This is a genomic window from Halobacterium wangiae, assembly GCF_021249345.1.
Lineage (GTDB): Archaea > Halobacteriota > Halobacteria > Halobacteriales > Halobacteriaceae > Halobacterium > Halobacterium wangiae.
In genome coordinates, this window is record NZ_CP089588.1 from 1 (window position 1) to 56,346 (window position 56,346).

Sequence of the window (56,346 nt, forward strand, 5' to 3'; positions counted from 1 at the left end):
CGTCGGGCAGTCTCGTTCGTAAGTTCGCACACCATGAATCCGGGCACCACGCCAGCGGGTATCGAGTCCGAGGCGGACCTCAGGGCGGCGTTCGAGTCGGCCGACTACGTCGCCGGCGACGAGATCGTGACCACGGTCAGTCTCGCGATCACCCTGGAGAAACCGCTGCTGGTCGAGGGGCCGCCGGGGGCGGGAAAGACCGAGATAGCGAAGGTGCTCGCGTCCGCGCTCGGCACGGAACTCGTGCGACTCCAGTGTTACGAGGGGCTCACCGCCGAGAACGCCCTCTACGAGTGGAACTACACGAAACAGTTGCTGGCCGTCCAGACGCGCGCCAGCGGCGGCGAAGGCGGGAGCGCTGAGGCGGAGTCGGTGTTCTCCGAGGAGTACCTGCTCGAACGACCGTTACTACGGGCGCTGCGGGCCGGGGCGGAGGCGCCACCGGTGTTGCTCATCGACGAGGTCGACCGGGCGGACGAGGCCTTCGAGGCGCTGCTGCTGGAGGTGTTGAGCGATTTCCAGGTGTCCGTTCCCGAGATCGGGACCGTCCGAGCCGACGTGCCGCCGGTCGTCGTCATCACGTCGAACCGGACGCGGGGACTCAGCGACGCGCTGAAACGGCGTTGTCTCTACCTTTACATCGAACCCCCGGACTACGAAAAGGAGCGCACCATCGTCGAGCGGAAGGTCCCGGAGCTAGAGGCGGCGCTGGTCGACGACGTCGTCGGGTTCGTCCAGGGACTGCGGGGGTCGTCGCTCCGCAAGCAGCCGGGTATCTCGGAGACGCTCGACTGGGCGCGAGCCATCGCGACCCACCACACGGACGGAGACGACCTCTCGGTCCAGGAGGTGAAACGGACGCTGGCCTGTCTCCTGAAGGAGGCAGAGGACGTCGAGCGCGTCGACGAGGAGCTGATCGCGGACCTGCTGGACGACCCTCCCGCTCCGGCGGCAGACGAGGCCGCGACCCCCGGCGACACCCCCGATGACGGCTGACTGTCCCCGGGACTCCCGGTCCGTTCGGCTGTTCGACGACTCCGTCTACGGGGAACTCGTGACGTTCGTTCGCGCGCTACGGACGGCGGGCGCCGCGGTTCCCGCCAACGCCGCCATCTCCGCCGCGGAGGCGCTGTCTGTGGCCGGCGTGACCGACAAGGAGCGAACGCGAGTGAGCCTGCGCACCGCGGTGATCACCCGGGCCGACGACCGCGACCTGTTCGACCACCTGTTCGAGCAGTTCTGGGGCCGTCTTCGGGACGCAGTAACGCGAAGCCAGCAGGACGCCGGCGACGACGCGGCCGACGACGACGGCTTCGGCTTCGACGCCCAGGAGACGCCGGCGGACGCGGAGACGGTCGACGAACTCCCGGACGAGTCCGGGGGTGCCGACAGCAGCGACCTCTCGGTCGGCGACTCCGGGGGGGACCCCGAAGACGTCTACGAGATGGCGCAGTACAGTCCGGTGGGAGCGTCCGAGTCTGTCACGCCGAGTTCGCTGTCCGAGGAGGCGGCGACGGCGGCCGCCACGGAGCGTCTCACCAGCGTCCTCGCGACCCAGACGGGGCGCCGACCGGAGCGAGCGAACGCGGGGTCGCGGCCGGACGTCCGGCGGGCACTCCGCAACAGCGTCTCGACGGGCGGTGTCCTCACCTCGCTCCCGGAGCTACACCGCAAGGAGACCGAGGTCCGTGGCGTGGTGTTCGCGGACGTGAGCCGGTCGATGCTGGACGTCCTCGACAGGTCGTTCCTGGTCAGTTTCCTCCGAGCCGTCCACCAGTCGTGGCGGAGTGCACAGACGTTCATCTTCGACACGGACGTCCGGGAGATAACCGACGCACTCGACACCGAAACCGCCGACGCGACGTTCGACGCCCTGGAGGCGGCAGAGGCAGCGTGGGGTGGCGGGACGCGCATCGGCCACGCCATCGAGTCGGTCCACGAACGGGACCCGGACGTCGTCGACCACCGGACGGTCGTCCTGGTGCTCAGCGACGGCCTGGAGATGGGGGAACTCGACGAACTCGAGTCCGGCATGGCGTGGCTGGCGCGGCGCGCCTCGCTGGTGGTGTGGCTGAACCCGCTCGCGAAGTCCAGCGAGTACGAGCCGACCGCGGCGGGCATGGCGACGGCAGTCCCGTACGTGGACTGTCTCTACCCGTTCGCGGGGGTCGAGGACGTCGACTCCCTCGCCCGCGAACTGCAGCTCTATCCACCGCGGCAGGTCGGTGTTCGGCCGAACACCGTCTACTGAGCGTCTCCCGGTGTTCGGAGCGCCGACCGGCCCCGCACACTGCTGTGTCGTCTTCCCCGTTCTACACCCGCCCACAGGAATGGTGGCTTGTTCGACACGTTCGGGCCCGTGGTTCGGTGAGCCGTTAGTTCTGCCCCGCACGGGGGCGATATTTTGGATACGTCGTGTAATATATTATGTGTCAACAAGAGAGAAGTGAACGTTACATTTATATCGTACGGGTGCCGCTACCATTGGTAATGGAGAGCAAGGAGCAAGAATCAGGCTGGCTCGAACGGATCGTATCTGTCGTCGACGGACGGGAACTGCTGCTGCTCTTCGCGCTCGTACTGTTCCCCCTGTTCCTCACGGGCAACTTCTCGCTCACCACGCACGTGTTGATCTTCGCGATGTTCGCGATGGGGTACTACATCTCGCTGGGAGAGACCGGGATGCTGACGTTCGGCCACGCAGCGTTCTTCGGCCTCGGCGCGTACGGGTCGGCGTTCTGGCTCGTCCACGTCGACGCACCTGCGTACATGGGCTTCTTCGGCATCGTCACCGGGACGCTCCTGGCCATCGTCGGCGGCATCGTCATCGGTGCGCTCTCCCTCAGACGGCGCGGGACGTACCTCGCGCTCATCACGCTCGCCTTCCAGCAGATGGTGTACTTCACGTTCTTCCAGTGGGAGTCACTCACTGGCGGCGACGACGGCCTCTACGGGCTGGAGACGCCGACGCTGGGGATTCCTGGCGTGTTCGTCCTGGAGTTCGAGGAGGCGTTCGGCGGGCTGGTCAACTCGGAGATGATGTTCTTCGCCTTCGTGTTCGTCATCTTCACGGCGAGCGTCCTCGCCATCCGGCGACTCAAGCAGTCGAAACTCGGCCACGTGTTCAACGCGGTCCGGGAGAACGAGGACCGCGCGAACTTCCTCGGCTACGACGTCCAGCGCTACCGGATGATCGCCTTCGTCGCCAGCGCGGGGTTCGCCGGTCTCGGCGGGACCCTCTACCCGATCTACCTCAACTTCGTCGGACTGAGTACGCTGAACTGGGTGCTATCGGGCGAGGTCAACTTCTTCCTGCTGCTGGGTGGCCTCGGCTCGTTCGTCGGTCCCATCGTCGGGACGATGTCCTACTACTGGGTGGTCGACGAGATCAGCGCGTTCACGGAACACTGGCAGCTGTTCGTGGGCCTCATCTTCATCGCACTCGTGCTGTTCCTGCCGGAGGGAATCGTCGGGACCCTGCGGGACTACGTCTCCGACCGCACGTCGTACACGACCCAGGAGGTGCCCCCACGCAGCAATGAGTGAGCACCACACCGACCACGGCCGGACGGACGAACTGTCGACCAGCCACTGCGACACCCCCCTCTCACGGAGTCAAACGTAACAATGGTATCCACAAGCCAATTCCTGATCCAGGTACTGAACGGCCTCTCGCTCGCGAGCATCTTCGCCCTGACGGCGATGGGACTGACGATCATCTTCGGGCTGATGGGCGTCGTCAACTTCGCGCACGGTGCGTACTACGGTCTGGGCATCTACTTCGGGCTAGCGACCCTCCAGATGATCTCCGGGCCGTGGGCGTTCCTGGCGGCGATGCTCGTCGCCCTGCTGGCGACGGCGGCCGTCGGCGTCGCGACCGAAGTGACCGTGATCCGCCCCCTCTACGACCGCGACTTGATAGCGTCGTTACTGCTGACGTTCGGGGTGATGCTCGTGCTCCACGAGGTCATCCGCATGGTCTGGGGAGTCGGGAGTCAGACGGTGAGCACGCCGTCGCTCTTCCGGTTCTCGGTCGGCCTCGGCATCATCAACTACCCGGCGTACCGGCTGTTCGTCATCGGCCTGGCGGTCGTCGTCTCCGTCGCCGTCTGGCTGTTCCTCCAGCGGACGGACATCGGGATGATCATCCGCGCCGCCACGGAGAACCGCGACATGGTGAAGGCACTCGGCATCGACATCGACCGCGTCTACACGCTCGTCTTCGCCCTCGGCGTCGGCATCGCGGGCCTCGCCGGCATCCTCCACGCGCCGATGATCAGCGTCTACCCGGAGGTCGGGACCACCATCGTCGTGCAGAGCTTCGTCGTGGTCGTCATCGGCGGGCTCAACAGCTTCCGCGGGTCGATCATCGCGGCAATCCTCGTCGGCGAGGCGAGCGCGCTCTCGTACCTCATCTGGCCGCCGATGACCGACGTCGCCATCTTCATCGTGATGGCGCTGTTCCTCATCCTGCGCCCGCAGGGGATCTTCGGGAAGTCGCTGGGCGGCCTCGAGTAACCCGCGCGCCGCTTTCTCGTAGTCGGTCAGTTCTGATTCGCGACTGCTGTTCCTCGCAGTCAGCGTCGCCAAGTACCGTGAGAAGTGAGTTCGGAGTCGCGGTTCCGGTCAGTACCAGACGCTCCCGCCGTCGACGTTGACGTCCTGTGCGGTTACGTGTTGCCCGCGCTCGCTGGCCAGGTAGACGACCTGGTTGGCGACGTCGGTCGCGGTCACGAGTTCGCCTAGCGCGGCGTCCTCGGTGAACACGCGACGTTTGGCCTCCTCGTAGGAGACGTCCAGCTTCTCGGCCTGTTTCTCGATGACGCTCTCGATCCTGGGACCCTTCGTCGCGCCGGGGCAGATGGCGTTGACCGTGACGTCGTCGTCACCGAGTTCGAAGGCGAGCGTCCGCGTCAGTCCGATGACTGCCATCTTCGACGCCGTGTACGGCGTCCGGTTCGGGAGCGGTCGCTTCCCGCTGATCGAGGAGATGTTGACGACGCTCCCCCTGTCGCTGTCCCGGAGGTGTTCGGCGGCGTATTTGGCGGTGAGGAACATCCCCATCACGTTGACGTCCATCGTCTGCTGCCAGTCCTCGACGGACACCTCCTCGACGGGAGCCGTGGGGCCGGCGATGCCGCTGTTGTTCACGAGGCAGTCCAGGCCGCCGAACTCCTCGACTGTCGCATCGATGGACGACGCCACCGATTCCTCGTCGGTGACGTCGGTCTCGACGGGGAGTGCTCCCTCGCCGATCTCCTCGGCCGTCTCGTAGATTCCGTCGCTCCGTGCGGCCACGGCGACGTTCGCGCCTTCCTCGGCCAGCGTGACGGCTATCTCTCGACCGATACCCTGACTCCCGCCGGTGACGAACGCGGTGACTCCGTCTAGCATCGGTGCTACCTGTGCGGTCGACGGCAGATAGTTGTTCCTGACAACGGAAGTACCGGTTTACGAACGTCGGACTGACTATTGTTGCAAAAATTACTGGTTCGGCCGAGAGACGACCTCCTCCCGCCCGTCTCTGAGGAGCATCGTCCCGCGCGTGGTGTTCCGAGATGCGGCAAAACAAGCCGGTTGCCCGCCGATACACTCCGCCCGAAGCTGTTTTAAATCGGCGGTGGGCGAAATTATGCAGGAATTCTGTCTATTGTCCATCGCGTAGCGCGTATTAGAGAAACATTTATCAGGGATGTCTATGATAGAGATTCACGCACATTCATGAACGGGGAGAATTCGGCGACGGAAGGACGGAAATCAGGTGGGGTCTCCCGGCGAGACGTCATCAAGGCATCGGGGGCAGGCGGACTCGTCGGTATCTCGGGACTGAGCGGCTGTCTCGACGTACTGTCTGGTGGCGGTAACGGCAACGTCCGACTCGGGACTGCGTTCCCGTACACGGGCGCCTACAGCGAGGAGGCGACCACACAGAAGGAGGGGGTCGACCTCGCGGTCAAGGAGATCAACGAGAACGGCGGACTGAACGGGAAGGACGTCGAGGTCATCGACCGCGACACCGAACTCAACGGGGACACGAGCGCACGCCGCATCCGTGACCTCATCAACAACGAGGACATCGACCTCCTCGTCGCGAACCTCTCGGGTGGGATCTCCCTGCAGACGAACACGCAGGCCAAGGAGAGCGGCATCCCGTACATGGCGGGCTGCCAGACGATTCCCGACTTCCACACCCAGGAGAACCTGTACGACTGCTCGTACACGCCGTACGCACTGAACTACCAGACCCAGTACGCGAACGCGGCGTTCATCCACGAGAACCTCGGCGAGACCATGTACGGTCTGTACGCCGACTACGCCTGGGGCCAGGACTCCTGGAAACACCAGAAGAACGCGTTCCAGGAGCTCGGTGGCACCATCGAGGGCGAGGTCGCCGCGCCACTCGGTGCGAGCGACTTCGCCTCGCAGCTATCCTCGGCCGAGAACTCGGACGCGGACGTGCTGTTCATCCAGAACCTCGGTGCCGACCAGGCGACCTCGCTCAGTCAGGCCCGCGAGTTCGGTCTCCACGAGAGCAAGGAGATCTTCATCGGCCTGACGACGGTCACCGTCGCGCGGCGTGCCGGACTGGACCAGTGGGACAACATCTACGCTGGCATCCAGTACAACGCGAACGCCGACAACCCGGCGACCAACGAGTTCAGCCAGAAGATGTCCGACGAGTTCGGCAACCCCGGCGACTCCTACTCCGCGGTCTGTTACACTGCGGTCAAGGAGTTCGAGCGCGCCGTCAACAGCGCAGAGAGCCTCGACCCGGAGGATATCACGACTGCGATCAACGAGAACCCGTCGTTCGAGCACACGAAGACCGGCGAGGAGTGGCGCGACTGCGACAACCAGTCCATCCAGGACTGGTACATCGTCCAGGGGAAGCCCACCTCCGAACAGGAGGACGAGTGGGACATCTTCTCCTTCGAGGACACCCAGGGCGGCGCAGAACTGCTGCCCGACTGCGGTTCGGACCTCTACACGTAACGCCATCTGAACATCGGTTTCCGCTACAATGCCACTACTGCAAACAAAGGGACTTACGAAGAGGTTCGGGACGTTCGCCGCCGTCGACTCGGTCGACTACCACGTCAACGAGGGCGAGATCGCGAGCATCATCGGCCCAAACGGCGCCGGGAAGACGACGTTCTTCAACCTCATCACCGGCGAGTACGAAGCGACGGAGGGGACGATCACGTTCGGCGGGTCGGAGGTCACCGACCTCCAGCCGTACGAGCGTGTACAGCGCGGCATCGGCCGCGTGTTCCAGATATCGAACGTCTTCCCGGAGCTGACCACCTTCGAGAACGTGCGACTGGCGGTCCAGTCTCGGGAGACGGACGGACAGCGAGCGCTCCTGGAGAAGGCCACCGACGACCAGTCGATCATCGACGAGACACACGACATCCTCGAGGACCTGAAACTCCACGAGAACCGCCAGACGGTCGCGAACAACCTCTCCTACGGGAACAAGCGCCGCCTCGAGATCGGGATGGCCATCGCACTCGACCCGGCGTTGCTGTTGCTGGACGAGCCGACGGCCGGCCTCCCCGAGGAGGAGATGCACGAGGTGTCGGAGTTCATCCGCTCGGTGTCGGACGACCACACGATCCTCCTCGTGGAACACAAGATGGACGTCGTGATGGGGCTCTCCGACCGCATCTCCGTCCTCCACGAGGGCGAACTGATCGCGGACGGCTCCGTCGACGAGATCCGGGACAACGAGCGCGTCCAGCGCGTCTACCTCGGGGAGGACAGCCTCTATGCTTGAGGTGTCGGACATCGACGCCTACTACGGGGAGACGCAGGTGCTGTTCGGCGTGGACCTCTCTGTCGAGCAGGGAGAGGTCGTCTCCATCGTGGGGCGCAACGGCGTCGGGAAGACGACGACGCTCCGGTCGATCCTCAACCTCGCCGAGGTGAAAGACGGGGCGATCACGTTCCGGGGCGAGGAGATCACCGGCGAGGACACCCAGGACATCGCGAAGCGAGGCATCGGCTACGCTCCCGAGGAGCGGGACATCTTCGCCGGCCTGACGGTCCGGGAGAACCTGAAGATGGCAGCGACGTCGATGTCCGCCTCGCGTACCGCGGAGCGCATGGAGTCGGTGACCGAACGGTTCCCGAAGCTCCGCGAACTGTACGAGAGCAAGGGCGGCCACCTCAGTGGCGGCGAGCAGCAGATGCTGACCATCGCGCGTGCGCTGATGGAGGACAACGACATCATCCTCATCGACGAACCCACCGAGGGGCTGGCGCCACGGATCGCCGAGGACGTCAGGGACGCCATCGCCGACCTGAAGGGAGAGAAGACGGTCCTGCTCGTCGAGCAGTCGACGAAACTGGTGTACGAACTCTCCGACCGCATCTACGGGATGGTCGACGGCGAGGTCGTCTACGAGGGGACCCCCGACGACGCCGAGGAGAGCGGCCGCGTCAAGGAGTTGCTGACGATCCAGTAGTCGGTCAGTCGAACCTCCCCGTTCCTGTTGGCTTCTACTCGCCGCTCGGGGCAACCTATAAGCAGTCGCTGATTCGAACTACTGTCATGTACCGGGTACTCGTTGCTGTCGGCGACGACGAAGACAGAGTGAGCAAGCAGGTCAACTTCGTCAAGTCGTTACCGGGGTCGACCGACGAAGTCGACGTCACCGTCGTGCACGCGGTGAAGAAGCGCCAAGGGTCCAGGGACCTCCAGAAGCCCGACCGCATCCCGGCGGTCCGGCAGGCCGCCCGACAGCTCTCCAGCGACGGTTACAGCGTCTCCGAGGAGGACGCCAGAGAAGACCCCGTCGAGGGAATCGTCACCGTCGCCGACGACATCGACGCCGACCTCATCGTCCTCGGTGGCCGCAAGCGGAGTCCCGCCGGCAAAGCAGTGTTCGGCAGCGTCACACAGTCCGTCATCCTCACGACCGACCGCCCCGTGGCGGTCACCGGCATCTGAGCGCGGGTCGCGTGCGACCCGGGAGACGCTTCTGCTGTCCCGTTCGCCCGCTCACTCCTCCAGAACGGCGACGGCCCGGATAGGCGAGCCGGTGCCGTCGCGGATCGGGAGCGGGAGGCCGAGGAAGGTGAACGTCTCGCCGACGACCTGGTCGATGTTCCGGAGGTTCTCCACGTGGGGGAGGTCGTGCTCCCGGCAGAGGGTGTGGCACGGGTACGTCGGGTCGTCGGGCGTGTCGGGGCTCGGCTGGTCGACGCCGAAGTTGACGACGCCGCGGTCGACGAGCCACTGTGTCGCTGCGGCGTTCAGCCCCGGGTAGTTCGCGGAGTATTCTCGCGTCGGGTGGGTCTCGTCGTAATGGCCCGTCCTGAGAAGCACCGTGTCTCCATCCTCGACGGTGACGCCGGCGTCCTCGCAGGCGGCCTCGATGTCGTCGGCCGTGATGTACTCCCCGGGCCCCCGGTGGGAGACGTCGACGGCCTTCCCGGGCGAGCGGAACGTCTCCAGGGACATCTCCTCGATGGAGTCGCCGTCCTCCCTGTAGTGGCGAGGGGCGTCGACGTGCGTCGGGCCGTGTTCGCAGATGAGCAGCGCGTTCGTCTCGAACGTGAACGGCGGTTCCTCGCCCAGTTCCTTGCGGAGCATGTAGTCGATGTCTTCGAAGGAGGTGTCCCGCCACGTCACCGTCTGCTGGTGGGTGTGGTAGACCGGTTGCCCCTCGTAGATCTCCTGTGTGAGGTCGACGATGTCAGCCATAAGTTCACACTCCCCATGGAGTGACGTGAGTATAACGATGGGGGCAACTTCACAGGTCGCCAACCGGAAGAGACGACGGTCCAGCTACTCGTCGTCCAGGAGCCGTGCCTCGGCGGAGAGCTGGTGGGCGTGAGTGCCCTCCAGTTCGCAGATTCGAGCTGCCCACTCCGCGACCTCCGCGGCGCCCTCCCTGGTCGCCTCCTGGTGGGTGAGCGTCTTCAGGTACGTGCCGACCCAGATGCCACCGCTGTACTTCGAGACTTCCAGCGTCGGGAGGCTGTGGTTGGTGCCGACGGCCTTGTCGCCGAACACGACCGGTGAGTGTTCGCCGATGAACAGCGAGCCGTAGTTCCGCAGGTCGTCGACGAGGTCGCGGGGGTTCTCGACCATCAACTGGAGGTGCTCCATCGCGTAGTCGTTGGCGGCCTCGACGGCGGTGTCGCGGTCCGCGGCGACGATGACTTCGCCGTTCTCGTCCCAGCACTCGCGGGCCACCTCCTCGGTCCGAAGGCCCGGCAGCTGGTCGTGGAGTTCGTCCACCACGGCGTTCGCGTGGTCCTCGTCCAGGTCGATGAGTACCGGCCGTGAGTTCGGGTCGTGTTCGGCCTGCGCGAGCAGGTCGGTCGCGACGAGCCCTGCGTCGACGGTGTCGTCGGCGACGATGAGTACCTCGGTCGGACCGGCGAGGAAGTCGATGCCGACGTGGCCGTACACCTGCCGTTTCGCCTCCGTCGTGAAGATGTTCCCGGGGCCCGCGACCTTGTCGACGGCGGGAATCGTGTCCGTACCGTAGGCCATCCCGCCGATGGCCTGCGCACCGCCGGCGACGAAGATGTCGTCGGCGCCCGCCTGGTCCATCGCGTACAGTTGTGCGGACTGGATGGAGCCGTCGGGCTGGGGTGGCGCGCACGCGACGACGCGGTCGACGCCGGCGACCTTCGCGGGGACGATTGACATCGCGGGCGCGGCGACCAGCGGGTGGCGACCGCCGGGGACGTAGACGCCGGCGGTCTCGATGGGGACGATGCGCTGGCCGAGGTGGACGCCCTCCTGGAACTCCTTCTCGAAGGACTGGAGGTGCTCGCGCTGCTCGTCGTGGAACCGACGGACGTTCGCGATGGTGTGGTCGATGGTCTCCTTCTCCTCGTCCGTGAGGTCGTCGTGAGCGGCCTGGATCTCGTCGTCGCCGACGCGCAGATCGTCGCGCTCGACGTCGTCCCAGCGTCGCGTGAACTCCTGGATGGCGTCGTCGCCCGACTCGCGGACCTCCGAGAGGATGTCGTGGACGGAGTCCGTCACGTCCTCCGGGATCTCGAGTGCCTTGCGCTCGGTCTCCTTCAGGTATGTTAGGGATTGTGACACATAGGGAAGATGCCCGGCTGTTCACAAAAGCGTTTGGGGAGCTATCGACCGCCTGATAGCTGTCTCCCGCCGACGAATCGGGGGTCTGGACGACGTTCGGCGGTGACCGACTGGCCGCGACGTGGCCCCTGCTGTACTGGTCGAGTATCTGGTACGTCACGAGAAACGGCGGTGGATGTCGTCCGAACGGCCGGTGCAGTGCTGGACCGGTTCAGGCGTCCGGCCAGCGCTCGATGTAGACGTGCTTGTCGGTGTAGAAGTGGATCATGTCCTCGCCCTGGGCGTGGAGGTCGCCGAAGAACGAGTCCTTCCGGCCGCCGAAGTGGAAGAACGCCATCGGCGCGGACGTCCCGACGTTGACGCCGAGGTTACCGACGTCGGCCTCGTGGCGGAACTTCCGGGCGTCGGCGCCGCGGCCAGTGAACAGGCTCGCGGCGTTCCCGAAGTCGCTGGTGTTGAGCCGCTCGATGGCCGCGTCGACGTCCTCGACGGACGCGAGTGCGAGCACCGGGCCGAACACCTCCTCGCGTGCGATGACCATGTCCTCGGTCACGTCGGCGAACACCGACGGCCCGACGAAGTTACCGTCCTCGTACCCCTCGACGGTGACGTCCCGGCCGTCGACGAGCAGTTCTGCGCCCTCCTGGACGCCGGTCTCGACGTAGTTCCGGACGGAGTCGGCGTGCTCGGGGGTGATGAGCGCCCCGATGTCGGTTTCCTCGTCCAGTCCGTAGCCGACCGTCTGGTTCTCGGCGGCCTCGACGACGAGGTCCGTGAACTCCTCGTAGACTGACTCCTCGACGAGCGCGACGTCGTTCGCGAGACAGCGCTCACCGCCGCAGGCGTACGACGAGGAGACGGTCTTCTCGGCGGCGAACTCGAGGTCCGCGCTCTCGGTGACGATGACGTGGTTCTTCGCCCCACCCTGGGACTGGACGCGCTTCCCGTGCTCGGCGGCCGTCTGGTAGACGTGCCGGGCGACGGGCGTGCTGCCGACGAAGGAGACGCCGGCGATACCCTCGTGTTCGAGCAGCGTGTTCACCGTGTCCACGCTGCCGTGGACGAGCTGGACGACGCCGTCCGGGAAGCCCGCCTGGTCGATGAGCTCGAAGAGCTTCTCGGCGACCAGCGGGTCCTGCTCGCTGGGCTTGAGGATGAAGCTGTTCCCGGTGGCGACGGCGTACGGCAGGAACCACAGCGGGATCATCCCCGGGAAGTTGAACGGCGTGATTGCGGTGAACACGCCGAGTGGACGACGCACCGCGGTCTCGTCGATGTTCGGCGCCGCGTTCGGGATGGAGCCCGCCTGCATCATCGTCGGGATGCCGCAGGCGACCTCCACGTTCTCGATGCCGCGGCGGAGTTCGCCGCGCGCCTCGTGGACGTTCTTGCCGTGCTCCTGGACCAGCACCTCGGTGAGTTCCTCGATGTTGTCCTCGAGCAGTTGCTTGAACGCGAACAGCGGCTGGATGCGGTCCTCGACTGGGCGCCTGCTCCAGTCCTCGAAGGCCTCCTGGCCGCGCTCGACGGCCTCGTCGACGTCGCTCTCGGAGCTGAACGCGACGTAGCCGAGTTCTTCCTTCGTCGCGGGGTTGACCACTGCCTGGCCGTCCTCGCTCGTCGGTGACTGCCACTCACCACCGACGTAGTTTTGCACCTGTTCGTCCTCCGTCAAGGGCTGCAGGTCACTCATCAGGGGTATGTTATCGCGAACCAAGAAAAGGGTTCGCGTATACAACCTTCTTTGATGTGACACGTAGGCCGGTTCAACTCGCTGTATTGACACGCTTGCGGCGGGTTAACTCGACGATACCTTTTTCATACAGTGTTGGCATTATCCAACGAGACTTGTGTGAGAGTCACAATGGCAAGACACGATATAACACTCACAGTAAACGGAAAGGAACAATCGCTCACTGTCGACTCGGAGACGCTGCTCGTCCACGCACTGAGAGAGGAACTCGACTACACCGGCCCGAAGGTCGGCTGTCAGAGCACGATGTGTGGTGCCTGCACAGTCCAGTTGGACGGCGACCCCGTCAAGTCGTGTACACTGTTCGCCGTCCAGGCCGACGGCCGCGAAGTGACGACCGTCGAGGGGCTGGGGGACCAGGACAACCTCCACCCGCTCCAGGAGAGCTTCCGAGCGGAGCACGGCCTCCAGTGTGGCTACTGCACGCCCGGCATGCTGATGACCGCAGACGGACTCCTCGAGGAGAACCCGGACCCCGACCGCGAGGAGATCCGGGAGGCCCTCGAGGGGAACATCTGTCGCTGCACCGGCTACGAGAACATCGTCAACGCCGTCGAGTCGGCGGCCGCGAAGGGGGAGGGCGGCAGCGATGACTGAGTTCACCGAGGGAGAGTCCATCGGCGACGCCATGGAGCGCCGCGAGGACCTGGAGCTCATCACCGGCCACGGCGACTACCTCGACGACCTCAAGCGTCCGGGCATGCTGTACGCGTCGTTCGTCCGCAGCGAGTACGCCCACGCACGCATCGAGGACATCGACACGGAGGCGGCGGAGGCCCACGAGGACGTCGTCGCCGTGTTCACGCACGAGGACGTCGAAGCCGCGGGCGTCCCCGGCGACATCCCACAGATCTACCGCGTACCGAACCTCACGGAGACCGAACACCTGCTGTTCGCCCGGGAGAGGGTCCGCTACCAGGGGAAGCCGGTCGCCGTGGTCGTCGCCGAAGACCGGTACACCGCACACCACGCTGTCGACCTCGTCGACGTGAACTACGAGCGACTGGAGACCGTCACCGACCCCGTCGAAGCGGCGAACGAGGACGCCCCGACGCTCCACGAGGAGCGACCGGACAACGTCGCGTTCACCTGGGGGACCGGCGACGAGGAGGGCGTCGAGGAGGCCTTCGAGGCGGCCGACCGGACGTTCAGCTTCGAGTACGAGAACCAGCGCATCGTCCCGAACGCGCTCGAACCACGGGGGGCACTCGCGGAGTACGACCCCTACGACGAGCAGTTGACCGTCCACACGCCGAGCCAGCAGCCGTTCCTCCACAAGACCATGATGGCGGACGTCCTCGACCACCCCGAGCGGAAGATCAGGGTGCAGGCGCCGAACATCGGCGGCGGGTTCGGGAGCAAGTCGATGGTCTACCCCGATGAGGTGGCGACGGCGTTCTGCGCGATGCAGTTACACCAGCCCGTGAAGTGGATCGAGACGCGCGGCGAGGCGTTCCAGGCCGACGAACACGGCCGCGGCCAGTACGTCGAGGCCGAGGCCGCCGTCGACGAGGACGGCCAGATGACCGGGCTGCGCGTGCGGTCGACCGCGGACATGGGCGGCGAACTCGGTTCGAAGGGCTGTCTCGCGCCGTCGACGACGTTCGGCCTGCTGCTCTCGGGGCAGTACGAGATCCCAGCCATCCGCTTCGACAGCACCGCGGTGTACACGAACCGGACGCCCACGGGTGTCTACCGCGGCGTCGGTCGGGCGGAGGCCATCTGTACGCTCGAACGGCTGGTCGACCACATCGCACGCGAACTCGACGTCGACCCAGCGGAGTACCGTCGCAACCACCTCGTCGAGCCAGACCAGTTCCCCTACGAGACGGGGCTGGGCAGCACCTACGACAGCGGTGACTACGAGAAGGCACTCGACAAGGCCCTCGACATGGCCGACTACGAGGAACTCCGCGAGCGACAGGCGGAACTCCGCGAGGAGGACCGGTACCTCGGTATCGGTATCTCCTGTTTCATCGAGTCCGGCGGCCTCGCGCCGTCGAGTCTCTCGGAGATGTTCGGGATGGGGCTCCCGGACGCCGCCGTGAAGTCCAGTTACTGGGAGTCGAGTACGATTCGCGTCCACGGCTCCGGTGAGGTCACGGCGTACGTCGGGACGGCGAGCCCCGGCACCGGCGTCGAGACGACCCACAGCCAGATCGTCGCCGACAAACTCGGCATCGACGTCGACGACGTCTCCCTCTACGAGGGCACGGACACCGACAAGGTCCCCGACGGCACGGGGAGTGTCGGGTCCCGGAGCGCGCCGGTCGGCGGTGGCGCCATCAAGCACAGCATCGACAAGGTCGTCCAGAAGGCGACCGAGATCGCGGCCCACCACCTCGAGGCGAGTCCGGAGGACGTCGAGTTCGAGGACGGGGAGTTCTTCGTCTCCGGGGCGCCCGGCCGGTCGATGTCCCTGCAGGCCATCGCCACCGAGTCTCAGGTCGCAACGGAACTCCCGGAGGACATGGAACCGGGACTCGAGGCGACCTCGTACTACGACCCAGAGAACTTCACGTGGGCGTTCGGCACCCACGTCGTCGTCGTGGAGGTCGACGGCGAGACGGGCGAGGTCGACCTCGTCGACTACATCGGCGTCGACGACTGCGGCGTCCAGATCAACCCCCAGGTCGTCGAGGGCCAGATCCAGGGCGGCATCGCACAGGGAATCGGCCAGGCGCTCTTCGAGGGCGCGGTGTACGACGACAACGGGAACCTGCTCACCGGCGCGTTCCAGGACTACACGGTGCCGAAGACGACACTCATGCCAGACCTCACACTCGACAGTACGGAGACACCGAGTCCACACAACCCGCTCGGCGTGAAGGGCGTCGCTGAGTCCGGGACAATCGGCGCGACGCCAGCCGTAGCGAACGCCGTCGTGGACGCACTCGAACCGTTCGGCGTGGAGAACGTCGAGATGCCGATGACCGACAAGCGCGTCTGGCACGCCATCCGCGACGCGGAGGAGGGGTCGTAATGTACCCCGACTCCTTCGACTACTACCGGCCGGACTCCGTCGAGGAGGCCCTGGAGCTGCTGGACGAGCACGCCATGGACAACCCGGCGGTACTCTCCGGCGGGCACAGCCTCGTGCCGACCATCAAGTCGGGCCTGGCGTCGCCCGGCGTCATCGTCGACATCGGCGAGATCGACGACATCACGGGCGTCGAGGAGAACGGGGACCACGTCCACGTCGGCGCGTGCACTCGGTACTCCGACGTGGTCGGCGACGCCATCGTCGAGGAGCACGTGCCCGGCCTCGCGGAGGCCACGGGCGAGATCGGCGACACGCAGGTCCGCAACCGCGGCACGGTCGGCGGGAACATCGCCCACGCCGACCCCGCGTCGGACCTCCCGGCCGTCGTCGTGGCGACGGACGCGACCATCCACGCCCAGGGACCGGACGGCAGCCGGGAGCTGGCGGCCGACGACTTCTTCCTCAGCGTCTACATGACGTCGCTGGGCCCCGACGAGATCCTCACCGGTATCGACTTCCCGAAACTGGACGACGGCGTGGCCGCCTACGAGAAGAAGCCGAGTCCGTCCTCGGGGTACGCGATGGTCGGCGTCGCGGTCCGTCTCGAGTTCGACGGCGACACCGTCTCCAAGGCCGGAATCGCCGCCAACGGCGCCCTCGACCGTGCAGTCCGACTGGAGGGTGCCGAGCAGGAACTCGAGGGCAGCGAGCCGACGCCAGCGGTCGTCTCGGCGGCCGCCGAGGCGGCGACCGACGGCATCGACACCGACGAGATGATGGACGACATCCAGGCCGACGGCGCGTACCGCGCCCAGCTCCTGGAGTCGTACACCGGTCGTGCGCTCGAGAAGGCGGTCGACCGTCGCTAGCGCAGACGGCCGGGCCAGCAGCCTCGTTCTCACGCTCTTCGCACCGTGGAGTGGTCGCAGTTCTGACACCGTCGAGTCGACCGGTGGGCGGTGGATTTATCGTGGTATGCCAACGTCCCACAGTACATGGAGACCGGCCAATGACCGACCGGGTCTACGACTACGACGGGCCGCCACGAGTCTGCCACGAGGGCCACGTCTACTACGAATCGGACGTGATGCAGGAGCGCTACGACCTCCCGGACGTCGGCCAGCGCGAACAGACGGTAGCCGACGTCGAGGACCGACTGGACGTCGTCGTCTCGGGCGGGTCGATGGGCGGTCTGTTCGCGGCGACAGCACTCCGACAGGCGGGCCACGACGTGACGGTGTACGAGGAGACCGAACGCGGGAAGATGCGGGAACGCGGCGCGGGCATCATCGCACACCCGGAGATGCTCACGTACCTCGAGGAACAGGGTATCGCCGACTGGGACCAGATCGCGACGCACACGAACCGGACCCACCACCTCGACCAGACCGGGAAGCCCGTCGACGTCGAGGGGCACGCGACGTACACGACGTCCTGGGACACCGTCTACCGGAACCTCCGGGACGACCTGCCGGAGGGGACCTACCGGATGGGCAAGGAGACGACGGGCGTCGAACAGCACGCCGACGGCGTCACCGTCTCGTTCGCGGACGGCGAGCAGGTCGAGGCCGACCTCCTCGTCGTCGCGGAGGGGTACCGTTCGCCGATGCGCGAGCAGTTCGTCCCCGAGCGCACCCCCGAGTACTCGGGCTACGTCGCGTACCGCGGGACGCTCCCCGAGTCGGCGGTCCTCCCCGAGTACCCGTCGACGTTCAGCGACGTCTACAACCTCTACCACGCGCCGCGCTCGCAGTTCCTCACCTACCCGGTTCCGGGGCCGAACGGCGAGATGGAGAAGGGCGAGCGTCGTATCAACTGGGTGTGGTACTACCCCTTCGAGGAGGGCGAGGCGCTGGACGACCTCCTGTACGACAACCGCGGCACCCAGCGGTCGCACTCCCTGCCACCGGGACTGATGCGCGAGGCGGTCCGCGAACAGCAGATAGCGATCGCCGGGGAGATCCTCCCGCCGCAGATGGAGTGGCTCGTCCGGCAGACTGCAGAACCGTTCGTGCAGTGCATCTACGACCTCGCCATCCCCCAGCTGGTGTTCGACGACGTCTGCGTCCTCGGCGACGCGGCGTTCTTCATCCGGCCGCACATGGCCGCGGGAACCGCCCACGCCGCGGCGGACGCCCTCGAACTGGCCGAGTCGATCTACAACGCCGACGACCTCGACACCGCATTGGCGGAGTGGGAGCGCGACCAGGTGGAGATGGGCTACCGCCTCGTCGAGGAAGCGCGACGTAGAGGCGACCGGTACACCGGCCAGTTCTAGTTCTCGGTCGTCACTTGTCGGCTGACCCGACGGGCGAGAGATTGAGCGTTCCGTCCGCAGCGGCGCCCGTCTGTGGGATGAGGTCGTCGCGGTTCACTACCTCCTCGACGATGGACTTGTCCACCGCCTCGAAGTCCGGGTAGTCGACCTCGACGAGGTTGCCCTCGGGGTCGTTGATGTACATCTGGGCGGCACCGTCGGGGAGTTCGTAGACGCTCGCGTTAGAACTCTCGCCCCAGTTCGCGAACAGGTCGTCTGCCTGGGCGCGCTGGTAGACCCCCTCGAAGTCGTCGACGGTGACCCCGAAGTGGTAGTAGGGGGCGGGCTCCATGTCGCGTTCGAAGAGGTGTATCTGCCCCGACTCGGCCTGCAGCCACTCGACCGGCACCTCGAAGTTCGGCGCCGGGATTCGCTCCAGACCGAGGACGTCACAGTAGAACGCTACCGAGGCCTCCAGGTCCCTGGCAAGTACACTCACGTGGTTGAGACTAGCACGCACCATGGGCAGTAGCACGCCAACGGTGGGGATAAGTGTTGGCGTGAGCCCCAGTATCTGGGACCACGTGCCGGGTCTCTACCTCGCGCAGTCGCTACCGACTGAGCCATTCGAGGACGGCCTCGCCGATCGTGATTCCCAGGCCCGGTCGGCCCGGAATCTGAACCGTGTCGTCGGCGTTCGTGACGGAGGTCGGCGACGAGTTCGTCGCGAATCTTCCACGTCCGGTCGAACTCCGGTGGACAGGCTGGAGGAGATTGCTGTCAGTGCGACGTTCACCACCCTGGAAACCGGCAGACTGCGGGCCGTCTGCCGGCGCTCCGGGAGTACCCCGACTATCCGCCCGACAGTCTATACGCATCGAGTGCGTTAGTGAGTACCATGACCGAGGAGTTCAGAGTCGGGCTGATAGTCCCGAGTTCGAACGTCACGATGGAGACGGAGATTCCAGCGATGCTCGACGCGCGGCCCAAGCACTACGGCGAATCGTTCACGTTCCACTCCAGTCGGATGCGGATGCAGAGCGTCACCCAGGAGGAACTCGAGCGGATGGACGAGCAGTCCGAGCACTGCGCGACCCTGCTGTCGGACGCCCACTGCGACGTCCTCGCGTACGCCTGTCTCATCGGCATCATGGCCCAGGGCGCCGGCTACCACGAGGACAGCGAGGCGACACTCTACCAGCAGACCGTCGACAACGACGCCGCGGCACCGGTGGTGACGAGCGCCGGCGCGCTCGTGCGGGCGCTCGACCGCCTCGAGGCCGAGCAGGTCACGCTCGTCGCGCCCTACGTCGAGGAACTCACGCAGACGGTCATCGACTACTTCGAGAGCAGCGGCGTCGACGTCGTCGACTACGAGACGCTGGAGTGTCCCGACAACCTCGAAGTCGCACAGCTAGACCAGCGGAACCTCCTGAACATCGCTGCGGACCTGGATACGGACTCCGCCGACGCGCTGGTGCTGTCCTCGTGCGTCCAGATGCCGTCGCTCACCGCGATACAGGCCGCCGAGGACCGCTTCGGTCTCCCGGTGTTCTCGGCCGCCTCCGCCACCACGTACGAGATTCTCGACCACCTGGACCTCAGTACACAGGTCCCAGGGGCGGGGCGACTCCTCGACGGCGGCATCAACGACTAGTCGACGCGATGGACGAACTGGCTGCCCGCGAGTAGTGCCCGGGCGAGTCCGGGACGTTCGGACATTTATCACAACTATGTGTATAATCCGATTCTGATATTTCTCGCCACGAGCGGCGATATCGTGGGGCCGTTCTACTCCGGCGGTGAGTCCACGCCCAGTACGGCGAACCCCCGTACAATCACCTCGAGATCGACAGACAACCCGGAGACGATTAGCCTCGAAGGTCGCTCTCGTTCTGTCTCCCTCGCGGTATCGGTTCAACTGCCGTGAGTACAGAACGCTGTGGCGTACATCGATCGGCGAGTCAGTCTCAAATTGTATGCGAGCAGGAGGTGAGCAACCTGCAGAGCCCGGTTAGTAGACGTATCCGGTGGCGTAGAGTCCGGGAACCACTGTATCCAGGACGGCCATCGACGCAGTTCTTCGTAGCGGGCACCCACGAGGAGTCAGCGCACTCTAAACCCTGATCTACCGACGAAGAGACGCCGTCGAGCCTCCGGAGGCTACGAGCAGCCCGAGGGCGCTTCTCGGAGCGCGAGTGGCGCCTCTGACCAGATCGAGTGCATGGCCCTGGTCACGACTCAGTAGGTACACCGGCAGGTCGGCAACTAGTGTCACTGAGTAGGTAATACAGTGTTCCTACCCAGTTATAAACATGTCTACTATTACTGGACGGTTCACTTGAACTGCCTCAGATTTCCCTTCGGTGCCCGTAGTGAATTTAGAATGACCGTGCACGACCTACAACGAGGATCGACCGTTACTAGCGCGACAACCCACCGAGATAACAACTGTACTGTTGTTATTCTTTAACGCCCGGGAGCCAACCCATAGTTCGTAATATACGAAACACAGCACTTCAAGGGGTGGAATCACACACGTCGACAGAATCGATTCCTCCCCAGGTACACGCTACAGCACCGACACGGAACGGGGTTCTCCCGATAACTCTACGAACCACCAGAGAGGTTCTCCGGCTCCAGGCAGATCCCACGCCCACCTATCCGCGAAATACGAATGAAGAGAGGATAGTGATTCTGACGTGAATGTGTGACCTTGAGTGAACGGAGCGACACCTACGTCGAACCGCTCGAACACCGAGTGCAGTTCTTCATCCACGGATGGAGGTTCGATCAGACGTCGACCGTGTTCAGGAATACGAGAGGTTGAGTTCGATGATGTTCTTGGCGTTCTGGAGCTGCTGTTTTATCTCGCCGTCGATGCGCTCCAGGGACATCCGGCTGGTCGGTCCCGTGACGCTGATGGCGCCCACGACCTCGCCGTCGTGGAACAGCGGCGTTGCGACGCAGTTGAGGCCGCTGATGCGCTCCTCGTGATCGTAGGAGAACCCCTCTGCGCGGATCTCGTCGAGGGTCTCGTGGAGTTCCTCGCGGTCGGTGATGGTGTTCTCGGTCTTCGCGGGGAGCCCGTGGCGGTCCAGGATAGACTCCACCCGCTCCTCGGGGAGGGACGCGAGTATCGACTTCCCGATGGCCGTCGTGTGGAGGAGTATCTGCTGGCCGTTGTAGGAGTCGATCTTCACGGCGTTCTCGCCCTTCATGCGGTAGATGAACGTGCCGCGGCCGTCCTGCTCGACGAGGAGGTTCGCGAGTTCGCCGGTCTCCTCGGCGACGGCCTCGAGTTCGGGTTCGGCGACTGGGTAGAGCGGGACCCTGGTGCGGGCGTACGCGCCGAGGTCGAGGAAGCGCAGGCCGACCTCGTAGGCACCGTCGTCCTCGACGACGTAGCCGTGGTGGGCGAGCGTCTGGAGGTAGTTGTGGACGCTACTCTTCGGGAGGTCGACTGCCTCCGTCGCCTCGGTCAACGTGGCGCCGTCGGCCTCCTTGAGGAACTCCACGAGTTCCAGCGTTCGCTCCGCCGTCTTGACCGGCGTCCGTGGGCCCGCGTCACGTCGATTCATGGCTCGACAGAACACGTTCGGGAAGAAAAACCTTCTGTCCGTATATGACGAACCTCGTCAGACGATCCGGTTCCAGGGTTCCCGGTCGGCGGCGAGACACGTCGCGTTGTTCGTGACGAGCTCCGCAACCTTCTCGCCGTAGTTGTTCGACTGTGCCGCGGCGTGGGGCGTGACGATGACCTCGTCCATCTCCCAGAGCGGCGACTCGGGCTCGAGCGGTTCCGTGGCGAACACGTCCAGGGCTGCACCGGCGATTTCGCCGCTCTCAAGGGCGGCCACCAGCGCGTTCTGTTCGACGATCTCCCCGCGACTCACATTCACCAGGAACGCGTCCTCGCGCATCGCGACGAGCGCCTCGGCACCGACGAGGCCGCGCGTGGACTCCCTGAGCGGAGCGGTGAGCACGACGAAGCGCGCGTCCGCGACGGCCTCCTCGAGTCGGCTCACGTCGTAGACGCGGTCCAGACCGAGTGCCGACACCGGCCTGACGTCGACGCCCCAGACGTCCATGCCGAGCGCCGCGGCGCGCGTCGCAACGCTCGACCCCAGCGCGCCGAGGCCGACCACGCAGACGGACGCCCTGCCGAGTTCGAACGGGCGCTCCCAGTGGGTGCGCTCCCAGTCTGCGTCGCCCTGGTTGTCCCGGTAGTGGTGGAGCCCCTTCGCCTGTGCGAGCATCATGCCGAGTGCGCTCTCCGCGACGAGGTCGCCGGCGACCCCCGTACTGTTCGTCAGCGTGATGCCTCCGGCCTCGTAGGCGTCCAGTGGGAAGTCCTCGTACCCCGACCGGATGGTGTGGACCCAATCGACGCTCCCGAGGAACTGCTCGTGGTGGTAGACGGTGACCGCGGCGTCGCAGTCCGCCAGGTCGGACACGTCGCGCACGACGACCTCGCAGTCGAGGTCCGTGAGCAGGTCGCGGAGGTGCTCCGGTGGACACGGGTGGTCGCCCCACTCCACGATGGCGAGTCGGTCGAACGGCGTCTCGACGGTCATCGGTTGAGCGTGTGGATGGCCTGCCCGCGGGCGTTCTCTGCAGCCTCCATCACGGCCTCCGAGAGCGTCGGGTGGGTGTGGATGGTGCGCGCGATGTCCTCGAGGGTGGCGCCGAGTTCGATGGCGAGCGTGACCTCCGCGACGAGTTCGGAGGCCTCCGGCCCGACGATCTGGGCGCCGAGCACGAACTCGTCGTCGCCGTCCGCGACGAGGCGAACGAACCCCTCGTCGTTGCCGGTCGTCAGGGACCGGCCGCTCGCGCGGAACGGCATCTGGCCCACCACGGGGTCGAAGCCGGCGTCGGCGGCCTCGGCCTCGGTCATCCCGACGGTCGCAATCTCGGGGTCGGTGAAGACGACGCTCGGGACGGCCTGGTAGTCGAGGGCCGCGGGTTCGCCCGCGACGACCTCGGCGGCGACGACGCCCTCCCTGCTGGCCTTGTGCGCGAGCATCGGTTCGCCGGCGACGTCCCCGACGGCGAAGATGTTGTCCACGTCGGTCCGGGCTCGACCGTCGGTCTCCAGGAAGCCCGCCTCGTTCGGTTCCAGCCCGGTAGCTTCGAGTTCGAGGGTGTCGGTGACGGGTTCACGACCGACCGCCACGAGGACCCGATCGGCCTCGTAGGACGACTCCTCGCCATCCTCGGTCTCCGTGGTGACGACGATGCCGCCGTCGGTCTCCTCCCACCCGCTGGCCGCCTCGCCGAACTCGAACTGGATGCCGAGGTCCGCAGCGCGCTCGGTCACGACGCGCGTGACGTCGTCCTCGTAAGTGGGGAGTGCGCCGTCGAGCATCTCGACGACCGTGACGTCCGACCCGGCCTTCGCGAACGTCGTGGAGAGTTCCATGCCGATGTAGCCGGCGCCCACCACGACGAGTTCGTCGGGTACAGCCTCGGCGTCGAGCGCGTCCCGCGAGGACCAGACGGGGTCGTCCTCGAAGTCGAAGCCCGGCACCTCGATGGCGCGGGAGCCCGTGGCCACGATGGCGTGCTCGAACTCGATGGTCTCCATGCCCTGGCCGCTGCCGCCGTGGGCGATGCGCGCGGTGTGTTCGTCCTCGAAGGCTGCCGTCCCCTCGACGAGATTGACGCCGTTGGCCTTGCAGAGCTTCTCGACGCCGCCGGTCAACTGGTCGACGACGCCGTCCTTCCAGTCTGCCATCGCTGGCATGTCTATCTCGGGGTCGGCCACGACGCCCATCTCGGCGGCTTCGCCCGCGTCGTGAGCGAGGTCCGTCGCCGTGATGAGTGCCTTCGACGGGATACAGCCGTAGTTGAGACAGGTCCCCCCGTAGGCGTCGCGCTCGACGAGTGTCGTGTCGAGGTCGTGCTGGGCCGCCCGAATCGCGGCCACGTACCCACCGGGACCGCCGCCCACTACGAGCACGTCTGTTCCGGTCGCTATGTCGCCCATTACCATGGCTCCCGGTTCACGACCCCCCTGCAAAAGTCCACGTGTTTCGGCCAGCGTTCCCGTCCGAGAGAGCGCGCTCTCAGAGCAGCAGACGGGCGGGCCGACCGAGCAGTTCCTGCACGCGGTTGGTGAACTGGGCGGCGTCCGCGCCGTCGACGAGGCGGTGGTCGACGGACATCGAGAGGCGCATCGTCTCCCGGGGGACGACCTGGTCGTCGACGACCCACGGCCGCTTCGCGATCGGCCCCATCGCCAGGATGGCCGCCTCGGGGTGGTTGATGATGGGCGAGGAGAACTCGCCGCCGATGACGCCAATGTTCGTGATGGTGAACGTCCCGCCCTGCATCTCCTCGCGGGCGAGTTCGCGATTGCGGGCGCGGGTGGCGAGGTCGTCTATCTCCCTGGCGAGTTCGACTAACCCCTTCCGGTCGGCGTGTTTCACGACGGGCACCATCAGGCCCGCGTCCGTCGCCACCGCGATGCCGATGTTGTACTCGTCGTGGAGCACGATCTCCCCGGCCGCCTCGTCGAGACTGGAGTTGAGGAACGGGAACTCCTGGAGCGCGCGTGTGACCGCCTTCACGACGAACGGGAGGTAGGTGAGGTTCACCCCCTCCTGTTCGGCCGCCTCCGAGAGTTCCGCCCGCACCTCGACCAGGTCGCTGGCGTCGAACTCGTCGTGGTGGGCGACGTGCGGGGCAGTGTACTTCGACTGGGCCATCTGCTCGCCGATGGTCCGCCGGATGCCGGTGTACGGGACCCGCTCCCCGGACGTCGGGCCGCTGGCTGCCCCACCGGCAGCCCCTTGGGCTGGCGCGCTCCCCTCCTCCGGGGCCTCAGTACCGCTGGATTCGACGTACGCACGGACGTCCTCGGGCGTGACGAACGCCTCGCCGTTCCGTTCCTCGCTGGCTGGTACGTCGTTGATGTCCACGCCCGCCTCCCGCGCTAGCTGGCGCGTCGCCGGCATCGCGAGCGTGCGGTCGCGCGCTGCACCCTCACTCTCCACGAGCACGGGTTCCTGCCGGGACGACCCCGAGGAACGCTCGGTGCCACCCTGCGTGGCCGCTGACGCAGGGGCGGTCTCGGCGTCTGTCCCCGTCGCAGTCGCTCCGGCGTCCGCGTCCACCGTGCCGCCAGCATCTGACACGGCACGCACGTCGGCGGCGGTCACCCGGCCCCCCTCTCCGCTCCCCTGGACGGAGGCGAGATCGACGCCGAGTTCGCGGGCTAGCGTCCGGGTGCTCGGCGCGGCAAACACGCGCTCGGTGGACGGGCCGGGAGTGTCGCCCGGGACGTCCTCTGCCGCCGCCCCGCTGTCGTCACCGACGGATTCGGTCGCCGATTCGACTGTCTCCTCGGTGTCGTCCGTGGACGATGCCGCCGACGCGTCGGCGGCCGCGTCGGGGACGTCGAAGGTGACGATGACGGAGTCGACGTCGACCATCTCGCCCTCCTCGGCGTGGAGTTCCGACACTGTGCCGTCGTACGGCGACGGCACCTCCACGAGCGCCTTGTCCGTCTCCACTTCGGCGATGGTCTGGTCGGCCGTGACCTCTTCGCCGACGGAGACGAACCACGAGACGAGTTCGCCCTCCGCGATACCTTCACCCAGGTCTGGTAGCTCGAACTGCTGGTCGGCCATACACCTAGCGAGTTGGCCGCCCCTTTCAGTATTTCCGTAGCCGTAGGCTAACTGGTAGGTTCGGTGACGAGAGGAGAAGTACAGAGAGGTCCGCGGGGGAACTACACCGACATCGCGTCCTCGATGGCGTCGAGGATGCGCGGCGGGTGGGGGAAGTAGTAGTCCTCCATCGACAGCAGCGGGACGGGGGTGTCGAAGCCCGTGACGCGCTCGACGGGCGCCTCCAGGTACATCAGCGCCTCGTCGTTGATGCGCGCGACGATGTCGCCACCGACACCGTGGCTGCGCGGTCCCTCGTGGACGACGACCGCTCGCCCGGTCTTCTTCACGGACTCGACGACCGTCTCCGCGTCCATCGGCGAGATGGTGCGGAGGTCGACGACTTCGACGTCCGCGTCGGCCTCGTCGGCCGCCTCCAGGGTCGGCGGCATCATCGACCCCCAGGAGACGACGGTGACGTCCGAGCCTTCGCGGCGCACGGTGGCTTCGCCGAGGGGCACCTCGTAGTCCTCCTCGGGGACCTCCTCGCGGAACGACCGGTAGATGCGTTTGGGCTCCATGAACAGCACGGGGTCGGGGTCGCGGATGGACGCGAGCAACAGCCCCTTCGTGTCGTGGGGGGTGCTCGGTGCGACGACCTTCAGCCCCGGGATGTGGGCGTACGCGCCCTCCATGCTCTCGGAGTGGTGTTCCAGTGCGCGCACACCGGCGCCGTACGGCATCCGGACGACCATCGGCGCGGTGAGCGCGCCGCGGGTCCGCCAGCGGACGCGGCTCGCGTTCGTCACCAGCTGGTCGAAGGCCGGTGGCAGGAACCCCGAGAACTGTATCTCGGCGACCGGCCGGTAGCCGTACATCGCCAGCCCCGTCGCGGCGCCGACGATGGCGATCTCCGACAGCGGCGTGTCGACCACGCGGTCGCCGCCGAACTCCTCGAGCAGTTCGTCGGTCGCGCGGAACACGCCACCGCTGGCCGCGACGTCCTCGCCGAAGACGACGACGTCGTCGTCGGCAGCCATCTCCGTGTGCAATGCGTCGTTGACTGCTTCTACGATAGTTGCCTGCATGGTCACCCCTTGGGTCGCTGCTCGATGTGGTCGTACATCTCGGGGCGGCGCTCGAGGAGGTCGCTGAACTCCTCGAACTGGCGCTGGAGCTCCGGCGGCAGCTCCGCGTAGACGTGCGCGAATATCTCCTCGATGCCCCGCTCGGCGAACGCGTTCGCCTCCTCGAGTGCCGCGTCGAACTCGGCCTCGATCTCCTCGACGATGCCGTCGTGGTCGATGTCCGCCCAGAGCCCCTCGGACTCGAGGAACTCGCGGTAGCGCTCCAGCGGGTCGACCGCCTCCCAGGCCACGACCTCCTCGTCGCTGCGGTAGCGGGTCGGGTCGTCACTGGTCGTGTGGGCGTCCATGCGGTACGTGACGGACTCGACGAACACCGGTTCGCCGTTCCGGACCCGCTCGCGGGCCTCGGTGACGGCGTCGTACACCGCCAGGACGTCCTGGCCGTCGACGCGGATGGCGTCCATGCCGTAGGCCAGGGCCTTCTGTGCGAGCGTGTTCGCGGCCGTCTGCTGGTCCGCGGACAGCGAGATGGCGTACTGGTTGTTCTGGCAGTAGAACAGCGCTGGGACGCCGAGCGCCCCCGCGAAGTTGATGGCCTCGTGGGCGGCCCCCGTCGACGTAGCGCCGTCGCCGAGGTACGCCGTGGCGATGGCGTCGTCGCCGCTGAGGTCCATGCCCCACGCCAGACCGGCGACGAGAGGGAGGTGGGAGCCGATGGAGATGGCTATCTGGCAGTTGTGTTCGGCGAACGACTGCTGGCCCTCCTCGATGCCGCGCCAGAACAGTATCATGTCCTTCATCGGGACGCCGCGCATGAACATCGGCGTCCACGCGCGCCCGACGTAGAGCCAGTCGTCTGGCTGGAGCGTGTAGGCGCTCCCGATGATGCTCGCCTCCTGGCCCCGGGTCGACCCGAACGTACCGAGTTCACCGCGGCGCTGGATGCTCACCATACGTCTGCTGAACACGCGGTCGGTCAACATCCACCGGTAGAGGTCCTGGAACTGCTCGGCGTCCAGGTCGGGGACGTCCGCCGCGTCGTAGGTTCCGTCCGGGGCGACGATCTGGTGGGTGTCCACCGAGAGGTCGTCCTGGGAGAGGAACCGTGGGTCGCCAGCGCTGACGGCAGCGTTGGCTGGGTGTTCGGTTGGAACGTTTTCGCTCATTCGACGACTATCGCAAGGAGAGGTGGGTAAATAAATTCGTGGGTGGTGGCCGGTACGGCGACGCCCCGTGCGGTCCCGGAGTCGCTTCGTCCGCGTCGGGACCGGTCGCCGGCGGTCCGAGTAAAAGCTTATGAGAGCACTCGCCTACTCTCCGTGCATGGTGGGAGTTACCACGACGGTGATGGGTCGATGATAGACCCGGCGGACCATCTCGTCGTCGACTGCGACTGGCACTACGCGGACACGTTCACGCAGGTGGCGCCGTACATGCCCGAACCCTGGAAGACGAAGTTCCCGAAGAGCGGGTTCGGCGACACCGGCGTCCGGCAGAACCTCTCGGCGTTCTTTCCGGCCTCGACCGGCAACCGGTTCAACTACGGGAAGATCGAACGCGAGTTCTCCGAGTACCCGGACGGCGGGGACACGAAGGCCGACGTCCTCGAGGGGATGGACCACCTGGACATCGACAAGACGCTCCAGATTTCGCACCTCATCCTGGCGATGGGCGGCATCTCGGCCGACGACCGCCGCGTCGAGGCGTTCGTGAAGGGGTACATCGAGTACATGCTGGAGGAGGTACTCGACCCCGACGAGGGCATCTACGGCCTCGCACCGATGCCGTATCACGACATCGACGCCTCGATGGACATCCTCGACCGCGTGGAGGACGAGGAAGCGTTCGTCGGCGTCGTGATGGTCACGGCGGGCGCGAGTCCGCCGCTGGGCAACCGGAAGTACGACCCAATCTACGAACGCTGCGAGGAGATGGACTACCCGGTCGTCTACCACACGGGTGGGTCGGGCCTCGACGACTACGTGCGCGCCGGCTACCAGGACATGATCGAGACCCACACGCTCGGGTTCCTGGAGGCGAACATGTCCCAGATAGTCAGCGTCGCCTGCCAGGGCGTCCCCGAGAAGTTCCCGGACCTCGACATCGTGTTCATGGAGTCCGGCGTCACGTACATCCCAGGGCTGGTCTGTCGCATCAACGAGGAGTACCTCAAACGCTCCGAGGAGGCCCCGCTGCTGGAGAAGAAGCCGGGAGACTACATCACGGACTTCTACTTCGGCACCCAGCCACTAGAGGTGTCCGCACGCCCGGACCTTCTGGAGATCTGCTTCGACATGGTCGGCACCGAGAACCTGCTGTACGCCTCGGACTACCCGCACTGGGACTTCGACAGTCCGAGCATCATCACGGACCTGCCGATGCTCGACGACGAGGACCGGAAGAACATCCTCGGACGGAACGCCGTGGAGGCGTTCGGCCTATGAGCGCCGAGAACCGCGTGGAGGTCGGACCGGCAGCGGAGTTCGAGGACGGCGACGCGGAACTCGTCCAGGTCGGACGCGTGGAGGTCGGCGTTATCAAGGCCAATGGCGAGTTCCACGCCCTCCGCAACCAGTGCCCGCACGACGGCGGCCCGGTCTGCAAAGGAGAAGTCGAACCCCGCCTCGTCGGCGAGTGGGGTGGGTCGGGGGAGCGCGTCGAGCAGCACTACGACGACGACCAGCAGATCATCTCCTGTCCCTGGCACGGGTGGTCCTTCGACGTCGAGACGGGCGAACACATCGGCGACGACCGGTACGCCATCCCGAAGTACGACGTCGTCGTCGAGGACGGCACTGTGTACGTGAAAGGAGAGTAGAGGGCCTGAAACCCTCATTCAGGGCACTTCGCCCGATTTTTGGCAAGAAAATTATATACAGGTATCTTTTTGTGAGTCCAGCGTGCTCCATGGTACGATGGCCCATAGAAGCACCAGCAGACGCACGTTTCTAAAGTCAGGTACAGCAGCCGCGGCAGTCGGACTCACGGGAGTAGCGGGGTGTCTCGGCGGCGGGGGCGGCGGCGTCTCCGACCTCAGCCTCGCGTTCACCGTTCCGGTTGAGAACCTCGGTTCCCTGTTCGACATCCAGGAGCTCCGCGACGAACTATCGAACGTCGGCGAGGAGTACGAACTCAGCGTCTCCCGGAACTCGAGCACGCCGGACTCACTGAACTCGATGGCGGCCGGAGAACTCGACCTCGCGCTGCTCTCGTCGGTGAGCTACGGGTCGGCAGTCAGCGAGGAGGCCGTCCCCGGCAACATCTCGATGATCTCCACGGACTTCTGGGACGCACACCCCGAGTGGTACGGGTTCACCATCTTCGCCGGTTCCGACACCGGCGTCAGCAACCCAGAGGACCTTGAGGGGAAGAAGGTCGCCGTGAACTCCAAGGGGACCGGCGTGCACGCCGTCGTCAACAAGGCACTCATCCAGGCGGGCCTCGACCCGGAGAACGACGTCGAAGTCGTCGAACTCCCGTTCCCGTCCATCGCGTCGGCGATCAACGACGGCCGCGTCCACGCCGGCATCTTCCCGGCGATCTTCGCCGTCGCGGCCCGCGCGGAGGGCTTCACGGACGTCGTCTCCAGCCAGGACCTCTGGGACGAACAGTACCCGTTCGCGTACACCGTCGCGTCGAAGAACTCACTGGACAACAAGTCCGACGCCATCGAACTGTGGGGCGAGGACCTCGCTGAACTCGTCCAGTACTGCTACGACAACCGCCCCGAGGTCGTGTCGCTCGCCGCCGAGCACTTCGAACTCCCGGAGCAGGTCGTCGACGGGTTCTTCCTCAACAACAACGACTACTTCCGCAAGGACATCACCATCGACATGGACCGCCTGCAGGCCACGATGGACGAACTGGTCGAACTCGGCTTCCTCGAGGAGTCCTTCGACGTCACGGAGTACGCGACCAACGACTACGTCCCGTCGATCAACTGAATCGGGAACGCTGTCTCGGTCGCTTTTTCGCGGTTACCGTCGCCTCGTAGCGACTACTCTCGCGGTTCTCGGTGACACCCTCCGGACCCGAGGGTTGCACTGTCGTCGTCAACTCCGCGCCGAAGAGAACAAAGCGAAGACTGCGGCCGCCTACGTCCAGCGCAGGAGGCGGCTCCGGGCGAGCCGGAGCAGGCGGTCGAGGCCGAGGCCGACCAGCATGATAGCGATGATGGCGGCGTACGTCTGCGTCGATTGGAACGACCGGACGCCCTCGATCTCGAGGGCACCGAGGCCGCCGCCGCCGGCGATCATCTCGAAGACGAACGTGATGATGAGCGACAGCGGGAGCGCGATCTGGAGGCCGGTCATGATGCCGGGTGCCGCCGCCGGCAGGATGACCCGCCGCACCAGGTTCCAGTCGCTCGTCCCCATCATCCGCGCTGCCCAGACGAGGTTCTTCTCGACCTGTCTGGCGGCGTCACGGGCGTTCACCGCGACCGGCCAGAACGTGCCGACCGCGACCATGATGATCTTCGACGTGTCGCCGATGCCGAACCACAGCATGAACACCGGGATGAGCGCGATGATGGGTACCGGGTAGCCGATCTTGATGATCGGGTCGAAGAACCAGTCGACGACGTCGTTGCGCGCGCTGAGGACGCCGACGGCCACGCCGAGGATGGAGGCGATGGCGAGTCCGAGGAACGCCCGTTTCAGCGTCAGGTAGGCGTTCTCGAGCATCTCGCCGGACGCCGTCAGGTCGACGAATCGGGTGAGGACGTCCGACAGCGGCGGCAGGAAGTAGTAGTGGATGTACCCCATCTGGGTGACGACCTCCCAGAGCACGAGGATGATGACCAGCGAGTACACCGACTTCGCGATATTGACGACCGAGGAGCCGTCGAACTGGTCGGTGCTCACGCCCATGCTAACACCCGTTCACGGAGGATCTCGAAGCCACGCACGGCGAAGTACGCGATCGCGGAGATGATCACGATGTTCGCGAACATCACCGAGTAGTTGCCGACCTGACCGGCCGTCAGGATGAGGTAGCCGATGCCCATGTCCGAGGCGATGAGTTCGGCGCTCACCAGCGCGATGAACGCGATTGGAATCGCCTGCCGGATGCCGGTGAGTATCTCTGGGATGGTCGCGGGGATGACGACCTTCCAGAATAGCCGTCTGCCGTCGGTCCCCATCATCTTCGCCGCCCACACCAGGTTCTTGTCGACGTTCTCCGCCGCGTTGTACGCGTTCAACACGATCGGCAGTAGACAGGCCAGGAACACGATGAGCACGGCCGTCTCGGTGCCGACGCCGAGCCAGAGGATGGCCAGCGGCACGAGCGCGGTCTTCGGAATCGGGTACGTGAGGGCGAGCAACACCTCGAAGAAGTTCTCGACGGGGTCGAGTCTGGCCATCCCGATGCCGAGCAGCACGCCGATCGCGATGGCCAACGCCAGACCGACGCCGATGCGCGTCAGCGACGTCGAGAGGTGGGAGAACACGTCGCCGCTGGCGACGAGGTTCTGTATCTCTCCCGCGACGATGGTCGGCGACGGCAGGATAGCTGCTGGCACCGCCGTCCCGCTCGCGTACTCCCAGAGGAGCGTGAGGATGACGAGCGGAATCCAGTCGAAGACGAACTGCCCCGCACGCTGGACGGGTGCGGGGACGGCGTCGAACGACCGGACGGTCACGTTGCTCACGGCTACCGTTGCACCTCGGGTTGTGTCTCCTCCCGGAGGGACTTCCAGACGGTGTTCTTCGTCTCGTTGAACTCGTCGCTGGTGATGATCTCCTCGCGGGACTGCGAGCGGTCGAGGTCGACGTCGGTCACCGTCTTCTTCGTCCCGGGGTGGCGGGTCATCACCATCACCCGGTCGGAGAGGTAGACGGCCTCCTCGACGTCGTGGGTCACGAAGACGACCGTCTTGTCCAGGTCACCCCAGATGTCGATGAGCTGGTCCTGGAGCGCCTCGCGGAGCGGCTGGTCGAGCGCGCCGAACGGCTCGTCCATCAACAGGATCTTCGGCTCGTACGCGAGGGTGCGCGCGAGACCGACCCGCTGTTTCATCCCGCCGGAGAGCTCCTTGGGGTAGTTGTCCTCGAAGCCGCTGAGGTCCATCATGTCGATGTACTTCTGGGCGGTCGAGCGGCGCTCCTCCTTCGGGACTCCCTGTTCCTCGAGCCCGTAGGTGACGTTCTCCATGACGGTCCGCCACGGGAACAGTGCGTAATCCTGGAAGACGACGCCCCGGTCGGTTCCGGGGCCGTCGATGGGGGTGCCGTCTACCTCGATGGTGCCGGATGTCTCCTCGAGGAAGCCCGCGACGAGGTACAGCAGCGTACTCTTCCCGCAGCCACTGGGCCCCACGATGCTGGCGAACTCGCCGCCCTCGATGTCGAAGGAGAGGTCCTCGACCGCGACCGTGCGTTCCGCGCCGTCGTCGTACACCTTCTCGAGGTTGGATATCGAGACGTGTCCGTCGAGGGTGCGTTCAGTCATCTGCCTGGTTCGGGGAGCAAAAGGAGGGTGCTGTCGGCCACTCGCCTCGGTCAGTTCCAGCGGACACCGCCGTCAGGCGCCTCACCCCGGTGTCCCCCTGCGTCTGCATCCCACGCTCACTGTGGTGGTGTGTCACAGTGAAGTTGAGGTAGTAGCCGTATAAAAAATTTTCCCGATTGGCAAGCCTGCAATGGTCTGTACGGCCGTTTCAGTCAGTACGTGTATTGCGTGTTCGAAGCGGTCACCGACCGAACAGGAACCCAGGTGGTGCTGCACGGCCGGTGGCTAGCTACTCACTCGGGCGCCAGCAGTTCCACCGGGTGCCGGTTGCCGCGGGCGAGCAGTCCGGCGAGTTGCTCCTGGCAGGACGCCCCGCTGGCTACGACTTCGCGGTCGGCCGTCTCCTCGGCCTCGAACTGGTCGCGCAGCGTCCCGCCGACGTCCACGGCGAGTTCGTAGTACTGGGACTTGTAGCCGAAACTGCCCGCCATCCCGCAACACTCCACGTCCGAGGTCACCACGTCGTAGCCCACTCGCTCGAGGACCGCCTCCGTGTACACGTCCAGACCGAGCGTGCGCTGCTGGCAGTGGCTGTGGTACGCGACGTCGCCGCCGCCCGCGAGCGCGTCGGCGTCAGCGCCGTTCTCCAGGAGTCCGTAGACGTACTCGAGCACCTCGTAGCTGTGCTCGGCGAGGCGCTCGGCGCGGTTCGCCGGGAGGAGCCGTTCGTACTCGTCGCGGAACGCCGCTAGGTCCGACGGTTCGACGACCACGACGTCGCGGCCGTCGTCGAGGTACGGGTCGAGGCTGTCCGCGACGCGGCGGGCGTTCCGGCGTGCCGTCGCGATCATCCCCTGGGAGAGCGGCGCGCGTCCGCTCTCGTGGCACGACGCCACGGCGACGTCGACGCCGAGCGCTTCGAGGGTTCTGACGGCGGCCTTCCCGCGGTCAACGAGCACGTAGTTCGTGTACGCGTCCGGGTAGAGCACGACCTCGCGGTCGGCGTCGCCCGCGGTGTCCAGCGGTTCGCGCGACGCGAACCAGTCGCGGAGCGTCTCACGCTGGAACTCCGGGAGGTCGCGGCGCCGGTCGACGCCAGCCACCCGGTCCAAGAAGGCACGACTCGGTCCCCAGTCGGCCAGCCAGTTCGAGACCGGTGCAGTCGCGCTCCCGAGTCGCGCGAGCGTCCCGAAGTTCCCGAACAGGCGCTTCTGGACGTCGACGCCGCCGGGGTCCGCGTCAGGCGTCAGACCTTCGACCAGCCAGTCGAACTCCTGGTCTGTGCCGCGGTTCAGGCGGTCTCGGACGACCGTGTTGATCCACGGGATGTCGATCTTCACGGGACAGGCGTTCACGCAGCGCGAACAGCCAGTACAGAGGTCGTTGAACTCCGCGGCGCGGTCCATGCCGTGGACGCCGGCCTCCCAACCGGTGGCGATGCCGCCGGTGTACGTCTCGCCGCCGAAGGCGTGTCCGCCGACGTGCTGGAAGTTCGCACACGAGTTCGCACACGCGCCACACCGGATACAGTACAGCGTCTCGCGGAGGTCTTCGTCCTCGCGCATCTCCGTCCGGCCGTTGTCGAGGAGGACGAGGTGGAACTCGCGGTTGTCGGTCGCGCCGTCCAGCGGTTCGTCGGGCTTCTCGAAGTCCACGACCGGCGAGTCCACCGGCGGGGAGAGCAAGGACAGGTAGGTGGCGATGTCCTGTCCGCCGGCGGCGCGCGCGATGAGTTCCGCGAACGGGGGGAACTCCGCGACGCTCGGGATTAGCTTCTCGACGCCCGCGACGGCGACGTGCGTGTCCGGCGTCACCGCGCACTTGCGGGCGTTGCCCTCGTTCGTCACGAGCGCGATGGTACCGGAGTCGGCGAACACGAAGTTCGCGCCAGTCATCCCCACGTCCGCGTCACGAATCTGCTCGCCCACGTGGTCGCGCGCGAACTGCGTCAGGTCCGTCGCCGTCTCCAGGGGGACGTCGGGGTCGAACTGCTCGTTGAACAGGGTCGCGATCTCCCCGGTTGACTTGTGGAACGCCGGCCCGACGAGGTGGGATGGGGCCTCGTCGGCGACCTGGATAACGAACTCGCCGAGGTCCGTCTCGCAGACCTCGACGCCGACCGCCTCGAGCGCCTCGTTGACGTCTATCTCCTCGCTGGTCATCGACTTCGACTTCGCGACGGCGTCGGCGCCCCGGTCCTCGACCACGTCGGTGATGTACCGGTTCGCGTCCGCCGCGTCGTCGGCGACGTAGACGGTGCCACCGTTCGCCTCGACGCTCTCCCGGACGGTCTCGACGAGTTCCGGGAGGCGCTCGATGGCGTCCTCCTTGATGCGCCGGGCCTCGCTCCGGAGTTCCTCGATGTCGTCGCGGTGGGAGTTCGCCTCCAGGCGCCCCGCGTTGACGTGTGTGGTGTTCTCGAAGACGGCGTCGCCCTCGGTCGCCAGGAGGTGTCGGATGCGGTCGGCCTTCTGTCGCCGGCTCATCGGTCGGTGAGGACGACGGCGTGGACGGTCTGTGGCCCGTGGACGCCGGTGACGAGTTCCCCCATGTCCGCCGTGGCGCTCGCACCCGTCGCGAGGACAGCGGAGTCCCGGCCCGCCGCGAACTCGTCGCCGAGCCACGAGGCCACCGAGCGCACGTCCTCGTAGAGGTCGCTAGCACGGACGACGCCGACGTGCGTACGCGGGTAGAGACTCACGGGTTCGGTGCCGGCCTCGTCGGCCTGGACGACGAACGTCCCGTACTCGACGATGCCGGCGTGGACGCGCGTGACGCCGGTTTCGGCCTCGTCGAGCAGTCGCGGCGTCGGCGGGAGTTCGACGATCGTGTCGTCGAGTGAGACGCCGTCGATGCCCAGCGGTGTGCCGACGGCGGGAGCGTCGACCACGTCGTCGAGGACCGCCTCGAAGTCGGCGGCCGTCGTGCGCGTGCAGTCGACGTCGGCCGTGGAGAGCGCGGCCGCGAAGCCGTCTACGGTATCCGTTCCCATTGCACACACATTGGACCGAGACCGGGTTTATCTCTACCGGTCAACGGTAGTGATGTTCGTTCACTCCTCGGTCATCACAGTGACCACGGGGACGTCGGCGTTGAGGAGGAAGGACTGGGTCGCGCTGCCGAAGACCGCCTTCCCCACCGGCGTGCGCTTGCGGCCGCCGACGACGAGGAAGGTGGGGGCCCGTTCGTCCGCGATGTCGAGTACCTCCTGGACGGCTTCACCGACGCGCCCGACGTACGTCACTGCCTCGGGGAGGTCGTCGACGGACTGCTCGGTGACGTCACGTGCGACGCCCCGGGCGTCCCGCTGTGCCTGGTCGATGGAGTACGACGTCTCGGCGGCGGACTGGCCGTACTCGGTCCCCGACGGGAAACTGAAGTCGCCCGACGACCCGTCGTCGGCGCGCGTCTCGTACGTCTCCTGTGCCATCACGTGGACGACCACGAGTTCTTCCCCGTACTGGCTCGCCAGGTCGGCGCCGACCTCCGCGACCCTGTCTGGAATCTGCTCGCCGTCGACCGCTGCGACGATGGTCATACCCGCCCTTTCGGGCGAGGCTACAAAAGCGTACGTCACGAGCCCAGACGTCGGGAAACGACGCCGTCCTCGGCGTTAGCGCGCGTGGCGGTTCGTCGGCACGGTGTCCGTCTCGACGCTCTCGAACCCCGGCACCAGCTATTTACTGAACGGCGCGGATACGGGAGGTATGGCCGGGACTATCGACGAACACGAGAACGAACACCTGACACCGTCGCTCGAACACGTCCTCGACCTCGACATCGAAGTGGCCGAACCCATCGTCGTTGGCGAGACGGGGGACGGTGAGCGACGGATCATTCAGATCACCGACGGCACGGTCTCCGGCCGGGTCGACGGCCACGTCCTCCCGGGCGGTGCAGACTACCAGTTGTTCCGGGAAGAGCGACCGACCGAACTGGTGGCGAAGTACGCCTTCGAGACGGACGCGGGCTCCCGAGTGTACGTGGAGAACCGGGGCATCCGCGTCACGGACCCCGCGGACAGCAGGCGACTCCGCGACGGCGAAGCGGTCGACCCCGAGGACGTCTACTTCCGGTCGGTGCCGGAGTTCGAGACGGCCGACCCAGATCTCGAATGGCTCTCGGAGAGCGTCTTCGTCGCGACCGGGGTGCGCCAACCCTACGGCGTGAAACTCGCGGTGTACCGGGTCGGCTGAGCGGCGCAGGGTCCTCGACCCGGGCCTAAGTTTGTATCGTGAAAGAGAGAACTCGTCTTTCAACTAAGAAAAATAACTGTTTTGGACGCTGGGATTGGCCACGTGTCGACGCCATCACCTTCACCCTCGATCTGGAAAGAAACCTGCGTATTCCAGTGGTTTAGGCCTTCGAGTGCTGGATGATAGGAACGAGAGCTCGAGGACGAGGATCAGTCACGAAGCCGGCAGATTAGATCGCCTGAAGAGATAAAAACCTACCTCTGCGCCTTTGTCGGGGCTGTATTTCCGTTCTGGCTGACTCCCCCTCGCGAAGGCCACGACACCCGCCGCTCTGCAGAATTACCAGTTTTCGATGTATACTTTCAGATTTATACTTCCGGGTAGACCGCAGTGATCAGAGACGACTCGAAGTAGCCGTGTCGTGGAACGCACGCCGACAGTGCGCCACCCCACAGAGGGAATCACCTGTGTACGAAATTGCCACCACGTGCTCGGTGTTGGTAACCGTCTACACAGTATTCACTTACAAACCGTCGCAATAAACGGCAAATTTTAACAACGTGTTCGAGTGAAGTGGTTGTATGCGTACGTTTGACAATGACACGAGTCGGCGGTCGTACCTGAAAGCTGCGGCCACGGCTGGGACACTCGGCCTAACGGGGCTCTCAGGCTGTACCGCGTTCGGTGGCGGTGGTGGCGACTCGGGGACGATAACCGTCGCTGCAGCAGTGCCCGAGACTGGTCGGCTGTCGTCCGTCGGCAACGAGATGCTGCGCGGCTACGAACTCGGCGTCGACCTGATCAACGAGAACGGCGGCATCGACGACCGGGAGCTCGAACTCGTCGTGAAGGACGACGAGAGCGACCCGACGCGGCTCCGCCAGGTCCTCCAGGAGACGCTCAGCAACAACGACGTCCAGATGATCTGGGGGAGCTTCTCCAGCCCGCTCGTGATGGCTGGGAGCGCCGTCGCGGAGAACGAGGGACTGCCGTTCCTCGCCGTGGCGACGTGCTACCAGCAACCGCTGATGGACGGCTCGAAGGAGTGGACGTACACGCCGTTCCCGAAGACGCGGGACGTGACGAGGGCGACGACCGGAATGCTGGAGCTGATCCCCGAGGAGGACCGCCCTCAGACCGTCGGCATCTGGGAGGAGAACTCCGGGTGGGGGAGCGAGATGGCCGAAGCCTGGGACACGAAGCTCTCGGAGGCCGGCTACGACGTTGGGATGCGAGAGACGTACAACTCCGGCAACCAGGACTTCTCGACGCTCATCTCGCAGGCCGAGAGCGCCGGCGTCGAGGCGCTCGTCGCGTGCCCCCAGCCACCGGACGGCATCACCGCGATGAACCAGCTCAACAACAGCGGCTACACGCCCGATTTCATCGAGTTCGTACGCGCCTCGGACCCGCAGGCGTGGTGGTCGGCCCTCGGCGAGGCCGGCAACTACGTGACGATGTGTCCGGGGTGGGCGCCGGGCATGACGGGGAACGGCAACGAGGAACTGCTCGAGTCCTACGGCGAGAACTACGACGACGGCACGCCCCGGGTCATGGTCGGCGTCGGCTACAACCTGGTCCAGACGGCCGAACAGGCCCTCGCGAACTCCTCGGACGTCGAACCCGAGGCAGTCCGGTCCGCACTCGACGACAACGAGTTCAACACCGTCATCGGCGACTTCGGGTTCGACGAGTACGGGATGCCCGAGGAGGGCCAGTTGTCCGCCGCGAGCGCGCAGTGGTGGGACGGCGAGCAGCAACTCGTCTACCCCCAGACGGGGAACGCCGCCGAACTCAAGTTCCCCATCGAGTAACGTCTAGACGCGGTCCGTCGAAGTAGCCGTCACGGACCGGGCAGTTCGCTCCGGCCACGACTGGTCGACCGCCGGAAACGGACGTCTGTTCTGTCCGACAGCCACCGCCGAATCGAATCATTAGTTAAGCTAACAGCCCCTTTTGGTAAACAGAGTAACCAACAGTTTAAGTATCGCTGTTAACTTTATTCTAGACGATGGTAGAACGTGACACAGAGACCGTGGCCGTGCTCGGTGCGGGGAGCATGGGCCACGGCATCGCCGAGATCGCCGCCATCGCTGGCTACGAGGTGGTGCTTCGGGACCTGGAACCGGAACTGGTCGAGGACGGACTCGAGGAGGTCGAGTGGAGCCTCGGCAAACTCGCGGAGAAGGGCAAAATCGACGAATCGGCCGAGGACGTACGCGCCCGGATGCGTGGCGAAACCGACCTCGCGACGTCCGTCGAGTCCGCGGACCTCGTCGTCGAGGCGATTCCCGAGGACCTCGACCTGAAGAAGCAGACGTTCGCGGAAGTCGACGAACACGCGCCGGACCACGCCATTCTGGCGTCGAACACGTCCGGACTCAGCATCACCGCCATCGGCGCGGCGACGGACCGTCCCGAGCAGGTGGTGGGCACGCACTTCTTCAACCCGCCCGTGAAGATGGACCTCGTGGAGGTCGTCCACGGCGAGCAGACGAGCGACGCGACCCTCGACACCGTCCACGAGTTCGTCGACGACCTCGGGAAGCGCGCCATCGACGTCAGACGCGACGTCCACGGCTTCATCGTGAACAACGTCATGCTGCCGTTCATGGAGGAGGCTGCGTGGATGCTCTCGGACGGCGACACCACGGTCCAGCAGGCCGACGCCGCGATGGTGTACAGGCGCGGCTACCCGATGGGGCCGTTCGAGCTCGCCGACTACACGGGCATCGACATCGCCTACCACTTCCGCGAGGACACCCACCTCGACTCCCCGCCGACCATCGCCGAGAAGGTGGAGAACGAGAATCTCGGGAAGAAGACCGGCCGGGGCTTCTACGACTGGGAGGCCGACGGCCCCGACTACGAACCCGGCGATGGCGAGGGCTTCGACACGCTCCGCGTCGAGGCCCGGATGGTCAACGAGGCGGCGCGTCTCGTCGGCGACGACGTGGCGACGCCCGACGACATCGACCTCGGGAGCCGCCTCGGCGCGCGGTTCCCGGAGGGCGTCTGCCGACTCGGCGACCAGATCGGACTCGACGCGGTCCTCGAGAGACTACGCACGCTCCACGACGAGACCGGCGCCGAGCGCTTCGAACCGGCCGACCACCTCGTCGAACTCGTCGACGACGGGCGGACGGGCGTCGACGCGGGCAAAGGTTTCCACGACTACCGCGGTGACGGCCCCTACCAGTACATCAACAGGACCATCGACGACCGCGGCGTCCTCGAGATAGAGTTCGACCGCCCCGAACGGCTCAACGCGTTCTCCGAGACGATGTTCGGGGAGGTCGAGGCCGCCCTCGAGAACGCCGACACCGACGAGGTGTCGTGTGTCGTCTTCTCTGGCGCCGGCGACGACGCGTTCAGTTCCGGGGCGGACATCACCGGCTTCATGACCGCGTCGCCGACCGACCTGATGGAAGTCGACGAGACCATCGTCGCCATCGACACGTTCGAGCGACCGACGGTCGCGGCCATCGACGGCTTCTGTCTCGGCGCGGGCTTCGAGATCGCACTCGCCTGCGACCTCCGGGTCGCCACCGAGAACTCGACGTTCGGCTCCCCGGAGATCAACCTCGGGCTCATCCCGGGCGGCGGCGGTACCCAGCGCCTGACCCGCATCGTCGGGGAGGGCCGCGCGAAGGAACTCGTCTTCCGCGGAGAGCAGATCTCCGCCGAGCGCGCCCACGACTGGGGGCTCCTCAACCGGGCGGTCCCGGACGAGGAGTTCGAGGAGACCGTCGCGGAGTTCGTCGCCGACCTCGCCGACGGCCCGTCGACGGCACTGAAGGTCGCCAAGCGCGTCATCGACGACGGCCAGGACACGAGCCTGCAGGCCGGCCTCGACGCCGAGAGCCAGGGCTTCGGCCTCCTGACGACGACCGACGACATGGTCGAGGGCGTCACAGCCTTCAGGGACGACCGCGAACCGGAGTTCGAGTGATGACCCGGAACGCAGCAATCGTCGGCGGTGGACACGCGGACTGGGGCGAGCGGGCGGCCACCTGGAAGGACCTCGCTCAGGAGGCGGGGAAGGCAGCCTTCGACGACGTCGACGGCCTCGGCCCCGAGGACGTCGAGGGCCTGTTCGTCGGCGCGGTCCAGCCCGAACGCTTCGCGTTCCAGAGTCACGTCGCGCCGCTCGCGGCGGAACTGCTGGGCATCGACGTCACGAAGATGATCTCGCGGACCGAACTGGCGTGCGCGAGCGGGCAGGCCGCGCTGCGGTACGCGTGGCTCGCAATCGCCGCGGGGCAACTCGACGTCGCGCTCGTACTCGGCGTCGAGAAGATGCACCTCGGCGACGGCCACGTCGAGGAGATGCAGGCGAGCATGACCAACGTGCTCGACCGGGAGTTCGACGGCGTGAACGGCCTCAACGCCCCGTCGTTCTTCTCGATGTTCGCCCAGCGGCACATGCATGAGTACGGGACGACCCGCGAACAGCTCGCGAAGGTGAGCGTGAAGAACAAGAACCACGCCGCGAACAACCCCTACGCGCAGTTCCAGCAGGAAGTGGACGTCGACGACGTCCTGGACTCGTACCCCATCGCGCCGCCGCTGTGTCTGTTCGACTGCAGCGGCATCACGGACGGCGCCGCCGGCCTCCTGCTCGTCAGCGAGGAGAAGGCCCGCGAACTCACGGACACCGCGGCCTACGTCACGGGCAGCGGCCAGTCCTGCATGGCGGCCAACTCCATCAACAACCTCCCGTCGTTCTCGGCGTGGCCCCAGGCCACGGTGGCCGCCGAGGAGGCCTACGACCAGGCCGGCATCGACGACCCCGTAAAGGAACTGGACGTCGCGGAGATCCACGACTGCTTCTCTATCAGCGAGATCATCGAGTACGAGGACCTCGGCTGGGTGGAGAAGGGTGAGGGCGGCCAGTTCGTCGAGGACGGCCGCAGCGAACTCGACGGCGACATCGCCGTCAACCCGCGGGGCGGCCTGCTGGGCTGTGGCCACCCGCTGGGCGCGACCGGCGTCTCACAGGCGCTCGAAGTGTACAAGCAGTTCGCGGGCGAAGTCGAGTCCGCACGACAGGTGCCCGACAGCCCGGAGACGGGGCTCATCCACAACCTCAGCGGGAGCGGCTCCGTCCACAGCGTCATGACACTCGCGAGGGACCCACGATGACCGACACACACGACGAGACCGACACGCGACCGGACGGCGGCGAGTCGGCGGGTGACAGCAACGGCTCGCCGCGTCGCTCCGTCTCGATTCCCGACAGCATCGAACTCCCGCGCCTGCTGGACTTCTACGACCTGCAGGACGCCGACCACACGCGCATCCACGAGTTCTACGACCGACTCCGCGAGGGGTCGCTCTCGACGACCCAGTGCGAGGACTGCGGGGCGACGCACTTCCCGCCGCGGGTCGTCTGCCCGGAGTGCACGAGCGACGACGTAGAGTACGTCTCCCTCCCCCACGAGGGGACGCTGTACGCATTCTCGACGGTGCGCGGGAGCGGCCCGCTCGGGATGACCGACGACGTGCCGTTCGTCACGGGCGTCGTCGACCTCGACGGCGTCGACGTCCGACTGTCGGCGCGTATCGACGGTGCGGAGTACGACGACCTCTCCATCGGCGACCCGGTGGAACTCGAAGTCGTCGACATCGACGGCCCGACCGACCAGCACCGGGTGTTCTACCGGTTCCGTCCGCGGGGTGAGACAGCGTGACGATGGACTACGAACTGACGATCACGAAGTTCCTGGAGCGCGCGAACGACCTCTTCGACCACAAGGAGATCGTCACCGCGCTCCCGGACGGCAGCACGCACCGCTACACGTACGGCGACGCCTACGAGCGCATCAGCCGGCTCGCCCACGCCCTCGACGACTACGGGATGGAACCGGGCGACCGTTCGGGCGTGATGGCGGTCAACCACTTCCGCCACTACGAACTCTACTTCGGGCCGTCGTGTAGCGCGCGCAGCATCCACATGGTGAACCACCGGCTCCCGGAGCACCACCTCGTCGAGATAATCAACGAGGCCGAAGACCGGCTGATGTTCGTCGACCCGCAGTTCGTCGACAACCTCGAAGCCATCGCGGACGACCTCGACACCGTCGAGCAGTACGTCGTTCTCGGTGACGAGAGCGACGTGCCCGAGACGTCCCTCGAACCGGTGACAGACTACGAGTCGTTCATCGCGGGCTACGACACAGACTACGAATGGCCCGAGATGGACGAGGAACGCGAGAGTGCGCTCTGCTACACGTCCGGGACGACCGGACTCCCGAAGGGCGTGCAGTACACCCACCGCGGCCAGTTCCTGCACACGATGATGCATAGCCACGTCGACGTCTTCGCCGTCAGCGAGTCCGACGTGGTGATGCCGGTGGTGCCGATGTTCCACGTCAACGGCTGGGGGTTCCCCTACACGACGACGTTCACGGGCGCGAAGATCGTGCTCCCGGGTCAGCACACCGACCCGGACGAACTCATCCCCATCATCCAGGAGGAGGACGTCACAATCGCGGCCGCCGTCCCCACCGTCTGGATGGAGGTCGACCGCATCATCGAGGCGTCCGACGACATGGGGCCGGAGGTCCTCGACAGCCTTCAGGACGTGCTCATCGGCGGTAGCTCACCCCCCGAGTCGCTCATCCGGAAGTTCGACGAGGTGTACGAGGCACCTATCGGCCAGGGGTACGGGATGACCGAGGCATCACCGCACCTCGCGAACACGCTGATGACGACGGAGGTCCAGGAACTGCCCGAGTCCGAGCAGGACCGCCTCCGCATGAAGGCGGGCGTGCCGGCGCCGGGCGTGAAGATTCGGCTCCGCGACGAGGACGACGAACCCGTCCCCCACGACGGTGAGAGTCCCGGTGAGGTCCACGCGCGAGCGCCGTGGCTCGCGGGGGAGTACTACGAGCGTCCGGAGGCGACTGAGGCGTCGTTCAGCGACGACGGCTGGTTCCGCAGCGGCGACGTCGCTACGCTCGACGAGTACGGCTACCTCGACGTCGTCGACCGCCTCGACGACGTCATCAAGAGCGGCGGCGAGTGGATCTCCTCGATCGAACTGGAGAACGAACTCATCGGCCACGACGGCGTCGAGGAGGCGACCGTCATCGGTGTGCCACACGAGAAGTGGCAGGAGCGTCCCGTCGCGCACGTCGTCACGGCCGACGGCGTCACCGTCGAGGACCTCCGGGCCCACCTCCTCGAGCAGTTCCCGAAGTGGTGGCTGCCCGACCGCTTCGAGTTCGTCGAGGCGGTGCCGAAGACGACCACCGGGAAGTTCGACAAGAAGGCGCTCGTCGAGCAGTTCGAGTCCGAGCACGGGTCGCTTCCCGTCGAAGACTGACGGCGAGGGCGCCCGCTAGAATTTCCGGTTGTTCTCCGGGTCGAGGTTGTCGAACAGTTCGGGGCTCGCGCCGAACTCCAGGACGTTCGTCATCACCGACGTCCGGACGTTCAGTACGGTCTTGCCGTGGTGTTTGTAGAACTCGTGGAGCCACCGCTCGCCGTGTTCGCGCGTTGGGAACAGCATGATGGACTTCCACTGGTACTCGCCGTCCGAGAGGAAGTACAGCAGCGTGTGTTCGTCGTCGCGGATGTGCTCCATCGTCCCCCGCCACTCCTCGGCGAAGTACTCGGGGTTGAACTTGAACTCGAACAGTTCGAAGACGAAGTACTCCTCATTGGGCACGATCGCCTCCCGGAAGACGCCGGACTCGCGCATGTTCCGGATGGACTCGTTGACGGTGACGTACGAGACGTCGATGTCGTAGTCGGCCTCCAGGATCTCCGCGAGGTCGCGGGAGGAGATGCTGGGGTCCGTCGCGAGTTCGCGGAGGATGTAGATGTCCCGCTCCTTGAACTCGTAGGCCGGTGTGTCGTTCGCCATGGCGCTTCGTTGCCGAGTAGGCGTGTTAAGCGTCGTGATTTCTGGACGAGTGGTGAGTCGTGACTGTCCCGTGGACCTCCCGCAGAAGAGTGCTCCGTCAGGGATTCGAACCCTGGTCCTTGCCGTGAGAGGGCAAGATGATTGGCCGGACTACACCAACGGAGCGCGTCACTCCTCCGTAGCTTGGGTGTACAAATAACGGTTTCGTCTCGCACCGCGTGTGCCACCGCCTGACGGGTCCGAGCACCGCGAGTTACGCACTCCCGGCTGGGGCGTCGCGCACGCGCTTGCTCCACTCGTACAGCAGGCTCGGGAGGACGACGACGCTCACGACGAACGAGAGGCCAAGCGCCAGCACGACGAGCGTCCCGAAGCTCTGGAACTGCGGGTGCGGGTGGAGCAGGAGCGCGGAGAACGCGCCGGTGGACGTGAGCGTGCTCCCGAGGAGCGCACCGCCGGTTCCGGTGAGGGCTTCGCGGAGCGCCGGCGTGGTGTCCTTGCCCGCCCGGAGTTCGTGGACGAACCGGTCGGTGACGTGGATGCTGTAGTCGATGCCGAGACCGACGACGAGACTCAGTAGGAGCGCGGTGAGCAGCGTCAGGGGGACGTTCAGGACGTACATGCCGCCGATGACGAGCGCCGTGACGAGTGCGACGGGGAACGCGGTCACGGCGCCGAGCGTCGCGCTCCCCTCGGAGACGCGGTAGATCACGACGAGGAGCGCGGAGACGGCGACGAGCGCGACGACGAGCGTCCGGAGGATGCTGGACGCGATCTGAGCGAGTTCGGCGGTGGTGACGGTGGCTCTGCCGACGGCCGTGGCGGAGACGCCGTCGCTCTCGTCGACGACCGATTCGGCGGCGCGCATGGCGTCGTTCCGGGTGTCTGCGGTCGCCGTGGCGTCGATGGGGACGATGACGCGGAGCGACTGGTACTCGCCGTCTCGCCGTTCGACGACGCGACTCGCCGCGTCGGGTGCGGTGGCGTACAGTGCGTCGTAGACCGCGTCGACGTTCCGGTCGGGGACGCCGTCGCCGTCCGTGTCGGCGTCCGCGAGGACGCCGGCGAACTCGTCGTCCTGCGCGGCGACCGACTGCATCACCGAGACGGGGGACTGGTAGGGGACGCCGTCGCCGCGCGAGAACACCGCCTCGGAGTCCGCGAGGTCGGACTTGGCGGTCTGGAGCGAGGCGAGCGCGGCGTCGTCGGTCACTTCACCCTCTACCAGGAGGTAGGAGACTACCCTGTCGGACTCGTCGACGCTCCGGTAGTGGGCCGCGACGTAGTCGTAGTTGGTCCGCGGTTCGGGGACCTCCCAGGCCAGAGGCTCGGGGAGGTTCTGCTTCCAGTCGGCGGCCTCGTCGGTCTGGGACTGGTAGGCTTGCTTGTCGAGTTGCGTCCACGCGACCGCGCCGACGCTGCCGAGCACGACCGCGACGACGATGACGACGGGGGCGGCGCGGCGCGCGAGCGTGGCGCCGCTGGCGAGCAGGGACTCGAGCGCGCCGGACTTCCCGAGTGGCTGTTTCCGGCGGTCGAGGCCGATTCGTTCGAGCAGGCGGTCGATGGTCACCTTCAGCGCGGGGACGAACGTGACGAAGAGGACGAACGCTGAGACGACGCCGAGCGTGATGCCGACCGCGAGGTTCCGGACGACGGTGACGTCGTTGGCGGCGTTCGAGAGGAAGCCGATTGCTGTGGTCACCGTGACGAGTCCGAGCGCGACGGCGACGGACGACAGCGATCGCGTCATGGGTTCGCGGATGTCCTCGCCGTCGCCTCGCTCTTCGCGGTACCGCATGAAGACGTGGAGGCCGTAGTCGACGCTCAGCCCGACGATGAGGACGGGGCCGATGACGAACGTGCTGCCGGCCGAGACGCCGAGCCAGCCGAGGATGCCGAACATCCAGAGGACGGAGAGGACGACGCCGGTGAACCCGACGAGGATGTCGACGAGGTCGCGGTAGGCGAACGCGAGCACGGCGAGGATGACCGCGAGCGCGACGGGGAGGATGAGCGTCGTTACGTTCTCCATCGCCTGGTCGTTGTAGACGTTCTGGGCGTGCTCGCCGAGGGTGAAGAACTCGGGGTTGGATCGGTCGGCCGCCTGCTCGTAGAGCACGCGCTGTGCGTCGGTGAACGGAGTCCCCTCGGTGTCCGTGCTCCCCGCGAACCGGAACACCATCCTGCTACTCTCGGCTTCCGCCGTGCCGGGTTCGTACTCGTTCGGGAGCAACTGGAGCGCCGGCGAGTCCGCGGTGAGCGTGCGCTCGACGAGCGCGCGGAGTTCCTCTCTGTCGGTCGCTTCGAGCGCCGCGATCTGCTCGTCGAGGGACGCCGACCGGTCGCCGGCCGCGGCCGTCGCGACGTAGTTCGCGACGCCGACGGTGGGGCGCTCGTCGGCCGTGACCGACGCGACTGCGTCGTCCGCGAGGGCGTCGCGCTGGAAGCGCAACGCTTCGAGGAGCGCGGCCTTCGAGAGGACGTTGCCGTCCTCGTCGCGGACGTAGACGACCCGTGTGGTCGGACCGTCGTCCACTGCCTGGTCGCCGTAGTGCGTCTGGATGTACTGCTGTTTCTGTGCGACTTCCGTGTCGCCGGTCGTGTCCCCGGCGGCCTCGCTCTCCGTCTGGAGGTGGGAGATGCCGGCCACGACGCCGGCCGACACGACGAGGGCGAGGACGACGACGAGGACGTTGTGCTCGGTGACGAAGTCGACGACGCGACCGAGTGCGCGCCGCATCATGGCGCCGTCACCTGCGTACTACTGGCTCGTCTCGACCGGTCGACTGTGGGCGACCCGTGGTGGCCGCCGCTGCGACGTCTCTCCGTGCGGGGGTCCATACTGCGCAGGAGACAGGTCAGTTTTAAAAGTGTTTCCAGAAGCCACGTTCTGTGAGACGACTATCACGCCGGCGTAGCGGCCCTCTGACCCGTGCTCACTGTTGACACTCGTGGGTGGTTGACGTGACAGTTCACTCCGAGTGTCCGCATCGTAGTGTAGGTGCAGACGGGGGAGCGCGGAGTTCAGCGGCGTCGTCGAGGAGAGGGGCGTTGTCGAACGGCTGGCGGCGTACGTGGGTACTCAGGGCGCGAGACGGTTCTTCCGGTGTTTCATCTCCGCCTCGTAGTAGTCGAAGGTGTGCGGGCACCACTCCGCTGCGAGGTCGAGGAGCTGTTCGGTCAGGTCCCGGATCTCCCACTGGGCGTCCGCCGCGGCCCGCATGTCCGCGACGTGCATCAGGGAGCGCGGGTTGAGGGTGACCACGACGTTCACCTCGGTGCCGATGGGGAGGACGAACCGCGCGTCCTCCGGCGGCATGCCGAGGTCGAGCAGTTCCTGGTAGTCCTCGACGGACTGCCGGACCGACCGCCTGAAGACCGCCTCCCGTTCCTCGATGGTCGCCGCGTTGACGTCGCTGTTCTTCTGGTTGCGACCCACCCAGTCGGGGTCGATAGCCGAGGGTGGTGTGACAACCATCTCGCCCTCCTCGACGTCCGCGGGGTCGACGTCGTCGAAGGCGACGTAGCGCATCGACTGGACGTCGAAGCTCGCGTGACGGTGGCGGGTGAGCTGGGCCATACAGGACCGGCTCATCCCCTCGATGGCGAACGTCGCGCTCGGGTGTTCGAACGGCCCGTAGTGGCCGCGCTTCAGGAGCTTCGCGAGGAAGTTCGCCTTCTGGTCCTCGATGGTGTCTCCGTCGACGCCGGCCATGGCCTCGTCGAAGGACTGGTCGCCGACCCAGTCGCTCATGTAGTCGTTTCGTGCCCCCCGGCAGATGAGTTCCTCCGGGTTGTCGGTTGCTTCGAGGAGGCGCACTCGCATACTGTCGAGGTCTGTCCGCCGCGACACCAAAAACGCTCCGACCCCGCCGCCAACACGAAGTGTCCCAGACAGCTACTAGCCCGTATGGCGTACCAGAAACAGTCGCTCGTGGACGCCGAATCGATGCTCCCGGACGACGCACGGGCGGAGATGTTCGCGCTCAAGGACGCCCTCGACACGTCGGAGGTGGCGTTCACCGTCTACGCGATGGAACCGGGTTCGGTGGGGATGGAACACGACCACACGCACGACGACCAGGAGGAGGTGTACTACGTGGTCACGGGCGGCGTCGACGTCGACTTCGGTACGGAGACGGTCCCCCTGGAGGAGCGCGAGGCCATCCGCATCGACCCGGAGGAGGAGCGCCAGATCCGCAACCGGGACCACTACTCGGAGCTCGTGCTCGTCGGCGCGCCACGGTGACGGCGGCCGGTCCCGCCGCATTCGGCCAGAAACGTCTAAGTCGCGGCCGTCGTAGCGATTGCATGGTCACGAATCTCTCTGCTGGAGTGGACGCGTTCACGAGCAACGCGTTCCTCGTTCCTGGCGAGCGGACCGTGCTCGTCGACACCGGCGCGAACTTCGACGTCGTCTCCGGGATTCGCCAGCGACCGGAACGCCTGGACGCCGTCGTCGTCACCCACCCACACCCCGACCACGTCGGCAACCTCGACGCGGTGAAGCAGGCCTTCGGCGTCGACGCGTGGGGGTTCGACGCGAGTAACGATGGCGTCGACCACGAACTCGACGACGGCGAGACCGTCACTCTGGGCGACCACGAGTACGAGGCGCTCCACACGCCCGGCCACGAGCCACACCACCTCTGTTTCTACTCGGCGGACGCGGGCGTGCTGTTCTCCGCGGACCTCATCTTCCAGAACGGGAGTTTCGGTCGAACGGACCTCCCGGGCGGCGACCGCCGGACGCTCCGGGAGAGCATCGAACGCGTTCGCGACACGGTCGACGACGACCTCCACGCGATGCACCCGGGCCACGGGCCGAGCGTGACCGAGGACGCGTACGCGGACGTCGAACTCGCCGCGCGGACGGCCCAGTTCTAGGTGTCGACGCCGTAGAAGCCCGGTTCGTCGTCGTCGCGAGGTTCGGCGACGACGAGGTCGTCGCTGTGGAACATCACCCACGGAATCGCCCAGTCGAGCAGGACGTTCTCGACGTCCTGGCCGATGTCCTCGTCCGGGTCGAGGTCCTGGAGGAGGCGGGCGATCTCGTACACGGTGTACAGTTTGTCCTCGTCGAGGAGTTCCGCGGGCGTGTAGAAGTCACAGGGGTACAGCGAGTCGAACTCGTCCTTCGGGACTGGCATAGCACAACTGCGTGCGGTGCGAGCAAAAAAGCCCCGATGGCCGGGGGAACGTTTTTACCACCGTCTCGTCCATCCATGAGCAAGCCGTTTGTATGACAGGCAAGGACACGCAGCCCCCGTCGGACCTCAGTGAGGCCAAGTCGGCGCTCGTGGACGCGATCCGAGGACGACTCGGCGACAACCTCCGTGACGTCTGGGTGCTCGACGAACGCACGCAGGAGCCGCTGTACCTCCGGCCGGACGTGGCCGACCGCGTCTCAGACATCGACGTCGAGAAGTTCCTCGACAACGAGCGGTACGGGTTCGTCACCCGCCAGACGTACAACCTGCTCCACTACTCGGAGTTCCGCTACACCCACCGCGGCTTCGACACGTGGGAACTGTTCCGTACGTTCGTCGTCGGTGAGTCGACGCAGGTGGGCGTCGTCGTGGGCGTGGACCCGGACGGCGACTGCTGCGACTTCGGCGCGCTGACCGACGTCATCTGGGAACTCGGCGAGACGTACGGCGCCGCGTCGCTCGCACCGGTCGCTACTGAGTGACGCGAAAGAAAACGGGTGGTCGGCGCGGCTACTCGTGTTTCGAGACGGTCTTCTCGAGGTTCTCGGCGACGTCGTCCCAGTCGACGACCTCGAAGAAGGCGTCGACGAAGTCGCCGCGCTTCGGGCCGTAGTCGTAGTAGTAGGAGTGCTCCCAGACGTCCAGCGCCAGGATCGGGTGCGAGCCCCAGAGCGCGCCCTGGTCGTGCTTGTCTACGGCCAGGTTACGCAGCTGCTTGGCCACCGGGTCGTAAACGAGGAGCGCCCAGCCACCGGCGGCGGACGCTGCGGCCTCGAACTCGCCCTTCCAGCCCTCGTAGGAACCGAAGTCCTCCTCGATGCGGTCGGCGAGTTCACCGGACGGCTCGCCGCCGCCGTTCGGGCTCATGTTCTCCCAGAACATCGTGTGGAGGTAGTGGCCACAGCCGTTGTGGGTGACGCTGCTCAGTGCGCCGGCCGTGCTGCCGTACTCTCCGGACTCGCGGTTCTCCGCGAGCGTCTCCTCGGCGCTGTTGAGGCCGTTGACGTACCCCTGGTGGTGGGTGTCGTGATGCCACGTGAGCACCTGTTCGCTGAGGTGCGGTTCGAGGGCGTCGTAGTCGTAGGGAAGCGGCGGTAGTTCGTGTTGACTCATTGTGCTATCACCAGGGTGTACAACACGGGGTATCGTGTTAAAACTTGGTGGAATCCACGACAACTGGTACCACAGAATACCGGCAAGAGCCGCCGTCTGCGTGTGGTTTGGATGAGTGGCGATAGTTCTCCGAACGAGTGACTCTTCGATGAAGTCGTGGCGGAGCGTCGGACTCGTGACGGGCTGGCAGCTCACCGCGAGTCTCGCGTTCTACGCCATCTTCGCGGCGACCGCGTTCGTCCGCGACACGTTCGGCGTCTCCCGGGCGATGACCGGCGTCACCATCACTGCGATCATGCTCGGCTACACCGTGTTGCTGTTCGGTGCGGGGGCGGCCGTCGACGGGTACGGCGAACACCCGGTGATGGTCGTCGGCCTGCTCGGGATGGCCGTCGGCGCGGCGGGCGTCGCGTACGCCTCGACGTTCCCACTACTGCTCGGTGCGCTCGTCGTACTCGGCCTCGCGTACGCCAGCGCGATGCCGGCGACCAACCGCGCGATCGTCGTGGCGTCGCCCGAGGGCCGTCGCAACCTCGCGATGAACGTCAAGCAGGTCGGCGTCACCGCCGGCTCCGGACTCGCCGCGGTGCTCGTCACGGGGATCGCGGCGACCCGGTTCGGCTGGCGCGCCGGCTTCCTCGTCGTCGCCGGCATCGCCGTCGCCGTCGCCGCGGCGTTCGCCGTCGGCTACGAGGGCACGACGGGGTCGGAGACGCTCGAACTCCCGGACGTCCGCGGGTTGCTCGACGACGGCGCCTACCGCGGCCTCGTCGCCGCCGGCTTCTTCCTCGGCGCCGCAGTGTTCACGACGACCGGGTACGTCGTCCTCCACCTCACGGAGTCGGTCCGCGTCGCGGCCGGGTTCGCGGGTGCCGTCCTCGCGACTGTCCAGGTGACGGGGAGCGCCGGCCGCCTCGTCGGCGGCGAACTCGCCGACCGCATCGGCGGTCCACCGGTCCGCGGGCCGGCGCTCGTCCTGACCGCCCAGGCCGCACTCTCGGCGGCGTGCTTCCTCGTCATCGTCGTCGCCGACGCTCCGCTGGCTGCCGCCGCGGCGTTCGCGCTGCTCGGCCTGTTCATCCTCGGATTCCCCGGCGTCTACTACGCGACGATGACGGCCATCGTCGACGACGACGAGGTCGGTGCGGCGACCGCCGGCGGACAGACCTCGCTCAACCTCGGTGGACTCTCCGCACCGCCCCTGTTCGGCCTCGTGGTCGACTCGTTCGGCTACGACCTGGCGTGGACGCTCGTCGCGATCGTCGCCCTCGTCGCCGCCGTCGTCCTGTGGACGCAGGTCTCGCGCGGCTGAGGAGTCAATCGCGGCGCTGGAGGACGTCGCGGCCGGCCGGTACCCGGTACTCGGTCAGGCGCTCGCGGGGGGCGTCACTCGCGGACACGGACTTGGGGACAGCGTAGGCCGTGTAGGTCGCTTCCTCGGGGGTGAACTCGACGGTCGCGTACCCCCAGTGGTGGCTGTCGAAGAACGACACGTGGGGGTTCTCCTGGCGGGCGGCCCGTCCGACCAGCTCGGCCGCCAGGTCGGTGGCCGGCAGGTCCAGCGTCTCCTGGAGGTTCGGACTCGACACCGCCGGCACCACGAACTCCACGCCGACCGGTTCCGAGTCGTCGTCGTAGGTCGGGTGGAGGTGGCCCACGGCACAGGAGTGCAGGTCGCCGGTGAGCGCGACCGCGTTCTCGGCGGCCGCGAGGTCGCGGGCGACCGACGCGCGCTCCTCCTCGTAGCCCGCCCACGAGTCCGCGCTGTACGCCGCCGCGCCGCGGACGTCGACGTCGAGGTCCATGTGGACGATCTCGTTCGCCCACGCGGTCCAGGTCGCGTCCGAGCTACCGACCTCGTCGGCGAACCACGACCGCTGGCGCTCGCCCAGCACGGTCGGCGTGCCGTCCGGGCCGCTCGGCTGGTCGGCTACCGACGTCGCGAGCGGCGTCGGCAGTTCGCCGTCGGGCGGTGCGGACCGGAACAGGCGCTCGTCTGTCACCACGAGGTCGAGGAGGTCGCCGAACCGGAACGACCGGTAGAGCCCCAGGGAGTCCACCACGTCGGCGTCCGGGTCGTAGCGGACACGGGCCGGCGTGTACTCCCACCACGCCCTGATGCCGGCCGCGAACAGCGACCGCATGAACGCCTCGTCGTCGTTGCGCGGGTGTGCACCGTCGCCGGCGTACGGTCGGTCGTCCCGGTAGCTGTAGAACCGGTCGTTGACGATCTCGTGGTCGTCCCACGTGGCGATGGCCGTGTGCGCTTCGAACGCTGCCTGTAGGGCGCGGTCCGTGCGGTAGGTGCGGTGGAGGTGCCGGAAGTCCGCGAGACTGCTCGCGATCGCGTTCCCGCTCGGCAGGTCGATGTCGCGGCCGGCGTACTCGGACGGCCCGCCGTGCTCGTAGACGAAGTCGCCGAGGTGGAGGAGGAAGTCCACGTCGTCGTCGGCGACGTGGTGGTACGCGCCGTAGTAGCCGTTCCGGTAATCCTGACACGTACAGAGCGCCAACGAGACGCTGTCGGGCGACGCGTCCGGTTCCGGCAGTGTCCGCAGACGGCCGGCCGGCGAGACGCGGCCGTCGTGCTCGAACCGGTACCAGTACGTCCGGTCAGCGTTCAGTCGGTCGTCGAGGTCGGCTTTCACGGTGTAGTCGCGGTCCGCGCTCGCGGTGCCGACGTCGTAGAACCCGACGGGGAACTGGAAGGCCTCGTCGCGGGCGACCGTCAGCGACACCGGGTCGCCGTCGCTGTGGGCGGTCGGACTGAGGCGCGTCCAGACGACGGCGCCGGAGGGCGTCGGGTCGCCGCTCGCGACGCCCTGCGGGAACGCCTCGCGGTCCGGCGGCCCGGTAGCAGCACTGCGGTCAGTCGGCGACGCGTCGACCGTCGGTGGAACGAGCACACTACCGGCGGCGAGACCCAGCGATTCGAGGAGTCGGCGACGGCTGGGCATGCGTACAGCGATGCCCGCCGTCGACGTTTGTAATGAGGGCTGTACGGACTGTACGGCGGCCTTACCTGCGAGTAGGCCGACAGTTCGAGTCATTCGGCGTCGCCGCGGGCCCGCTCGAACGTCGCGATGGCTTCCTCCCGGCGCTCCGCGTGGTCGACGATGGGGTCCGGGTAGTCGGGCGCTACGTCCGCCCGCTCCTCGGGCGAGAGGTCGGCCCACGCGTGAATCTTCGCCGCGGGAACGTCGCGCAACTCGGGGACGTACTCCGTGATGTACGCCGCGTCCGGGTCGTAGCGCTCGCCCTGCGTCGTCGGGTTGAACACCCGGAAGTACGGCTGGGCGTCGGTGCCCGTCGAGGCAGCCCACTGCCAGCCGCCGTTGTCGTTGGCGGTGTCGTGGTCGACGAGGTGCTCGCGGAAGTGGGCGTACCCCTCGCGCCAGTCCACCAGCAGGTCCTTCGTGAGGAACGCCGCGACGATCATCCGCACGCGGTTGTGCACGTAGGCCTCCGTCCGGAGCTGTCGCATCCCGGCGTCCACGATGGGGTAGCCCGTCTCGCCGGCCTTCCACGCGCGGAGTTCCGCGGGGTCGTCGCGCCACTCGATGGGCTGCTCGTACTCTTTGAAGTTCTCCGTCACGACGTCTGGATTGAACTGCAGTACCTGCGCGTAGAACTCCCGCCAGGCGAGTTGGCCCTGGAACTCTCGGACGCTCTCGCGTTCGTCCTCGCCGTCCGCCTCGGCCAGCGCCGCCTCGGTCCGCTCGTACAGTTCGCGGACGCCGAGCGTGCCGAACTTCAGGTCCGCCGACAGCCGGGAGGTCGCGCCCTCGGCGGGGTAGTCCCGCGCGTCCTCGTACCGGAAGACGTCGCGTTCGCAGAACGCCTCGAGGCGCTCGCGTGCCGCGGCCGTCCCGGCCGCAGGAAGCTCGGCGTCCGGGTCCGCGAAGCCGAGGGCGTCGGCGTCGGGGAGCGAATCGCCCGCCACGTCGGCGATGGTTCCTGCCTCGGGCTCCGGTGCGGGGTCGTCTTTCTCCCGGTCGCGCCACTTCTTCCAGAAGTACGTGTAGACTGAGTACGGGTCGCCCGCGTTCGTGCGGATCGCGCCGGGTTCGTGGAGGACGGCGTCGTGGAACTGCTCGTGGGTGGTGGCCTGCTCGTCGAGGGCCGCGCGCACCGCCTCGTCGCGCTCGTGGGCCAGCCCCGAGTAGTCGTGGTTCCAGACGACGTGGTCGGCGCCGAACTCGCGGGCGAGGTCCGGAATCACCGCGGAGGGGTCGCCGTGGCGCACGAGCAGGTCGCCGCCGAGTTCCCGGTAGCGATCGCGGAGCGCGGCGAGCGCGTCGAGCATGAACGCTACCCGGGATGGCGCGGCGTGTTCCAGGACGACGTCGTCGAAACAGAAGACAGGGACGACGTCGCCCGCGTCGGCGGCCGCCGCGAGCCCCACGTTGTCCGCTGTGCGGAGGTCCCGTCGGTGCCAGAACAGTTGCATACCTGCTGGTGAGCGTTCCACGCCCGTAATCCCCTGGTCAGTCCGACCGGAACACGCGGAACGACCCGCGCCCGACGGCGACCTCCTTCTCGTCACCGTCGTCGTCCTCGGCCGTGACCTCGACCTCGGCGACGCCGACCGTAGAGCCGACACGCACCACCTCGGCCTCCGCGACGAGGTCGCCCCGGGCCGGCCGCAGGTACGAGACGTTGAGGTCGATGGTCGCGACGCCGGCTTCGACCGGGTCGTCGAGGGACGTGCGCACGGCGAGTCCGCCCGC

The 56,346-nt window shown here is 66.5% G+C and carries 51 protein-coding genes and 1 tRNA gene (1 of these 52 only partly in view); 26 read left to right on the plus strand and 26 right to left on the minus strand.

Features of this window, described 5'->3' with window-relative positions:
- Positions 1-33 precede the first annotated feature (33 nt).
- The 4 genes from LT965_RS00005 (at position 34) to LT965_RS00020 (ending at position 4,518) form a co-directional block, all read left to right on the plus strand.
- Positions 34-996 (plus strand): AAA family ATPase, encoded by a 963-nt coding sequence (locus LT965_RS00005; RefSeq protein WP_232701960.1) that lies wholly within the window; start codon positions 34-36, stop codon positions 994-996.
- On the plus strand, positions 986-2,251 hold the full coding sequence (locus LT965_RS00010; protein ID WP_232701961.1) for a VWA domain-containing protein: 1,266 nt from the start codon (positions 986-988) through the stop codon (positions 2,249-2,251). Before LT965_RS00005 ends, LT965_RS00010 begins: the two co-directional genes overlap by 11 nt.
- 239 nt (positions 2,252-2,490) lie before the next feature.
- Positions 2,491-3,546, plus strand: coding sequence for a branched-chain amino acid ABC transporter permease (locus LT965_RS00015; protein WP_232701962.1), 1,056 nt, complete (start codon positions 2,491-2,493; stop codon positions 3,544-3,546).
- A gap of 81 nt (positions 3,547-3,627) precedes the next feature.
- On the plus strand, positions 3,628-4,518 hold the full coding sequence (locus LT965_RS00020) for a branched-chain amino acid ABC transporter permease (protein ID WP_232701963.1): 891 nt from the start codon (positions 3,628-3,630) through the stop codon (positions 4,516-4,518).
- A 108-nt stretch (positions 4,519-4,626) separates the two neighbouring features.
- Here the strand turns inward: LT965_RS00020 and LT965_RS00025 are convergent, their stop codons facing one another.
- Positions 4,627-5,394, minus strand: coding sequence for an SDR family NAD(P)-dependent oxidoreductase (locus tag LT965_RS00025; protein ID WP_232701964.1), 768 nt, complete (start codon positions 5,392-5,394; stop codon positions 4,627-4,629).
- Positions 5,395-5,721: 327 nt separating this feature from the next.
- On the opposite strand from LT965_RS00025, the gene LT965_RS00030 reads away from it, so the two are divergent.
- The 4 genes from LT965_RS00030 to LT965_RS00045 all read left to right on the plus strand — a co-directional run bounded on the left by LT965_RS00030 (position 5,722) and on the right by LT965_RS00045 (position 8,953).
- Complete coding sequence (locus LT965_RS00030) at positions 5,722-6,993, plus strand: ABC transporter substrate-binding protein (RefSeq protein ID WP_232701965.1); 1,272 nt, start codon at positions 5,722-5,724, stop codon at positions 6,991-6,993.
- Positions 6,994-7,021: 28 nt separating this feature from the next.
- Complete coding sequence (locus LT965_RS00035) at positions 7,022-7,777, plus strand: ABC transporter ATP-binding protein (RefSeq protein WP_232701966.1); 756 nt, start codon at positions 7,022-7,024, stop codon at positions 7,775-7,777.
- Positions 7,770-8,468: an ABC transporter ATP-binding protein gene (locus LT965_RS00040; protein ID WP_232701967.1), complete on the plus strand. Its 699-nt coding sequence runs from the start codon at positions 7,770-7,772 to the stop codon at positions 8,466-8,468. The genes LT965_RS00035 and LT965_RS00040 overlap by 8 nt, the downstream gene beginning before the upstream one ends.
- 86 nt (positions 8,469-8,554) lie before the next feature.
- A complete protein-coding gene (locus LT965_RS00045) occupies positions 8,555-8,953 on the plus strand; it encodes a universal stress protein (RefSeq protein ID WP_232701968.1) in 399 nt (132 codons plus the stop codon).
- A gap of 51 nt (positions 8,954-9,004) precedes the next feature.
- Here LT965_RS00045 and LT965_RS00050 read toward each other — a convergent pair whose 3' ends face one another.
- From LT965_RS00050 to LT965_RS00060, 3 genes are all read right to left on the minus strand, one after another.
- Complete coding sequence (locus tag LT965_RS00050; RefSeq protein WP_232701969.1) at positions 9,005-9,709, minus strand: cyclase family protein; 705 nt, start codon at positions 9,707-9,709, stop codon at positions 9,005-9,007.
- 84 nt (positions 9,710-9,793) lie between these two features.
- Positions 9,794-11,071, minus strand: coding sequence for a histidinol dehydrogenase (gene hisD / locus LT965_RS00055; protein ID WP_232701970.1), 1,278 nt, complete (start codon positions 11,069-11,071; stop codon positions 9,794-9,796).
- A 211-nt stretch (positions 11,072-11,282) separates the two neighbouring features.
- Entirely contained in the window at positions 11,283-12,764 is a 1,482-nt protein-coding gene (locus LT965_RS00060; RefSeq protein ID WP_232701971.1) for a CoA-acylating methylmalonate-semialdehyde dehydrogenase, read from the minus strand.
- 171 nt (positions 12,765-12,935) lie between these two features.
- Between LT965_RS00060 and LT965_RS00065 the strand changes: the two genes are divergently transcribed.
- From LT965_RS00065 to LT965_RS00080, 4 genes are all read left to right on the plus strand, one after another.
- Positions 12,936-13,421, plus strand: coding sequence for a (2Fe-2S)-binding protein (locus tag LT965_RS00065; protein ID WP_232701972.1), 486 nt, complete (start codon positions 12,936-12,938; stop codon positions 13,419-13,421).
- Positions 13,414-15,807 (plus strand): xanthine dehydrogenase family protein molybdopterin-binding subunit, encoded by a 2,394-nt coding sequence (locus tag LT965_RS00070; RefSeq protein ID WP_232701973.1) that lies wholly within the window; start codon positions 13,414-13,416, stop codon positions 15,805-15,807. The genes LT965_RS00065 and LT965_RS00070 overlap by 8 nt, the downstream gene beginning before the upstream one ends.
- On the plus strand, positions 15,807-16,676 hold the full coding sequence (locus tag LT965_RS00075) for an FAD binding domain-containing protein (RefSeq protein WP_232701974.1): 870 nt from the start codon (positions 15,807-15,809) through the stop codon (positions 16,674-16,676). Before LT965_RS00070 ends, LT965_RS00075 begins: the two co-directional genes overlap by 1 nt.
- A 140-nt stretch (positions 16,677-16,816) precedes the next feature.
- On the plus strand, positions 16,817-18,085 hold the full coding sequence (locus LT965_RS00080) for an FAD binding domain-containing protein (RefSeq protein WP_232701975.1): 1,269 nt from the start codon (positions 16,817-16,819) through the stop codon (positions 18,083-18,085).
- Positions 18,086-18,095: 10 nt separating this feature from the next.
- On the opposite strand, the gene LT965_RS00085 is transcribed toward LT965_RS00080, so the two are convergent.
- Positions 18,096-18,587 carry a VOC family protein gene (locus LT965_RS00085; protein ID WP_232701976.1) on the minus strand — a complete coding sequence of 164 codons (492 nt, stop codon included), beginning with the start codon at positions 18,585-18,587 and terminating at the stop codon, positions 18,096-18,098.
- A gap of 375 nt (positions 18,588-18,962) precedes the next feature.
- On the opposite strand from LT965_RS00085, the gene LT965_RS00090 reads away from it, so the two are divergent.
- Positions 18,963-19,721 (plus strand): maleate cis-trans isomerase family protein, encoded by a 759-nt coding sequence (locus tag LT965_RS00090; protein WP_232701977.1) that lies wholly within the window; start codon positions 18,963-18,965, stop codon positions 19,719-19,721.
- Between the two features lie 1,153 nt (positions 19,722-20,874).
- Here LT965_RS00090 and LT965_RS00095 read toward each other — a convergent pair.
- The 6 genes from LT965_RS00095 to LT965_RS00120 all read right to left on the minus strand — a co-directional run bounded on the left by LT965_RS00095 (position 20,875) and on the right by LT965_RS00120 (position 27,934).
- Positions 20,875-21,645: an IclR family transcriptional regulator gene (locus LT965_RS00095; RefSeq protein WP_232701978.1), complete on the minus strand. Its 771-nt coding sequence runs from the start codon at positions 21,643-21,645 to the stop codon at positions 20,875-20,877.
- Between the two features lie 57 nt (positions 21,646-21,702).
- Positions 21,703-22,641 carry a D-2-hydroxyacid dehydrogenase gene (locus LT965_RS00100; RefSeq protein ID WP_232701979.1) on the minus strand — a complete coding sequence of 313 codons (939 nt, stop codon included), beginning with the start codon at positions 22,639-22,641 and terminating at the stop codon, positions 21,703-21,705.
- The gene (lpdA, locus tag LT965_RS00105; protein WP_232701980.1) at positions 22,638-24,062 is read right to left on the minus strand and encodes a dihydrolipoyl dehydrogenase; all 1,425 of its coding nucleotides are present in this window, start codon (positions 24,060-24,062) and stop codon (positions 22,638-22,640) included. Before lpdA ends, LT965_RS00100 begins: the two co-directional genes overlap by 4 nt.
- A 73-nt stretch (positions 24,063-24,135) precedes the next feature.
- Entirely contained in the window at positions 24,136-25,701 is a 1,566-nt protein-coding gene (locus LT965_RS00110; RefSeq protein ID WP_232701981.1) for a dihydrolipoamide acetyltransferase family protein, read from the minus strand.
- Between the two features lie 101 nt (positions 25,702-25,802).
- A complete protein-coding gene (locus LT965_RS00115; RefSeq protein ID WP_232701982.1) occupies positions 25,803-26,768 on the minus strand; it encodes an alpha-ketoacid dehydrogenase subunit beta in 966 nt (321 codons plus the stop codon).
- A gap of 2 nt (positions 26,769-26,770) precedes the next feature.
- A complete protein-coding gene (locus LT965_RS00120) occupies positions 26,771-27,934 on the minus strand; it encodes a thiamine pyrophosphate-dependent enzyme (RefSeq protein ID WP_232701983.1) in 1,164 nt (387 codons plus the stop codon).
- A 189-nt stretch (positions 27,935-28,123) separates the two neighbouring features.
- On the opposite strand from LT965_RS00120, the gene LT965_RS00125 reads away from it, so the two are divergent.
- The 3 genes from LT965_RS00125 (at position 28,124) to LT965_RS00135 (ending at position 30,712) form a co-directional block, all read left to right on the plus strand.
- Positions 28,124-29,212: an amidohydrolase family protein gene (locus LT965_RS00125; protein ID WP_232701984.1), complete on the plus strand. Its 1,089-nt coding sequence runs from the start codon at positions 28,124-28,126 to the stop codon at positions 29,210-29,212.
- Positions 29,209-29,586 carry a Rieske (2Fe-2S) protein gene (locus tag LT965_RS00130; RefSeq protein WP_232701985.1) on the plus strand — a complete coding sequence of 126 codons (378 nt, stop codon included), beginning with the start codon at positions 29,209-29,211 and terminating at the stop codon, positions 29,584-29,586. The genes LT965_RS00125 and LT965_RS00130 overlap by 4 nt, the downstream gene beginning before the upstream one ends.
- A 97-nt stretch (positions 29,587-29,683) precedes the next feature.
- A complete protein-coding gene (locus LT965_RS00135) occupies positions 29,684-30,712 on the plus strand; it encodes an MqnA/MqnD/SBP family protein (RefSeq protein WP_232701986.1) in 1,029 nt (342 codons plus the stop codon).
- Between the two features lie 150 nt (positions 30,713-30,862).
- Here the strand turns inward: LT965_RS00135 and LT965_RS00140 are convergent, their stop codons facing one another.
- From LT965_RS00140 to LT965_RS00165, 6 genes are all read right to left on the minus strand, one after another.
- A complete protein-coding gene (locus LT965_RS00140; RefSeq protein ID WP_349292038.1) occupies positions 30,863-31,639 on the minus strand; it encodes an ABC transporter permease in 777 nt (258 codons plus the stop codon).
- Entirely contained in the window at positions 31,630-32,421 is a 792-nt protein-coding gene (locus LT965_RS00145) for an ABC transporter permease (protein WP_232701988.1), read from the minus strand. The genes LT965_RS00140 and LT965_RS00145 overlap by 10 nt, the downstream gene beginning before the upstream one ends.
- Before the next feature lie 2 nt (positions 32,422-32,423).
- Positions 32,424-33,221 (minus strand): ABC transporter ATP-binding protein, encoded by a 798-nt coding sequence (locus LT965_RS00150; protein WP_232701989.1) that lies wholly within the window; start codon positions 33,219-33,221, stop codon positions 32,424-32,426.
- A gap of 293 nt (positions 33,222-33,514) precedes the next feature.
- A complete protein-coding gene (locus LT965_RS00155; RefSeq protein WP_232701990.1) occupies positions 33,515-35,707 on the minus strand; it encodes an LUD domain-containing protein in 2,193 nt (730 codons plus the stop codon).
- The gene (locus LT965_RS00160) at positions 35,704-36,213 is read right to left on the minus strand and encodes an LUD domain-containing protein (protein WP_232701991.1); all 510 of its coding nucleotides are present in this window, start codon (positions 36,211-36,213) and stop codon (positions 35,704-35,706) included. The genes LT965_RS00155 and LT965_RS00160 overlap by 4 nt, the downstream gene beginning before the upstream one ends.
- A 60-nt stretch (positions 36,214-36,273) precedes the next feature.
- The gene (locus LT965_RS00165; protein ID WP_232701992.1) at positions 36,274-36,759 is read right to left on the minus strand and encodes a universal stress protein; all 486 of its coding nucleotides are present in this window, start codon (positions 36,757-36,759) and stop codon (positions 36,274-36,276) included.
- A gap of 169 nt (positions 36,760-36,928) precedes the next feature.
- On the opposite strand from LT965_RS00165, the gene LT965_RS00170 reads away from it, so the two are divergent.
- From LT965_RS00170 to LT965_RS00195, 6 genes are all read left to right on the plus strand, one after another.
- Positions 36,929-37,417 carry a DUF3237 domain-containing protein gene (locus LT965_RS00170; RefSeq protein ID WP_232701993.1) on the plus strand — a complete coding sequence of 163 codons (489 nt, stop codon included), beginning with the start codon at positions 36,929-36,931 and terminating at the stop codon, positions 37,415-37,417.
- Positions 37,418-37,998: 581 nt separating this feature from the next.
- Entirely contained in the window at positions 37,999-39,231 is a 1,233-nt protein-coding gene (locus LT965_RS00175) for an amino acid ABC transporter substrate-binding protein (RefSeq protein WP_232701994.1), read from the plus strand.
- Between the two features lie 197 nt (positions 39,232-39,428).
- Entirely contained in the window at positions 39,429-41,369 is a 1,941-nt protein-coding gene (locus LT965_RS00180; protein ID WP_232701995.1) for a 3-hydroxyacyl-CoA dehydrogenase/enoyl-CoA hydratase family protein, read from the plus strand.
- Entirely contained in the window at positions 41,369-42,562 is a 1,194-nt protein-coding gene (locus LT965_RS00185) for a thiolase C-terminal domain-containing protein (RefSeq protein ID WP_232701996.1), read from the plus strand. The genes LT965_RS00180 and LT965_RS00185 overlap by 1 nt, the downstream gene beginning before the upstream one ends.
- Positions 42,559-43,110, plus strand: coding sequence for a Zn-ribbon domain-containing OB-fold protein (locus LT965_RS00190; protein WP_232701997.1), 552 nt, complete (start codon positions 42,559-42,561; stop codon positions 43,108-43,110). The genes LT965_RS00185 and LT965_RS00190 overlap by 4 nt, the downstream gene beginning before the upstream one ends.
- Before the next feature lie 2 nt (positions 43,111-43,112).
- Positions 43,113-44,747 carry a long-chain fatty acid--CoA ligase gene (locus LT965_RS00195; RefSeq protein ID WP_232703601.1) on the plus strand — a complete coding sequence of 545 codons (1,635 nt, stop codon included), beginning with the start codon at positions 43,113-43,115 and terminating at the stop codon, positions 44,745-44,747.
- A 15-nt stretch (positions 44,748-44,762) separates the two neighbouring features.
- On the opposite strand, the gene LT965_RS00200 is transcribed toward LT965_RS00195, so the two are convergent.
- The 4 genes from LT965_RS00200 to thyX all read right to left on the minus strand — a co-directional run bounded on the left by LT965_RS00200 (position 44,763) and on the right by thyX (position 49,119).
- Positions 44,763-45,290, minus strand: a complete 528-nt coding sequence (locus LT965_RS00200) for a winged helix-turn-helix domain-containing protein (protein WP_232701998.1) — start codon at positions 45,288-45,290, stop codon at positions 44,763-44,765.
- A gap of 90 nt (positions 45,291-45,380) precedes the next feature.
- A tRNA-Glu gene (locus LT965_RS00205) sits at positions 45,381-45,455 on the minus strand.
- A gap of 88 nt (positions 45,456-45,543) precedes the next feature.
- Positions 45,544-48,036: an efflux RND transporter permease subunit gene (locus LT965_RS00210; RefSeq protein WP_232701999.1), complete on the minus strand. Its 2,493-nt coding sequence runs from the start codon at positions 48,034-48,036 to the stop codon at positions 45,544-45,546.
- A 339-nt stretch (positions 48,037-48,375) separates the two neighbouring features.
- Positions 48,376-49,119, minus strand: a complete 744-nt coding sequence (gene thyX, locus LT965_RS00215) for an FAD-dependent thymidylate synthase (protein ID WP_232702000.1) — start codon at positions 49,117-49,119, stop codon at positions 48,376-48,378.
- Positions 49,120-49,203: 84 nt separating this feature from the next.
- On the opposite strand from thyX, the gene LT965_RS00220 reads away from it, so the two are divergent.
- The gene (locus LT965_RS00220) at positions 49,204-49,542 is read left to right on the plus strand and encodes a cupin domain-containing protein (protein WP_232702001.1); all 339 of its coding nucleotides are present in this window, start codon (positions 49,204-49,206) and stop codon (positions 49,540-49,542) included.
- Positions 49,543-49,604: 62 nt separating this feature from the next.
- Positions 49,605-50,180: an MBL fold metallo-hydrolase gene (locus tag LT965_RS00225; RefSeq protein WP_232702002.1), complete on the plus strand. Its 576-nt coding sequence runs from the start codon at positions 49,605-49,607 to the stop codon at positions 50,178-50,180.
- Here the strand turns inward: LT965_RS00225 and LT965_RS00230 are convergent.
- On the minus strand, positions 50,177-50,443 hold the full coding sequence (locus LT965_RS00230; protein WP_232702003.1) for a DUF5827 family protein: 267 nt from the start codon (positions 50,441-50,443) through the stop codon (positions 50,177-50,179). The genes LT965_RS00225 and LT965_RS00230 overlap by 4 nt on opposite strands.
- Positions 50,444-50,535: 92 nt before the next feature.
- Here LT965_RS00230 and LT965_RS00235 point away from each other — a divergent pair, with 92 nt between their 5' ends.
- Complete coding sequence (locus LT965_RS00235; protein ID WP_232702004.1) at positions 50,536-50,985, plus strand: DUF7522 family protein; 450 nt, start codon at positions 50,536-50,538, stop codon at positions 50,983-50,985.
- Positions 50,986-51,013: 28 nt separating this feature from the next.
- Here LT965_RS00235 and sod read toward each other — a convergent pair whose 3' ends face one another.
- The gene (gene sod, locus LT965_RS00240; RefSeq protein WP_232702005.1) at positions 51,014-51,616 is read right to left on the minus strand and encodes a superoxide dismutase [Mn]; all 603 of its coding nucleotides are present in this window, start codon (positions 51,614-51,616) and stop codon (positions 51,014-51,016) included.
- Between the two features lie 148 nt (positions 51,617-51,764).
- On the opposite strand from sod, the gene LT965_RS00245 reads away from it, so the two are divergent.
- The gene (locus LT965_RS00245) at positions 51,765-52,928 is read left to right on the plus strand and encodes an MFS transporter (RefSeq protein WP_232702006.1); all 1,164 of its coding nucleotides are present in this window, start codon (positions 51,765-51,767) and stop codon (positions 52,926-52,928) included.
- Positions 52,929-52,932: 4 nt separating this feature from the next.
- Here LT965_RS00245 and LT965_RS00250 read toward each other — a convergent pair whose 3' ends face one another.
- The 3 genes from LT965_RS00250 to LT965_RS00260 all read right to left on the minus strand — a co-directional run.
- The gene (locus tag LT965_RS00250; protein ID WP_232702007.1) at positions 52,933-54,573 is read right to left on the minus strand and encodes an alkaline phosphatase D family protein; all 1,641 of its coding nucleotides are present in this window, start codon (positions 54,571-54,573) and stop codon (positions 52,933-52,935) included.
- 89 nt (positions 54,574-54,662) lie between these two features.
- Entirely contained in the window at positions 54,663-56,066 is a 1,404-nt protein-coding gene (locus tag LT965_RS00255) for a cryptochrome/photolyase family protein (protein ID WP_232702008.1), read from the minus strand.
- Positions 56,067-56,103: 37 nt separating this feature from the next.
- A protein-coding gene (locus LT965_RS00260; RefSeq protein ID WP_232702009.1) for a PaaI family thioesterase crosses the window boundary here: on the minus strand, positions 56,104-56,346 show its 3' portion. It continues 207 nt past the right edge of the window; only the last 243 of its 450 coding nucleotides appear in the window; its start codon lies beyond the right edge, outside the window — the gene reads right to left on this strand; it ends in the stop codon at positions 56,104-56,106.

Bases quoted from the DNA above. Each gene is read 5' to 3' on its own strand.
- LT965_RS00185 (WP_232701996.1), top strand. From the start codon at position 41,369: ATGACCCGGAACGCAGCAATCGTCGGCGGTGGACACGCGGACTGGGGC.
- LT965_RS00195 (WP_232703601.1), top strand. From the start codon at position 43,113: ATGGACTACGAACTGACGATCACGAAGTTCCTGGAGCGCGCGAACGAC.
- LT965_RS00255 (WP_232702008.1), bottom strand. From the start codon at position 56,066: ATGCAACTGTTCTGGCACCGACGGGACCTCCGCACAGCGGACAACGTG.
- LT965_RS00245 (WP_232702006.1), top strand. From the start codon at position 51,765: ATGAAGTCGTGGCGGAGCGTCGGACTCGTGACGGGCTGGCAGCTCACC.
- LT965_RS00030 (WP_232701965.1), top strand. From the start codon at position 5,722: ATGAACGGGGAGAATTCGGCGACGGAAGGACGGAAATCAGGTGGGGTC.
- LT965_RS00005 (WP_232701960.1), top strand. From the start codon at position 34: ATGAATCCGGGCACCACGCCAGCGGGTATCGAGTCCGAGGCGGACCTC.
- LT965_RS00225 (WP_232702002.1), top strand. From the start codon at position 49,605: ATGGTCACGAATCTCTCTGCTGGAGTGGACGCGTTCACGAGCAACGCG.
- LT965_RS00010 (WP_232701961.1), top strand. From the start codon at position 986: ATGACGGCTGACTGTCCCCGGGACTCCCGGTCCGTTCGGCTGTTCGAC.
- LT965_RS00045 (WP_232701968.1), top strand. From the start codon at position 8,555: ATGTACCGGGTACTCGTTGCTGTCGGCGACGACGAAGACAGAGTGAGC.
- LT965_RS00025 (WP_232701964.1), bottom strand. From the start codon at position 5,394: ATGCTAGACGGAGTCACCGCGTTCGTCACCGGCGGGAGTCAGGGTATC.
- LT965_RS00120 (WP_232701983.1), bottom strand. From the start codon at position 27,934: ATGAGCGAAAACGTTCCAACCGAACACCCAGCCAACGCTGCCGTCAGC.
- LT965_RS00125 (WP_232701984.1), top strand. From the start codon at position 28,124: ATGATAGACCCGGCGGACCATCTCGTCGTCGACTGCGACTGGCACTAC.
- LT965_RS00250 (WP_232702007.1), bottom strand. From the start codon at position 54,573: ATGCCCAGCCGTCGCCGACTCCTCGAATCGCTGGGTCTCGCCGCCGGT.
- LT965_RS00155 (WP_232701990.1), bottom strand. From the start codon at position 35,707: ATGAGCCGGCGACAGAAGGCCGACCGCATCCGACACCTCCTGGCGACC.
- LT965_RS00170 (WP_232701993.1), top strand. From the start codon at position 36,929: ATGGCCGGGACTATCGACGAACACGAGAACGAACACCTGACACCGTCG.
- LT965_RS00035 (WP_232701966.1), top strand. From the start codon at position 7,022: ATGCCACTACTGCAAACAAAGGGACTTACGAAGAGGTTCGGGACGTTC.
- LT965_RS00075 (WP_232701974.1), top strand. From the start codon at position 15,807: ATGTACCCCGACTCCTTCGACTACTACCGGCCGGACTCCGTCGAGGAG.
- LT965_RS00090 (WP_232701977.1), top strand. From the start codon at position 18,963: ATGACCGAGGAGTTCAGAGTCGGGCTGATAGTCCCGAGTTCGAACGTC.
- LT965_RS00020 (WP_232701963.1), top strand. From the start codon at position 3,628: ATGGTATCCACAAGCCAATTCCTGATCCAGGTACTGAACGGCCTCTCG.
- sod (WP_232702005.1), bottom strand. From the start codon at position 51,616: ATGAGTCAACACGAACTACCGCCGCTTCCCTACGACTACGACGCCCTC.
- LT965_RS00015 (WP_232701962.1), top strand. From the start codon at position 2,491: ATGGAGAGCAAGGAGCAAGAATCAGGCTGGCTCGAACGGATCGTATCT.
- LT965_RS00210 (WP_232701999.1), bottom strand. From the start codon at position 48,036: ATGATGCGGCGCGCACTCGGTCGCGTCGTCGACTTCGTCACCGAGCAC.
- LT965_RS00230 (WP_232702003.1), bottom strand. From the start codon at position 50,443: ATGCCAGTCCCGAAGGACGAGTTCGACTCGCTGTACCCCTGTGACTTC.
- LT965_RS00200 (WP_232701998.1), bottom strand. From the start codon at position 45,290: ATGGCGAACGACACACCGGCCTACGAGTTCAAGGAGCGGGACATCTAC.
- LT965_RS00050 (WP_232701969.1), bottom strand. From the start codon at position 9,709: ATGGCTGACATCGTCGACCTCACACAGGAGATCTACGAGGGGCAACCG.
- LT965_RS00115 (WP_232701982.1), bottom strand. From the start codon at position 26,768: ATGCAGGCAACTATCGTAGAAGCAGTCAACGACGCATTGCACACGGAG.
- LT965_RS00175 (WP_232701994.1), top strand. From the start codon at position 37,999: ATGCGTACGTTTGACAATGACACGAGTCGGCGGTCGTACCTGAAAGCT.
- LT965_RS00140 (WP_349292038.1), bottom strand. From the start codon at position 31,639: ATGGGCGTGAGCACCGACCAGTTCGACGGCTCCTCGGTCGTCAATATC.
- LT965_RS00095 (WP_232701978.1), bottom strand. From the start codon at position 21,645: ATGAATCGACGTGACGCGGGCCCACGGACGCCGGTCAAGACGGCGGAG.
- LT965_RS00080 (WP_232701975.1), top strand. From the start codon at position 16,817: ATGACCGACCGGGTCTACGACTACGACGGGCCGCCACGAGTCTGCCAC.
- LT965_RS00040 (WP_232701967.1), top strand. From the start codon at position 7,770: ATGCTTGAGGTGTCGGACATCGACGCCTACTACGGGGAGACGCAGGTG.
- LT965_RS00235 (WP_232702004.1), top strand. From the start codon at position 50,536: ATGACAGGCAAGGACACGCAGCCCCCGTCGGACCTCAGTGAGGCCAAG.
- LT965_RS00100 (WP_232701979.1), bottom strand. From the start codon at position 22,641: ATGACCGTCGAGACGCCGTTCGACCGACTCGCCATCGTGGAGTGGGGC.
- LT965_RS00160 (WP_232701991.1), bottom strand. From the start codon at position 36,213: ATGGGAACGGATACCGTAGACGGCTTCGCGGCCGCGCTCTCCACGGCC.
- LT965_RS00135 (WP_232701986.1), top strand. From the start codon at position 29,684: ATGGCCCATAGAAGCACCAGCAGACGCACGTTTCTAAAGTCAGGTACA.
- LT965_RS00180 (WP_232701995.1), top strand. From the start codon at position 39,429: ATGGTAGAACGTGACACAGAGACCGTGGCCGTGCTCGGTGCGGGGAGC.
- LT965_RS00085 (WP_232701976.1), bottom strand. From the start codon at position 18,587: ATGGTGCGTGCTAGTCTCAACCACGTGAGTGTACTTGCCAGGGACCTG.
- LT965_RS00110 (WP_232701981.1), bottom strand. From the start codon at position 25,701: ATGGCCGACCAGCAGTTCGAGCTACCAGACCTGGGTGAAGGTATCGCG.
- LT965_RS00165 (WP_232701992.1), bottom strand. From the start codon at position 36,759: ATGACCATCGTCGCAGCGGTCGACGGCGAGCAGATTCCAGACAGGGTC.
- LT965_RS00130 (WP_232701985.1), top strand. From the start codon at position 29,209: ATGAGCGCCGAGAACCGCGTGGAGGTCGGACCGGCAGCGGAGTTCGAG.
- LT965_RS00060 (WP_232701971.1), bottom strand. From the start codon at position 12,764: ATGAGTGACCTGCAGCCCTTGACGGAGGACGAACAGGTGCAAAACTAC.
- LT965_RS00190 (WP_232701997.1), top strand. From the start codon at position 42,559: ATGACCGACACACACGACGAGACCGACACGCGACCGGACGGCGGCGAG.
- thyX (WP_232702000.1), bottom strand. From the start codon at position 49,119: ATGCGAGTGCGCCTCCTCGAAGCAACCGACAACCCGGAGGAACTCATC.
- lpdA (WP_232701980.1), bottom strand. From the start codon at position 24,062: ATGGTAATGGGCGACATAGCGACCGGAACAGACGTGCTCGTAGTGGGC.
- LT965_RS00065 (WP_232701972.1), top strand. From the start codon at position 12,936: ATGGCAAGACACGATATAACACTCACAGTAAACGGAAAGGAACAATCG.
- LT965_RS00150 (WP_232701989.1), bottom strand. From the start codon at position 33,221: ATGACTGAACGCACCCTCGACGGACACGTCTCGATATCCAACCTCGAG.
- LT965_RS00220 (WP_232702001.1), top strand. From the start codon at position 49,204: ATGGCGTACCAGAAACAGTCGCTCGTGGACGCCGAATCGATGCTCCCG.
- LT965_RS00070 (WP_232701973.1), top strand. From the start codon at position 13,414: ATGACTGAGTTCACCGAGGGAGAGTCCATCGGCGACGCCATGGAGCGC.